General features: G+C 68.8%; 48 protein-coding genes and 2 pseudogenes (1 of these 50 cut by a window edge). 25 read left to right on the top strand and 25 right to left on the bottom strand.

Annotated features, from left to right (window positions below):
- The 4 genes from SGCZBJ_RS23580 to hslV form a co-directional block, all read right to left on the bottom strand.
- Positions 1–1,309 carry the 5' portion of an FtsK/SpoIIIE family DNA translocase gene (locus SGCZBJ_RS23580; RefSeq protein ID WP_101720359.1) on the bottom strand. The gene continues 1,208 nt to the left of window position 1, outside the view, so the window shows 1,309 of its 2,517 coding nt (coding positions 1–1,309); its start codon is at positions 1,307–1,309; the stop codon falls past the left edge of the window.
- A 366-nt stretch (positions 1,310–1,675) separates the two neighbouring features.
- Positions 1,676–2,971, bottom strand: coding sequence for an ATP-dependent protease ATPase subunit HslU (gene hslU, locus SGCZBJ_RS23575; protein WP_101720358.1), 1,296 nt, complete (start codon positions 2,969–2,971; stop codon positions 1,676–1,678).
- On the bottom strand, positions 2,968–3,807 hold the full coding sequence (locus SGCZBJ_RS23570; protein ID WP_240621623.1) for a DUF4440 domain-containing protein: 840 nt from the start codon (positions 3,805–3,807) through the stop codon (positions 2,968–2,970). Before SGCZBJ_RS23570 ends, hslU begins: the two co-directional genes overlap by 4 nt.
- Positions 3,808–3,982: 175 nt before the next feature.
- Positions 3,983–4,582, bottom strand: coding sequence for an ATP-dependent protease subunit HslV (hslV, locus tag SGCZBJ_RS23565; RefSeq protein ID WP_165799423.1), 600 nt, complete (start codon positions 4,580–4,582; stop codon positions 3,983–3,985).
- A 5-nt stretch (positions 4,583–4,587) separates the two neighbouring features.
- On the opposite strand from hslV, the gene SGCZBJ_RS23560 reads away from it, so the two are divergent.
- From SGCZBJ_RS23560 to SGCZBJ_RS23550, 3 genes are all read left to right on the top strand, one after another.
- Positions 4,588–5,325, top strand: coding sequence for a HesA/MoeB/ThiF family protein (locus SGCZBJ_RS23560; RefSeq protein WP_165799422.1), 738 nt, complete (start codon positions 4,588–4,590; stop codon positions 5,323–5,325).
- A gap of 131 nt (positions 5,326–5,456) precedes the next feature.
- Positions 5,457–6,971 (top strand): acetyl-CoA hydrolase/transferase family protein, encoded by a 1,515-nt coding sequence (locus SGCZBJ_RS23555; RefSeq protein ID WP_101720355.1) that lies wholly within the window; start codon positions 5,457–5,459, stop codon positions 6,969–6,971.
- 43 nt (positions 6,972–7,014) lie between these two features.
- Positions 7,015–7,821, top strand: a complete 807-nt coding sequence (locus SGCZBJ_RS23550) for a DUF3800 domain-containing protein (RefSeq protein WP_101720354.1) — start codon at positions 7,015–7,017, stop codon at positions 7,819–7,821.
- 183 nt (positions 7,822–8,004) lie between these two features.
- Here the strand turns inward: SGCZBJ_RS23550 and SGCZBJ_RS23545 are convergent, their stop codons facing one another.
- Both SGCZBJ_RS23545 and SGCZBJ_RS23540 read right to left on the bottom strand, forming a co-directional pair.
- Positions 8,005–10,071 carry an alpha/beta hydrolase family protein gene (locus SGCZBJ_RS23545; protein WP_133149318.1) on the bottom strand — a complete coding sequence of 689 codons (2,067 nt, stop codon included), beginning with the start codon at positions 10,069–10,071 and terminating at the stop codon, positions 8,005–8,007.
- Between the two features lie 120 nt (positions 10,072–10,191).
- Complete coding sequence (locus tag SGCZBJ_RS23540; RefSeq protein ID WP_101720352.1) at positions 10,192–11,178, bottom strand: 2-hydroxyacid dehydrogenase; 987 nt, start codon at positions 11,176–11,178, stop codon at positions 10,192–10,194.
- A gap of 73 nt (positions 11,179–11,251) precedes the next feature.
- On the opposite strand from SGCZBJ_RS23540, the gene SGCZBJ_RS23535 reads away from it, so the two are divergent.
- The 6 genes from SGCZBJ_RS23535 to SGCZBJ_RS23510 all read left to right on the top strand — a co-directional run bounded on the left by SGCZBJ_RS23535 (position 11,252) and on the right by SGCZBJ_RS23510 (position 15,244).
- Positions 11,252–11,791: an SH3 domain-containing protein gene (locus SGCZBJ_RS23535; protein ID WP_101720351.1), complete on the top strand. Its 540-nt coding sequence runs from the start codon at positions 11,252–11,254 to the stop codon at positions 11,789–11,791.
- Between the two features lie 86 nt (positions 11,792–11,877).
- Positions 11,878–12,393, top strand: a complete 516-nt coding sequence (fabA, locus tag SGCZBJ_RS23530) for a 3-hydroxyacyl-[acyl-carrier-protein] dehydratase FabA (protein ID WP_101720350.1) — start codon at positions 11,878–11,880, stop codon at positions 12,391–12,393.
- Between the two features lie 69 nt (positions 12,394–12,462).
- Entirely contained in the window at positions 12,463–13,677 is a 1,215-nt protein-coding gene (fabB, locus tag SGCZBJ_RS23525; RefSeq protein WP_101720349.1) for a beta-ketoacyl-ACP synthase I, read from the top strand.
- Positions 13,678–13,763: 86 nt separating this feature from the next.
- Positions 13,764–14,579 carry an enoyl-ACP reductase FabI gene (locus SGCZBJ_RS23520; protein WP_101720348.1) on the top strand — a complete coding sequence of 272 codons (816 nt, stop codon included), beginning with the start codon at positions 13,764–13,766 and terminating at the stop codon, positions 14,577–14,579.
- 96 nt (positions 14,580–14,675) lie between these two features.
- Positions 14,676–14,909 (top strand): ribbon-helix-helix domain-containing protein, encoded by a 234-nt coding sequence (locus tag SGCZBJ_RS23515; RefSeq protein ID WP_101720347.1) that lies wholly within the window; start codon positions 14,676–14,678, stop codon positions 14,907–14,909.
- A complete protein-coding gene (locus SGCZBJ_RS23510) occupies positions 14,906–15,244 on the top strand; it encodes a type II toxin-antitoxin system RelE/ParE family toxin (protein ID WP_101720346.1) in 339 nt (112 codons plus the stop codon). Before SGCZBJ_RS23515 ends, SGCZBJ_RS23510 begins: the two co-directional genes overlap by 4 nt.
- Here the strand turns inward: SGCZBJ_RS23510 and SGCZBJ_RS23505 are convergent.
- The 5 genes from SGCZBJ_RS23505 to ccmA all read right to left on the bottom strand — a co-directional run bounded on the left by SGCZBJ_RS23505 (position 15,241) and on the right by ccmA (position 20,006).
- Complete coding sequence (locus SGCZBJ_RS23505; protein WP_101720345.1) at positions 15,241–15,849, bottom strand: TetR/AcrR family transcriptional regulator; 609 nt, start codon at positions 15,847–15,849, stop codon at positions 15,241–15,243. The genes SGCZBJ_RS23510 and SGCZBJ_RS23505 overlap by 4 nt on opposite strands.
- The gene (locus SGCZBJ_RS23500; RefSeq protein WP_101720344.1) at positions 15,849–17,444 is read right to left on the bottom strand and encodes a DHA2 family efflux MFS transporter permease subunit; all 1,596 of its coding nucleotides are present in this window, start codon (positions 17,442–17,444) and stop codon (positions 15,849–15,851) included. The genes SGCZBJ_RS23505 and SGCZBJ_RS23500 overlap by 1 nt, the downstream gene beginning before the upstream one ends.
- Before the next feature lie 12 nt (positions 17,445–17,456).
- Complete coding sequence (locus SGCZBJ_RS23495; RefSeq protein ID WP_165799421.1) at positions 17,457–18,575, bottom strand: HlyD family secretion protein; 1,119 nt, start codon at positions 18,573–18,575, stop codon at positions 17,457–17,459.
- A 151-nt stretch (positions 18,576–18,726) separates the two neighbouring features.
- A complete protein-coding gene (gene ccmB / locus SGCZBJ_RS23490; RefSeq protein WP_101720342.1) occupies positions 18,727–19,392 on the bottom strand; it encodes a heme exporter protein CcmB in 666 nt (221 codons plus the stop codon).
- Positions 19,389–20,006: a heme ABC exporter ATP-binding protein CcmA gene (gene ccmA, locus SGCZBJ_RS23485; protein ID WP_101720341.1), complete on the bottom strand. Its 618-nt coding sequence runs from the start codon at positions 20,004–20,006 to the stop codon at positions 19,389–19,391. Before ccmA ends, ccmB begins: the two co-directional genes overlap by 4 nt.
- Positions 20,007–20,187: 181 nt before the next feature.
- On the opposite strand from ccmA, the gene acnA reads away from it, so the two are divergent.
- From acnA to SGCZBJ_RS23470, 3 genes are all read left to right on the top strand, one after another.
- Entirely contained in the window at positions 20,188–22,875 is a 2,688-nt protein-coding gene (acnA, locus tag SGCZBJ_RS23480; protein WP_101720340.1) for an aconitate hydratase AcnA, read from the top strand.
- A 183-nt stretch (positions 22,876–23,058) separates the two neighbouring features.
- Positions 23,059–23,769 carry a DUF1223 domain-containing protein gene (locus SGCZBJ_RS23475; protein ID WP_101720339.1) on the top strand — a complete coding sequence of 237 codons (711 nt, stop codon included), beginning with the start codon at positions 23,059–23,061 and terminating at the stop codon, positions 23,767–23,769.
- A gap of 612 nt (positions 23,770–24,381) precedes the next feature.
- Complete coding sequence (locus SGCZBJ_RS23470; protein WP_101720338.1) at positions 24,382–24,711, top strand: DUF2794 domain-containing protein; 330 nt, start codon at positions 24,382–24,384, stop codon at positions 24,709–24,711.
- Positions 24,712–24,801: 90 nt separating this feature from the next.
- Here the strand turns inward: SGCZBJ_RS23470 and SGCZBJ_RS23465 are convergent, their stop codons facing one another.
- Positions 24,802–25,548: a Bax inhibitor-1/YccA family protein gene (locus SGCZBJ_RS23465; RefSeq protein ID WP_101720337.1), complete on the bottom strand. Its 747-nt coding sequence runs from the start codon at positions 25,546–25,548 to the stop codon at positions 24,802–24,804.
- Between the two features lie 196 nt (positions 25,549–25,744).
- Here SGCZBJ_RS23465 and SGCZBJ_RS23460 point away from each other — a divergent pair, with 196 nt between their 5' ends.
- Entirely contained in the window at positions 25,745–26,797 is a 1,053-nt protein-coding gene (locus SGCZBJ_RS23460; protein ID WP_101720336.1) for an aldo/keto reductase, read from the top strand.
- A 141-nt stretch (positions 26,798–26,938) separates the two neighbouring features.
- On the opposite strand, the gene SGCZBJ_RS23455 is transcribed toward SGCZBJ_RS23460, so the two are convergent.
- Positions 26,939–28,135, bottom strand: coding sequence for a CaiB/BaiF CoA transferase family protein (locus tag SGCZBJ_RS23455; protein WP_101720335.1), 1,197 nt, complete (start codon positions 28,133–28,135; stop codon positions 26,939–26,941).
- A 116-nt stretch (positions 28,136–28,251) separates the two neighbouring features.
- On the opposite strand from SGCZBJ_RS23455, the gene SGCZBJ_RS23450 reads away from it, so the two are divergent.
- Positions 28,252–28,845 carry a DUF4142 domain-containing protein gene (locus tag SGCZBJ_RS23450; RefSeq protein ID WP_101720334.1) on the top strand — a complete coding sequence of 198 codons (594 nt, stop codon included), beginning with the start codon at positions 28,252–28,254 and terminating at the stop codon, positions 28,843–28,845.
- Between the two features lie 94 nt (positions 28,846–28,939).
- Here the strand turns inward: SGCZBJ_RS23450 and SGCZBJ_RS26290 are convergent.
- The 3 genes and pseudogenes from SGCZBJ_RS26290 to SGCZBJ_RS23440 all read right to left on the bottom strand — a co-directional run.
- Positions 28,940–29,059: pseudogene (locus SGCZBJ_RS26290) on the bottom strand (hypothetical protein); the annotation flags it as partial.
- A gap of 9 nt (positions 29,060–29,068) precedes the next feature.
- Positions 29,069–32,671 carry an ABC transporter permease/M1 family aminopeptidase gene (locus tag SGCZBJ_RS23445; RefSeq protein WP_101720333.1) on the bottom strand — a complete coding sequence of 1,201 codons (3,603 nt, stop codon included), beginning with the start codon at positions 32,669–32,671 and terminating at the stop codon, positions 29,069–29,071.
- A 13-nt stretch (positions 32,672–32,684) separates the two neighbouring features.
- Positions 32,685–33,563, bottom strand: coding sequence for an ABC transporter ATP-binding protein (locus SGCZBJ_RS23440; protein WP_101720332.1), 879 nt, complete (start codon positions 33,561–33,563; stop codon positions 32,685–32,687).
- Positions 33,564–33,733: 170 nt separating this feature from the next.
- On the opposite strand from SGCZBJ_RS23440, the gene SGCZBJ_RS23435 reads away from it, so the two are divergent.
- The 4 genes from SGCZBJ_RS23435 to SGCZBJ_RS23420 all read left to right on the top strand — a co-directional run bounded on the left by SGCZBJ_RS23435 (position 33,734) and on the right by SGCZBJ_RS23420 (position 36,421).
- Positions 33,734–34,414: a fumarylacetoacetate hydrolase family protein gene (locus SGCZBJ_RS23435; protein ID WP_101720331.1), complete on the top strand. Its 681-nt coding sequence runs from the start codon at positions 33,734–33,736 to the stop codon at positions 34,412–34,414.
- Positions 34,415–34,429: 15 nt separating this feature from the next.
- Entirely contained in the window at positions 34,430–35,074 is a 645-nt protein-coding gene (maiA, locus tag SGCZBJ_RS23430) for a maleylacetoacetate isomerase (RefSeq protein ID WP_101720330.1), read from the top strand.
- A complete protein-coding gene (locus SGCZBJ_RS23425; protein WP_101720329.1) occupies positions 35,067–35,708 on the top strand; it encodes a carbonic anhydrase in 642 nt (213 codons plus the stop codon). The genes maiA and SGCZBJ_RS23425 overlap by 8 nt, the downstream gene beginning before the upstream one ends.
- A gap of 95 nt (positions 35,709–35,803) precedes the next feature.
- Positions 35,804–36,421 carry a DedA family protein gene (locus SGCZBJ_RS23420; RefSeq protein WP_101720328.1) on the top strand — a complete coding sequence of 206 codons (618 nt, stop codon included), beginning with the start codon at positions 35,804–35,806 and terminating at the stop codon, positions 36,419–36,421.
- A gap of 162 nt (positions 36,422–36,583) precedes the next feature.
- Here SGCZBJ_RS23420 and pbpC read toward each other — a convergent pair whose 3' ends face one another.
- From pbpC to SGCZBJ_RS23400, 4 genes are all read right to left on the bottom strand, one after another.
- Positions 36,584–38,641, bottom strand: coding sequence for a penicillin-binding protein 1C (gene pbpC / locus SGCZBJ_RS23415; protein WP_240621637.1), 2,058 nt, complete (start codon positions 38,639–38,641; stop codon positions 36,584–36,586).
- Between the two features lie 127 nt (positions 38,642–38,768).
- Positions 38,769–43,796: an alpha-2-macroglobulin family protein gene (locus tag SGCZBJ_RS23410; RefSeq protein ID WP_101720326.1), complete on the bottom strand. Its 5,028-nt coding sequence runs from the start codon at positions 43,794–43,796 to the stop codon at positions 38,769–38,771.
- A 122-nt stretch (positions 43,797–43,918) separates the two neighbouring features.
- Positions 43,919–44,791 (bottom strand): carbonic anhydrase, encoded by an 873-nt coding sequence (locus SGCZBJ_RS23405; RefSeq protein ID WP_101720325.1) that lies wholly within the window; start codon positions 44,789–44,791, stop codon positions 43,919–43,921.
- 70 nt (positions 44,792–44,861) lie between these two features.
- A complete protein-coding gene (locus SGCZBJ_RS23400) occupies positions 44,862–45,335 on the bottom strand; it encodes an Lrp/AsnC family transcriptional regulator (protein ID WP_101720643.1) in 474 nt (157 codons plus the stop codon).
- A 120-nt stretch (positions 45,336–45,455) separates the two neighbouring features.
- Between SGCZBJ_RS23400 and ald the strand changes: the two genes are divergently transcribed.
- A complete protein-coding gene (gene ald, locus SGCZBJ_RS23395; protein WP_101720324.1) occupies positions 45,456–46,580 on the top strand; it encodes an alanine dehydrogenase in 1,125 nt (374 codons plus the stop codon).
- 107 nt (positions 46,581–46,687) lie between these two features.
- On the opposite strand, the gene pyrF is transcribed toward ald, so the two are convergent.
- Complete coding sequence (gene pyrF / locus SGCZBJ_RS23390) at positions 46,688–47,377, bottom strand: orotidine-5'-phosphate decarboxylase (protein WP_101720323.1); 690 nt, start codon at positions 47,375–47,377, stop codon at positions 46,688–46,690.
- 87 nt (positions 47,378–47,464) lie between these two features.
- On the opposite strand from pyrF, the gene SGCZBJ_RS23385 reads away from it, so the two are divergent.
- Positions 47,465–48,163: a MarC family protein gene (locus SGCZBJ_RS23385; protein ID WP_101720322.1), complete on the top strand. Its 699-nt coding sequence runs from the start codon at positions 47,465–47,467 to the stop codon at positions 48,161–48,163.
- A 12-nt stretch (positions 48,164–48,175) separates the two neighbouring features.
- Positions 48,176–48,328 (top strand): annotated as a pseudogene (locus SGCZBJ_RS26285) (TPM domain-containing protein); the annotation flags it as partial.
- A 27-nt stretch (positions 48,329–48,355) separates the two neighbouring features.
- Here the strand turns inward: SGCZBJ_RS26285 and SGCZBJ_RS23380 are convergent.
- From SGCZBJ_RS23380 to SGCZBJ_RS23370, 3 genes are all read right to left on the bottom strand, one after another.
- Positions 48,356–49,156 (bottom strand): SDR family NAD(P)-dependent oxidoreductase, encoded by an 801-nt coding sequence (locus SGCZBJ_RS23380; RefSeq protein WP_101720321.1) that lies wholly within the window; start codon positions 49,154–49,156, stop codon positions 48,356–48,358.
- A 164-nt stretch (positions 49,157–49,320) separates the two neighbouring features.
- Positions 49,321–49,929, bottom strand: a complete 609-nt coding sequence (locus SGCZBJ_RS23375; RefSeq protein ID WP_101720320.1) for a flavodoxin family protein — start codon at positions 49,927–49,929, stop codon at positions 49,321–49,323.
- A gap of 163 nt (positions 49,930–50,092) precedes the next feature.
- On the bottom strand, positions 50,093–50,542 hold the full coding sequence (locus SGCZBJ_RS23370; protein WP_101720319.1) for an Rrf2 family transcriptional regulator: 450 nt from the start codon (positions 50,540–50,542) through the stop codon (positions 50,093–50,095).
- Between the two features lie 175 nt (positions 50,543–50,717).
- On the opposite strand from SGCZBJ_RS23370, the gene SGCZBJ_RS23365 reads away from it, so the two are divergent.
- From SGCZBJ_RS23365 to SGCZBJ_RS23350, 4 genes are all read left to right on the top strand, one after another.
- The gene (locus tag SGCZBJ_RS23365; RefSeq protein ID WP_101720318.1) at positions 50,718–52,709 is read left to right on the top strand and encodes a potassium transporter Kup; all 1,992 of its coding nucleotides are present in this window, start codon (positions 50,718–50,720) and stop codon (positions 52,707–52,709) included.
- 14 nt (positions 52,710–52,723) lie between these two features.
- A complete protein-coding gene (locus tag SGCZBJ_RS23360) occupies positions 52,724–53,086 on the top strand; it encodes a hypothetical protein (protein WP_101720317.1) in 363 nt (120 codons plus the stop codon).
- 92 nt (positions 53,087–53,178) lie between these two features.
- Positions 53,179–54,405 carry an argininosuccinate synthase gene (locus SGCZBJ_RS23355; RefSeq protein ID WP_101720316.1) on the top strand — a complete coding sequence of 409 codons (1,227 nt, stop codon included), beginning with the start codon at positions 53,179–53,181 and terminating at the stop codon, positions 54,403–54,405.
- 137 nt (positions 54,406–54,542) lie between these two features.
- Complete coding sequence (locus tag SGCZBJ_RS23350) at positions 54,543–55,208, top strand: DUF6624 domain-containing protein (protein WP_133149317.1); 666 nt, start codon at positions 54,543–54,545, stop codon at positions 55,206–55,208.
- Here SGCZBJ_RS23350 and SGCZBJ_RS23345 read toward each other — a convergent pair.
- On the bottom strand, positions 55,205–55,594 hold a 390-nt coding region (locus tag SGCZBJ_RS23345; protein WP_205685469.1), incomplete at its 5' end, for an integrase core domain-containing protein. The genes SGCZBJ_RS23350 and SGCZBJ_RS23345 overlap by 4 nt on opposite strands.

Genomic DNA, 55,594 nt, shown 5'->3' with positions numbered 1-55,594 from the left:
TGCCGATGGCGTTACGGCCCTGGGCGACAGCGACGCGGCACGAGATCACGCTCATCGAGCGGGCGATGTCGTCGGCCAGGGCCACGACGCGGGCGGTCTTCACGCCCGGGGCCGGCACCAGTTCGTACATGGTCACGACCGGGCCGGGACGGATCTGGTCGATCTGGCCCTTGACCCCGAATTCGGCCAGCACGCTTTCCAGCAGGCGGGCGTTCTGGCGCAGGGCGCCCTCGTCGAACTCCGACGAGCGCGGCTTGGCCTTGGCCAGCATGGCCAGTTCCGGCAGCTGGAAGCCGTCCTCGTCTTCCTCGAAGTCGAAGGTCTTCTGCTGTTCGCGCTGTTCGCGGTTGCTGGAAGGGGCCGGGGCCTTGGGCTGGCGGATCGCCAGCGGGCGGGCCTCGAAGCTGGGCGCGAAGTCGTCCTCGTCGTCCTCGACCGGCGGCGGAGCGGGACGGGCGGCCTTGCCGGCGCGCGGCGCGGGCTGGGGCGCGACGACCATGCCGTCGCCGTCGTCCTCGACCGGGGCGGGCGCGCGGGCGGCGCGGCGGGGCGAGGGAGCCTGGGGTTCGTCGTTGTCGATGGCGTCGATGGCGTCGCGCACGGGACGGCGCGGCGCGGCCTTGGGACGCGGGGCGCGGGCGGCCTGCGGTTCAGGTTCCTGGCGGGGCGCGCGTTCGCGCGGGGCGGTCAGGCGGGCGACCAGTGAAAGGACGCTCTCGGGGTCGACGCGGCGCACGCCCAGGGCGTAGCCGACGCCGATCACGGCGCCGACCAGCAGCAGCAGGGCGGCGATGATCCGGGCGCCGGGGATGTGGGCGAAGCTGAAGATCCCGGCCAGCAGGTTTAGCAGGCCGTCGCCCCAGAAGCCGCCCAGGCCCTTGGCCAGCGGCCACACGGCGGGCTTGGCCAGAACGGTCAGGAAGCCGGCCAGGGCCAGGAGGCCGGCCACGCCGACGCCGGCGCGCACGCGCAGTTCGCGGCGGTGAGCGTCGGGATCGGGCTGGGCGGTGCGGGCCAGGCCGAACACCAGCATCATGATCGCCGCCACCCAGCCGGCCAGGCCGAGGGACTGGACGACCACGTCGGCGATTACCGCGCCGGCGCCGCCCAGGGCGTTGCTGGCCGGCGCGCCGCTGACGGCGTTGAAGCTGGGATCGGAGGCGTCATAGGTGGCCAGGGACAGCAGCAGACCCGCGCCCAGAACCGCCAGGACGCCGCCCCGGAACCGGGCCGTCCACGGCTGGTCCCAGCCGTAGCGCACCGCCTCCCAGACCAGCTCCACATTCGATCGCCGCGCAACTCGCGCCATGAACCACTCCGAAGCACTTCGAATGCTACCTTGTGGCCCCAGATGGTTAAGGGGCGTTTACCGAGATCGGGATCGAGGGGCCTCTGGAAACAAAGACTTAGTGTCGCACGTCGTCACGAGAGCTTCATGGAACCGGACGCGCGGGACGCGCATTCATCTCCCGTATCCCCCTAGTAACATCCCCTCTGACTTCACGGCCCGGACGGCGACGCCCGGGCCTTTCTTCGTGGGCGACGGGGACAAAACGCTCCCCCTGAAGGGGGAGCTGTCGCGGAGCGACTGAGGGGGAAGTGACAGCGGCGCGTCAGCAGCCGCTTCCCCCTCCGGCCCTTCGGGCCGCCTCCCCCTTCGGGGGGAGGATCTTGGTTACAGAATGTACCGGCTCAGATCCGCGTTGGCCGCCAGGGTCCCGACGCGCTTGTTGACGTAGTCGGCGTCGATGGTGACGGTTTCGCCGCCGTGGTCGGTGGCGGTGAAGCTGATCTCCTCGACGACCTTTTCCATGATCGTCTGCAGACGTCTGGCTCCAATGTTCTCGACCGAGGCGTTGACGGCCACGGCCGCGTCGGCCAGGGCGTCGATGGCCTCGTCGGTGAACACCAGGGTCAGGTTCTCGGTGGCCATCAGGGCCTGGTGCTGGCGCAGCAGGTTGGCTTCCGGCTCGGTGAGGATGCGGCGCATGTCGTCGCGCGACAGGCCCTTCAGCTCCACGCGGATCGGCAGGCGGCCTTGCAGCTCGGGCAGCAGGTCGCTGGGCTTGGCCACGTGGAAGGCGCCCGAGGCGATGAACAGGATGTGGTCGGTCTTCACCGGCCCGTACTTGGTTGATACCGTCGTGCCCTCGATCAGCGGCAGCAGGTCGCGCTGCACGCCTTCGCGGGAAACGTCGGCGCCGCCGCGCTGCGAGGAGCTGGCGACCTTGTCGATCTCGTCGAGGAAGACGATGCCGTGGTTCTCGGCCAGGGCCAGGGCTTCCTGGGTGAGGGCCTCCTGGTCGAGCAGCTTGTCGCTCTCCTCGGCGATCAGCGGGGCCCAGGCGCCCGAGACCGTGGTCTTGTGGGTCTTGGTGCGGCCACCGCCGAACGACTTCATCATCTCGCCCAGGTTCAGCACCGAGGCGCCGGGCTGGCCGGGGATCTCGAACATGCCGCCGCCGCCGTTGTCGGCCAGGGTCAGCTCGATTTCCTTGTCGTCGAGCTCGCCGGCGCGGAGCTTCTTGCGGAAGCTGTCGCGGGCGGCCGTGGCGCCGGGGCCGGTCAGGGCGTCGAGGATGCGGTCCTCGGCGGCGGCTTCGGCCTTCGCCTTCACGCCCGAACGGCGCTTGTCGCGGACCATGGCCAGGGCGCTTTCGACCAGGTCACGGACGATCTGGTCGACGTCGCGGCCGACATAGCCGACCTCGGTGAACTTGGTGGCCTCGACCTTGAGGAACGGGGCCTGGGCCAGCTTGGCCAGGCGCCGGGCGATCTCGGTCTTGCCCACGCCCGTGGGGCCGATCAGAAGGATGTTCTTGGGGGTGATCTCGTCCTGCAGGTCGGCCGGCGTGCGGCGGCGCCGCCAGCGGTTGCGCAGGGCCACGGCCACGGCGCGCTTGGCCTCGGCGTGGCCGACGATGAAGCGATCCAGTTCGGAGACGATTTCGCGGGGAGAGAACTCGGTCATGTGTCGTTGATCAGGGTCTCGAAGATCAGGCGCCAGCCTTCGGCGCGTTTCTGCCACACGTGCATATAGTGCGCGGCGACGGGTTTGTTATCGGGTCCGCTCCAAGTCGCCTCGCCATGGGTCCAGACGAGGTCGCCGGCGCCCGACGCGCCGCCGCCCTGCGGACGAAGCGCGATCGAGGCCGGACGCAGGGCCAGGCGGGCGGAAAGGTCGTTTCCGGCCAGGGTCTTGGCGCCCTTGGGCCCTAACAGCCATGCGTCGCTGGTCAGCACGGCCGTGTACGCGGCCGATGCGTCGGTGGAGGCGGCCGACGCCAGGGCGGCCTCGGCGTTACGGGCCTCCTCGAAGCCCTGGGCCTGGGACGCCGCGCCCTCGGGGGCCAGCGGGCCGACCTGGGCGGCGGCGTCGGGACCGGGGGCCTTGCCGGGATCGGCCTCGGCGCCGCCGTCATAGACCCACTTCCACACCCCGTCCGCGCCCTTGCGCCAGATGGTGGCGTAGTAGCCGCCGCGCCTGTCGTCGATGCTCCAGGGGCCGAAGGACAGGCCAAGGTCGCCGGAGCGGGCGATCACCACCTTCTGCGGCCACCAGAACAGCCTGGGCTCGTTCGTCCCGGGGCGCTTCTCGTAGAGCTCGCGGGCATTGACCGGGCCGGGGGCGAAGACGATGGCGTCGTCGGCCATGTGCTTGAGGAACGAGCCCCTGATCCCCAGCGCCAGGCCGTCGGCCGCGAAGGCGCGCTCGGCGGCCTCGATGGGGGCGGCCGAGATGTTCTGGGCGATGGCCGGCCCGGCGATGGCGGCGGCGATCAGGGCGGGGGGAAGGATCTTGAGCATGGTCAGGCCTCCTGCCAGCACCTTAGCGCGCCACGGTTGGCGAGGGACCTCCCCCTCTGGGGGAGGCGATCGCGCAGCGATCGGTGGGGGGAGGACGAACGATACCCAGGAAGCTGAGAACGGCCCCCCTCCGGCCCTTTTGGGCCACCTCCCCCAGAGGGGGAGGATCTTTGCCCTACAGCCCTTCCACCGTCAGGTTGCCGTTGGTGTAGACGCAGATCTCGGCGGCGATGGCCATGGCGCGGCGGGCGATCTCTTCGGCGGTCAGGTCCTGGTCGATCAGGGCCTTGGCGGCGGCCAGGGCATAGTTGCCGCCCGAGCCGATGGCCGCGACCGCGCCGCCGCCGGGGCTTTCGCCCGGCTCCAGCACGTCGCCGACGCCGGTGACGGTGTAGATGGCGTCCTTGTCGGCGACCAGAAGCATGGCTTCGAGGCGGCGCAGGTAGCGGTCGGTGCGCCAGTCCTTGGCTAGATCCACGCAGGCCCGGGCCAGCTGGTTGGGATATTGCTCGAGCTTGGCTTCCAGCCGCTCGATCAGGGTGAAGGCGTCGGCCGTGGCCCCGGCGAAGCCGGCGACGACGGCGCCCCCGGCCAGGCGGCGGACCTTGCGGGCGTTGCCCTTGACGACGGTTGGGCCCATGGAGACCTGTCCGTCGCCGGCGATCACGGTGTGGCCGTTCTTGCGCACCGCGAGAATGGTGGTGCCGTGCCAGTCGGGGAACGAGTTCGAGCTTTGCATGGCTTCGCATGTGGCGAGGCCGGCCTGGAGGGTCAAGCGCCATGAGCTTTTCCGAACGCGAGGTCGAGCGCTACGCCCGCCACCTGGTGCTGCGCGAGATCGGCGGGCCGGGGCAGCAGAAGCTGAAGGCGGCCAGGGTTCTGATCGTCGGCGCAGGGGGCCTGGGCGCGCCGGCCGCGCTCTATCTGGCGGCCGCGGGCGTGGGGACGATCGGTATCGCCGACGCCGATAAGGTGTCGCTGTCGAACCTGCAGCGCCAAGTGCTCTATGCCGAGGCCGACGTCGGCCAGCCCAAGGTCGAGGCGGCCGCGATACATCTGGCGGCGCTGAACCCGAACGTGGCGGTGGTCCCCCACCCCGTCTGGCTGGATGCGTCCAATGCGCGCGAGATCGTGCGCGGCTACGACCTGGTGCTGGACGGGACGGACGACTTCTCCACCCGCTTCGCCGTCAGCGACGCTTGCCTGGCCGAGGGCAAGGTGCTGGTCAGCGGGGCGCTGGGGCGGTGGACGGGCCAGGTCGGTGTGTTCCACGGCCAACCCTGCTATCGCTGCCTGGTGCCGGAGATCCCGCCGGACGCCGAGACCTGCGCCCTCGTGGGCGTGGTCGGCGCCCTGGCCGGCGTCGTCGGTTCGATGATGGCGCTGGAAGCGGTGAAGGTGATCGCCGGAGCCGGAAAGCCGCTCGCCGGACGCCTGCTGATCTACGACGCCCTGGCGGCCGAGACCCGCACGGTGCGCATCGGCGCGGACCCGGGATGCCCCGCCTGCGGAGCATAGCGCCGTTCGGCGAAAACCTTGCGCCTACGGGGCTTTACGGGGTCGAGCCAGGGGATCGTTTGGTCTAGGTTGCCGGCCGCCGGTCCCGGCGGACCTCCCCCTTGCCGCCGGTCGGCCAAGGGAGAAAACCGATGACCACCTCTCGCATCGCCCACCCCGGCCTGGCCGCCAAGGTCATGAGCGCGCAGGACGCCGCCGCCCTGATCGAGCCGGGCTCGACCGTCGGCATGAGCGGCTTCACCGGCTCGGGCTATCCCAAGGCCGTGCCGATGGCCCTGGCCGAGCGCATCGAGACGGCCCATGCCGCCGGCGACAAGTTCCGCGTCAAGGTGTGGACCGGCGCCTCGACCGGCCCGGAGCTGGACGGCGCCCTGGCCAAGACAGACGGCGTCGAGTTCCGCCTGCCCTACAATTCCGACCCCATCGCCCGCGAGAAGATCAATCGCGGCGAGATGGAGTATTTCGACATGCACCTCAGCCAAGTGGCCCCGATGGCCTGGCAGGGGTTCCTGGGTCCGCTCGACACCGCGGTGGTCGAGATCGCCGGCGTCCGCGCCGACGGCTCGCTGATCCCGTCCTCGTCGGTGGGCAACAACAAGACCTGGCTGGACCGGGCCTCGAAGATCATCCTCGAGGTCAATCGCTGGCAGAACCCGGCGCTGGAGGGGATGCATGACATCTACTACGGCACCGCCCTGCCGCCGAACCGCGTGCCGATCCCGCTGGTGAGGCCCGACGACCGCATCGGCGAGGCCTATTTCCGGGTTGATCCGAGCAAGGTCGTGGCGGTGGTCGAGACCGACGCGCCGGACCGTAACCTGCCGTTCGCCGCGCCCGACGCCTCGGCCCTGGCGATCGCCGGTCACCTGCTGGAGTTCTTCGCCCACGAGGTGAAGATGGGCCGCCTGCCCCCGTCCCTGCTGCCGTTGCAATCGGGCGTGGGCAATATCGCCAACGCCGTGCTGACGGGCCTCGTGGATGCGTCGTTCGAGAACATGACCGCCTATACCGAGGTGATCCAGGACGGCATGCTCGACCTGCTGGCCGCCGGCAAGCTGCGCATGGCCTCGGCCACCGCCTTCTCGCTGAGTCCCGAGGCCGCCGCTGGCCTCAACGCCGACATGGTCAGTTTCCGCGACAAGATGATCCTGCGTCCGCAGGAGATTTCCAACCACCCCGAGCTGATCCGGCGCCTGGGCTGCATCGCCATGAACGGCCTGATCGAGGCCGACATCTACGGCGCGGTGAACTCGACCCATGTGATGGGCTCGCGGATCCAGAACGGCATCGGCGGCTCGGGCGACTTCGCCCGCAACGCCTATGTCTCGATCTTCATGACCCCGTCGACGGCCAAGGGCGGCAAGATCTCGGCCATCGTCCCGCAGGTCAGCCACGTCGACCACATCAACCAGGACGTCCAGGTGATCGTCACCGAACAGGGCCTGGCCGACCTGCGCGGCCTGTCGCCCAAGCAGCGGGCCCGGGTGATCATCGACAACTGCGCCCACCCCGACTTCCGCCCGGCCCTGGAGGACTATTTCCAGCGCGCCCAGCTGGGCGCCTACGGCCGCCAGACCCCGACCCTGCCGGGCGAGGCGCTGTCCTGGCACCAGCGGTTTATGGAAACCGGCGACATGCGGGGCTGAGGAAGCGTTGCTATTCTGGGTTGAGGGTGATCTTCTCCCATGAATGGCGCACAGCTACATCGCGTACATCGATGAGTCAGGCGACGACGGTTTTCGCCGGTACAGAATTCCGGGGCAAACTGGCGGCGCCTCGACTTGGCTGACGCTGTCAGCGACAGTCTGCCGGATGTCGCGTGATCTTGAGATGGTCGAGTGGCGAAACGAGATCAGATCCAAACTGGGCCGGAAGGTCGAGAACAGGCCCCTTCACTTCAAGGATATGAATCACGGCCAAAGGACCATGGCGAGTCAGGTTCTGGCGGCCAAGGCCTTGCGGGGGATATGTGTTGCGGCGCATAAGCCCAGCCTGCAGGCGGAGATCTATGCTGAGAAAAATCAGCTTTATTTCTATCTTTGCCGGTATTTGATCGAACGGATATCGTGGCTTTGCCGAGATTTGCGCCGCATCGTTCCGGAGGGCGATGGGCGCGTGAAGATCATCTTCTCGCGGCGGGGCGGACTATCTTACGAAGCCTTTCGCGCATACCTGCTCAAGCTTAAGAACTTCGACGACCCCGCCGTGCAGATCAACTGGGCGGTCGTCGATATCAATGGCATCGAAGCGCAGGACCACAGCAAACGAGCAGGCTTGCAGATCGCTGATATCGTCGCTTCATCGATAACATCGGGTATCGAGCCCGACTTCTATGGCAACTGTGAGCTGAAGTATGCGGAGGCGCTGAGACCTCGCATGTATAGCCGCAAGGGAAATTATCTAAGCTACGGAGTGAAGCTTTACCCTTGGGCTGACAGGCTGGCGCTGACGCCTGAGCAACGCAAGTTCGTCGCTCTTTTCGAAGTGAGGGATTGAGAAGCATGCAGGTCGTGAAAGTGAGGCGACCCCCCGGCCCATAATTGCGAATTCTCGCCTGCACTCTTGGAGTGCTCTGGGGTGTTCCGGCGCATGGCCGCCTCACATCAAATATAGCGACTCAGAACAAAAGGTCAACGGACTCCAAAAGTGCGCCGTGTCAAGACCGGGTCGGGCAGCCCCTTACGCAAACCCCTTGCGGATGTGCTCGATCGACTTGGTCAGCACCATCTTCCAGTTGTCGTCCGACCAGTCGCGGTGACCGACGCCCTTCATCTCGATGTGCTCGCAGGGCTTGCCGGCGGCCTTGAGGGCCTTGGCCATGATCTTCGACTGCTTGGGGGTGACGATGGTGTCCTCGGTGCCGTGGATCAGCAGCACCGGGGCCTTGATCTCGGCGGCGCGCTCGGAGGGCGAGGCGGCGAGCAGCATGGCCTTGTCGGCCTTGGGATCGCCGATCGTCTTGCACCAATAGGCGTAGGCGTCGGAATCCGAGCCGTCTTCCGAGCGCGAGAAGGCCAGGCTTTCGACGAGGTCGGCGTCGCCGGCGATCGAGACCACGGCCTTGTAGAGTTCGGGGCGGCGCACCGCGCCCATCAGGGCCGCATAGCCGCCATAGCTGACGCCGCAGATGGCGATGCGGTCGGGATCGGCGGCGCCCGAGGCGACCACCTGGGCCACGGCGTCCTCGACGTCCTCCTGCATCAGGTCGCCCCAATGCTTGCGGCCGGCGTTGGCGAAGGCCTTGCCGTAGCCGCCCGAGCCGCGGAAGTTGGGTTGCAGCACCAGCCAGCCCTGGGCGGCCAGCGCCTGGGTGAACAGGTCGAAGCTCAAGGTGTCGCGCACCTCGGGACCGCCGTGCGGCAGCACCACCATCGGCCGGGGCTTGTCGGAGGCGATCACCGGCGTCGTCAGGTAGGCGGTGATGGTCTGGCCGTCGCGGGTCTTGATCGGCACGGCCTTCATCGGGGCCAGGCGCTCCTGCGTCAGCCACGGGCGCTTGTCGCCCAGCAGGCGCAGGTCCTTCCTGTCCAGGTCGTACAGCCAGAAGGCACCCGGATGGCGCGGGCCGCTGACGAAGAAGATGAACCGCTTGTGGTCACCGCTGACGTCGAAAGGGCTGACGTTGCACTCGTCGCCGAAGAAGGCGTTGATCCCCTTGTAGTGGGCCGCCAGCTTCGGATCGACGAAGCGGTGGTTGCTGCGGTCGTCGCTGACCGAGATGCTGAGCGTCTTGTAGCTTTCGTCGACGAACACGCCCTGGATCGGGCGCTTGTCGTCGTGCGAGACGACGTCGCCGATGCTCATCGACTTGGTGTCGAAGCGCCGGATGGTGGGCATGTCGGCCCCCTCGTCGGTCGACAGCATCAGCAGCACGCCCGGCTCGGGCGTCGGCGCCACGAACTCCAGGTCCGACAGCTTCTTCAGCTCGTTGCGGCGGACCTTCTTGTAGAGCTTCCACTCCTTTTCGCCCGGCGCGCGGGCCAGGACGCTGACCACGGTGCCGCGGGCGTTGGAGTCGTAGCGGATCACCGGCACGCCGTTCTGGGTGTACCAGCCGTCGGTCGACGGGGACCCGCGCTCGAGATGGACCGCCTCGCCGGTATAGACGTCGACCACGTAGAGGGTCTCGCACTCGGTGACGGTGTCCCAGATCTGCATCAGGATCCGCTTGGGGTCGGTGTTCATCCGGTCGACCACGTTGGCCAGATTGAACTGCCGCTTCATCACCCCTTTCTGGTTGTTGAACAGCACCACGGGGTCGCGGCCGTCGGCGCCGATCGCCAGGATGCGGCGCACCGGAATGGGGATGAACTCGCCGTAGAAATAGAGGCCCATGGGATGGCCCTTGGCGTCCTTGGTCATCCGCACCCAGATGAGCAGGCGCTCCTCGTTGGCCCATTCCACCTGGTCGACGACCGTCTCGCCCAACTGCACCGGCTTGATCGACTCGTCGCTGCCGGTCGTCTCGTAGAAGATGATCAGGGCGGTGGTCTTGTCGCCCTTCTTGCGCTCCACGAGGATGGCCACGCGCGAGCCGTCCGGCGACAGGGCGGTGTCGAGCACCTCGGCGCCCTGCAGCAGTTCGTCGACGCTGGGTGGGACGATGACGGCCTTGTCGGTCTTGGCCTCGGTCTTCTTGGCGTCGGCTTTCTTCGCATCGCCCGACGTGTCGTCCGCGGCGAAGGCATGGTCGATGGCCAGCGGCGCCGACGAGGCGGCCGCAATCATGAAACGGCGTGTAAGCAAGGCGGCGGCCCCCCGGTCGCACTGAAGACTACAGACGCGGGGCCTCAATTTCCCCGCGACCTCACAGTCGCGAGTTTCCGCAAGCTTTGCAATTGCAAGATGCGATCGTCCGGACGGCGATCACAGCATGGCGGGGATCACGCGATCGGGCGGCCGGTGGCCGTCCATGAAGGTCTTCACGTTGACGATGACCTTCTCGCCCATGTCGATGCGGCCCTCGACCGTGGCCGAGCCCATGTGCGGCAGCAGCACCACGTTGGGCAGTTTCAAGAGCTTGGGATTGATGGCCGGCTCGTGCTCGTAGACGTCGAGGCCCGCGCCCGCCAGCTCGCCCCGGGCCAGCATGTTGGCCAGGGCGCCTTCGTCGATCACCTCGCCGCGGGCGGTGTTGACGACGATGGCGTGCGGTCGCAGCAGTTTGAGCCTGCGGGCGGACAGCAGGTGGTAGGTGGCCGGGGTGTGCGGGCAGTTGATCGAGATGATGTCCATCCGGGCCAGCATCTGGTCGAGGCTTTCCCAGTAGGTGCAGCCCAGCTCCTCGGCGATGCGCGGGCTGACGGGCTTGCGGTTGTGATAGTGCACCTGCATGCCGAAGGCCTTGGCGCGGCGAGCCACCGCCTGGCCGATGCGGCCCATGCCCACGATGCCCAGGCGCTTGCCCCACAGGCGGCGGCCCAGCATCCAGGTCGGCGACCAGCCCTGGAACTCGCCGGCCTTGACCACCTCGGCGCCTTCGACGACGCGGCGGGCGGCGGCCATGATCAGGGTCATGGTCAGGTCGGCGGTGTCCTCGGTCAGGACGCCGGGGGTGTTGGTGACGATGATCCCCCGCGCATTGGCGGTGGCGACGTCGATATTGTCGACCCCGGCCCCGAAGTTGGCGATCAGCTTGAGCCGCTCGCCGGATCGCGACAGAAGGCGACTGTCGATGCGATCGGTGATGGTGGGCACAAGAACATCCGCCCGTCCCATGGCCTCGACCAGCTCATCGGCGGTCATCGGCTTGTCGGACAGGTTCAGTTCGGTGTCGAACAGTTCGCACATGCGCGTCTCGACCGGATCGGGCAGCTTGCGCGTGACGACGACTTTGAGCTTGCGGGCAGGCATGGGCGGTCCGAAAAGCCTTTCCCTGACGGGCGTTCGAAATCTGTAGCAAAGGGGCCGGAAGCGGCCAAGCAACATGCCGGTGAAATGCAAACATCGTTCGCTGGGCGGATTGGCGCTGGGCGGTCTCGCGGCCGCGATCCTGCTGCCGGCGGGGCCGGCCCTGGCCCAGGCGCCGGCCACCACGCCGTCCGGCCTGCCGGTGCCGCGCTACGTCGTGCTGAAGTACGGCGAGGTCAATGCGCGCCAGGGCCCGGACGAGCAGCACCGCCTGTTGTGGATCTACAAAGCCAAGGGCCTGCCGGTGCAGGTGGTGGCCGAAACCCGTGAATGGCGGCGGATCTGCGACCCCGAAGGGGGCCTTGCCTGGGTGCACAAGCGCACCACCGACGGCCGGCGCACGGCCATGCGGGTGCAGGACAGCCCCCTGCCCCTGCGAGCCTCGCCCAAGCCGGAGTCGCGGATCAGCGCCTATCTGGCCGGCCGCTCGATCGCCAATCTCGACAAATGCGAGAAGGGCTGGTGCCGGCTGAAGGCCGACGGCGCGTCGGGCTGGGCCCCGGAAGGCGAGATCTGGGGGGCGAAAGAGGCACTGCAGTGTCCGGAGGGACGCTGATTTCGACCCGTTTCGGCGGGTCTCTCACCAATTGTCGCCGAATGTAACATTGAGGCCCGCCCCGGCGCCGTGCTAGGGGCGTTCGCATGCAAAAGAGCGCCTACACCTTCGAAGAGCTCCTGGCCTGCGGCCGGGGCGAAATGTTCGGCCCCGGCAACGCCCAGCTGCCCGTGCCGCCGATGCTGATGTTCGATCGCATCGTCCGGATCGAATCCGAGGGCGGCAAGTACGGCAAGGGCTATGTCGAAGCCGAATTCGACATCAACCCGGACCTCTGGTTCTTCGGCTGCCACTTCATCGGCGACCCTGTCATGCCCGGCTGCCTGGGCCTGGACGCCATGTGGCAGCTGGTCGGCTTCTTCCTGGGCTGGTCGGGCGCGCCGGGTCGCGGCCGCGCCCTGGGCGTGGGCGAAGTGAAATTCACCGGCCAGGTGACCCCCGAGGTCAAGAAGGTCGTCTACAAGATCGACCTCAAGCGCGTGATCATGCGCAAGCTGGTCATGGGCATCGGCGACGGCGTCATGGAAGCCGACGGCAAGGTGATCTACGAAACCAAGGACCTCAAGGTCGGCCTGTTCACGGCCGAACAGATGGCGGGTTGATCCAACCGACAGGCCGGCCGTTCTGTTCAAGGAGCCGGCTCCGGCGATCGGGGAGAAAGAGGTACTGATATGCGTCGCGTCGTCGTCACGGGACTGGGCGTCGTCTCGTCCATCGGCAACAACGCCAACGAGGTGCTGGCTTCGCTTCGCGAGGCCAAGTCGGGCGTGGTCGCCGCGCCGGAGTACGCGGAACTCGGCTTCCGCTGCCAGGTGCACGCCGCGCCCCAGATCGAGTGGGAAGGCCTGGTCGATCGCCGCGCCGCCCGCTTCCTGGCGCCCGGCACGGCCTACGCCCACATCGCCATGGAACAGGCGATCGCGGATTCCGGCCTCGAGGAGAGCGACATCTCCAACGAGCGCACGGGCCTGATCGTCGGTTCGGGCGGTCCGTCCACCCGCGTCATCGTCGAGGCCGCGGCCACGACGAAGGAAAAGGGCCCCAAGCGGATCGGTCCGTTCGCGGTGCCCAAGGCCATGAGCTCGGGTCCGTCGGCGGTGCTGTCGACCTGGTTCAAGATCCGCGGGATCAACTATTCGATCAGCTCGGCCTGCGCGACCAGCGCCCACTGCATCGGCGCGGGCGCCGAGCAGATCCAGCTGGGCAAGCAGGACATCGTCTTCGCCGGCGGCTGCGAGGAGCTGGACTGGACCCTGTCGAACCTGTTCGACGCCATGGGCGCCATGAGCACCAACTTCAACGACCGCCCGGCCGTGGCCAGCCGCGCCTACGACAAGGACCGTGACGGGTTCGTGATCGCCGGCGGCGCCGGCGTCGTCGTGCTCGAGGAGTACGAGCACGCCAAGGCGCGCGGGGCCAAGATCTATGGCGAGCTGATCGGCTACGCCGCCAATTCCGACGGCTACGACATGGTCGCCCCGTCGGGCGAGGGTGCGGCCCGCTGCATGAAGCTGGCCATGGCCCAGGCCGGCGGCCGCGCCATCGACTACCTGAACCCGCACGGCACCTCGACGCCGGTCGGCGACAGCAAGGAGATGGGCGCTGTGCGCGAGGTGTTCGGCGACAAGGCGCCGCTGATCTCGTCGACCAAGTCGCTGACGGGCCACAGCCTGGGCGCGGCCGGCGCGCAGGAGGCGATCTACTCGATCCTGATGCTCAAGAACGGCTTCGCCGCCGAGAGCGCCAACATCGAGAACCTCGATCCCGAGTTCTCCGACCTGCCGATCCTGCGCGAGCGCGCCGACAAGCCGCTCGACACGGTGATGTCCAACAGCTTCGGCTTCGGCGGCACCAACGGCACGCTGATCTTCGGCCAGGCCGACTGAGCCTTTTCCAGACACGCCGGGGCGGGCGGGTTCCGAAGCGGAACCCCGCCTGCTAACCAGCGATCCAAGATCCAAGGAGCCGACCGATGGCCGACGACTACGCATTCCCCAAGGGCGAGCTGATGGCGGGCAAGAAGGGCCTGGTCATGGGCGTGGCCAACCACAACTCGATCGCCTGGGGCATCGCCAGCCAGCTGGCCGCCCAGGGCGCCGAGATGGCCTTCACCTACCAGGGCGAGGCGCTGGAGCGCCGCGTGCGCCCGCTGGCCGAGAGCATCGGCGTCAACACCCTGATCCCGGCCGACGTCACCGATGACGCCTCGATGGACGCGGCCTTCGCCGCCGTCGAGGAGAAGTTCGGCACGCTCGACTTCGTGGTCCACTCGGTGGCCTTCGCCAACAAGGACGAGCTGAAGGGCTCGTTCGTCGACAACACCACCCGTGAGGGCTTCCTCACGGCCATGAACATCTCGGCCTTCAGCTTCGTCGACGTCGCCAAGCGCGCGGCCAAGATCATGCCGAACGGCGGCTCGCTGATCACCATGACCTATCTGGGGTCGGAGCGGACCATCCCGAACTACAACACCATGGGCGTGGCCAAGGCCGCCCTGGAAGCGGCGACCCGCTACATCGCCCGGGACCTCGGCCCCAAGGGCATCCGCTGCAACGCCATCTCGGCCGGCGCCATGCGCACCCTGGCCCTGGCCGGCATCGCCGGCGGCCGCGGCATGATCGCCCAGGGCCGCGCCTTCAGCGCCATGAAGGAAGACACCTCGATGGAAGGCGTCGCCGGCGCCGCCCTGTGGCTGGTCTCGGACCTGGGCCGCTCGACCACGGGCGAAGTCGTCCACGTCGACGCCGGCTTCCACATGATGGGCATGCCCGACGAAGCCGAAGGCTGATCGCTTTCGTCCTCGATGGAACGAACCGAGCCCGGCGGAGCGATCCGCCGGGCTTTTTCGTGGGCGCTTTCCGGGCGTCGTGTTAGCGTTTCACCCATGAGCACGCTCAACATCGCTCTGCCCGAGACGCTTCAGGCCTTTGTCGAGGAGCAGGCCGCCGCGCATGGCTATGACGGCGAGGCCGATTACGTGCGCGACCTGATCCGCCAGGAGCAAGATCGCGAGGCGCTCAATGCACTGCTGCGCAAAGGCGAGATGTCGCCTCCGGGTCGTGTGGCCGACGGCGCCTATTTCGACGATCTCCGCGCTCGGATCCTGAAGCAAGGGTGAGCTTCAAGCCGGTCATCCCGCGAACTGAGGCCGAGGCCGATGTCGAAGCGGCGGTGAGTTGGTATTTATCTCAAGCGGGTGTGACGGCGGCTCTCGGCTTCGCCGAGGCATTGTATTTCGCCGAGGCATTGTATGAAGCCTATCGGATCATAGGCGAGCGTTCAGCCGCGGGGTCGCCGCGTTACGCCTACATTCTGAAACGCCCAGGCCTTCGGACCTGGCAGTTGAAGCGCTACCCCTATCTGATCTTCTACTTCGAACGGAACGACCACGTGGATGTCTGGCGCGTGCTCCATGGCCAGCGAGACATCCACGGAGGGATGCAGGACGTCTAAGGCGCGTAGGCCCGCATGAACCGCGCCGCCGCGGCCGTGGCCAAAGCGTTGAACTGCTCGGGGGTGCGGTCGGACGGCAGGCGCAGCAAGGCACGCAGCTGGCTGTGGCCCAGCACCATGCCGGCGAAGAACTCGGCGGCCTGCTCGGGTTCGTCGACGGCCAGGCGGCCAAGCTTCGTTTCTGTCTCAAGGAAGGCGGCCAGCTGGCGGCGGGTCTGGCGGGGACCGGCCTCGAACACCTCGTTGGCGACGTCGGGCATCTCGCCCGCGCCCTGGATGATCACCCGCAGCACCGAATAGCCGTTGGTGGTGATCACCGTCTCCAGCATCGAGCGGGCGAAGGCCTCGAGCGCCTCGCGTGGATTGTCGATGGCGCCCGGCTCGCGCAGCGGAGCTGTGATGCGGGCCACGCGGCGGGCCATCAGCGCCTTCACCAGCTCGGCCTTGGAGCCGTAGTGGTTGTAGACCGTCTGCTTGGAGACCCCGGCCCGGCGGGCGATCTCCTCCATCGGGGCCGAGAGGCCGCGCTGGCCGATCACCTCGACGGCGGCGTCGAGGATGGCCTCGGTCTTGGCGACGTCGATCTGTCCGGCGATCCTGGGCATCAGTGGGCGTCCGAGGGGGGCGGGGGAATGACCTTGGGCGGGGCGGCCAGCAGGCTGACTGCGGCGGCGACGAAGCAGCCGTAGGCCAGCAGGGTGAAGCTGTCGCCGAAGGCCAGCACCGTGGCCTGCTGGTTCATCATGTTGCCGATCGCCTTGCGCGCCGCGCCGTCGGGGTCGCTGACCCCCAGTTGCTGCATGCGCGCGGCCAGGCCCGCCATCATCGTCGCCGCCTCGCCGCCGTTCGCCACCTTCGACGACATGTCGCCGAAATAGAGGGCGGTCTGCTGGGTGATGCTGGTGGCCAGCAACGCCAGGCCGATGGCGCCGCCGGTGTTGCGCGACAGGTTCACGAGGCCGGAGGCGTTCTTGACCATGTGCTGGGGCAGGGTGCTCATCGTGATCTGCTGGGTCGCGATCATGGCGATCATGACCCCGACGCCGCGACAAGCCTGGACCCCCGCGAATTCCCAGAAACCCCAGTTTTTGGTCACGCCGTGGGCCATGTACATGCCCCAGCCCGCCAGCAGGAAGCCGATGCACATCGGAATGCGCGGATCGACCTTGCGCACGATGCGGCCGGCGATCGGTCCGGTGGCGAACATCGACAGGCCCGAGACCACCATGGTGGTGCCCACTTCCGAGGCCGAATAGCCCCGCACGCGGCTGAGGAACTGCGGCAGCAGGAAGGTGCCGCCGAACAGGCTGGCGCCCGAGATCGCCGTCATCATCACGCCGATGCTGAAGTTGCGGTTGGCGAAGGCCTTCAGCTCGACGATCGGGTTCCTGTAGGTCAGCTGGCGCCAGATGAAGACGACGCCGGTTACCACGGTCACGACGGTCAGGCCCAGGATCAGGTCGTCCTCGAACCAGTTCTCCTTGGCGCCTTCTTCCAGAACGTACTGCATGCTCATCAGGAAGACGGCCATGAAGGCCAGGCCCGACCAGTCGAAGCCCTTGGCGAGGCTAGGGTCGCCCTTGTCGAAGTCGCCCCACTTGGCGACCGCGAACAGCACCAGGATCCCGGGCGGGACGTTGATGAAGAACAGCCAGCGCCAGGAGAGCCACTCGGTCAGGTGGCCGCCGAGGGTCGGGCCGACGGTGGGGGCCAGGGTGACGATCAGGCCCATGATGACGCTGGCGGTGATCCGGCGCTCGGGCGGGAAGGCGGTGAAGGCCACGGCGAACACCGTCGGGATCATCGCCCCGCCGATGAAGCCCTGCAGCGCCCGCGTCAGGATCATCATGTCGATCGACGAGGACAGGCCCGTCGCGACGCTCATCAGGATGAAGCCCAGGCACGAGGCCATGTAGAGCCGCTGGGTGCCCCACAGGCGCGACAGATATCCCGACAGGGGGATCATCACGACCTCTGGGATCAGGTAGGCGGTCTGGATCCAGCTGACCTGGTCGGCGCTGGCCCCGACGCCGGCCTGGATCTGCGGCAGCGAGGCCGCGACGATCTGGATGTCGAGGATGGCCATGAACTGGCCGATGACCATGGCCCCGAAGCCGAGGAACAGCTTGGTCCAGTCGACCTCGCCCGCGGTCTTGGCCGGGGCGGGCTTGGCGGAAGCGGGCAGGGCGGCGTCGGTCACGACGGCGCGGCCTTAGCGGGCCTGGGTCGCGGTCGGCGCGCGGGCGACCTGCTCGGTTCCCTGGCCGGCTTCGGCAAAGGATGGGCCCGAGCGGTCGCGGACGTCGACCTTGACCTCGACCGACAGGCCAGGGCGCAGGGCCGCGCCGGCCCCGGCGCGGTCGACGGCGATCTTGACCGGCAGGCGCTGGGTGATCTTGGTGAAATTGCCGACGGCGTTCTCGACCGGGATCAGGGCGAACTCCTGGCCGGTGGCCGGGGCGAAGCTGTCGACCTTGCCGACGATCTTCTGCTTGCCGAAGGCGTCGGCCTTGATCTCGACCGGCTGGCCGACGCGCAGGCGGGCGACCTGGGTTTCCTTGAAGTTGGCGACCACGAAGCTCTGGCCCAGCGGCACCACCGACATCAGGACCACGCCCGGCTGCACCAGCTGGCCGGGGCGCACGGTGCGGGCGCCGACCACGCCGGCGGCGGGGGCGCGGATCACGGTGCGTTCCAGGTCGATGCGGGCCTGGTCGACGGCGGCGTGGGCGGCGGCGGCCTGGGCCACGGTCTGGGCGCGGGCCGAGCCCAGGGCCGAGGCGGTGCGGCGCTCGGCCTCGAGGGCGGCCTGGGCGCTGGCGACGGTGGCGTCGGACTGCTTGGCGCCGGCGGCCTCGGTCTGGACCTTCTGCTGCGAGACCCAGCCCTGCCTGGCCAGGGAGTCGTAGCGGGCGAGGTCGGCGCGGGCCCGGCCGGCGTCGGCCTGGGCGCTGGCGACGCCGGCTTGGCGCTGCTGGATAAGGGCCTGTTCGAGGATGGCCTTGTCGTCGACGCCCTTGATGGCGGCGTCGAGGGCGGCGGCGTTGGCGATCGCCTGGTCCAGCTTGGCCTGGAAGGTCGAAGGGTCGATCTTGGCCAGCACCTGGCCGGCCTCGACGCGCTGGTTGTCGGCGACCAGGACCTGCGCCACATAGCCGGTGACCTGCGGGCTGACCGAGACGGTGTCGGCCTGCACGAAGGCGTTGTCGGTGCTCTCGAAGCGCTGCTTGTCGATGTACCAGAGCACGCCGCCGGCCAGGATGGCCACGCCGGCGACGCCGGCCACCAGCAGCGGAACCAGCTTCTTCTTCTTCGTCTCGGCCATGGCCAAATCCTGAAAGGAGGTAGGCGTCCGACGGATCAATGTTCGCCTGTCGGACGCGACGGGGGATAAATGGACGATTTCGTCCAAAAATCAATCCGCCGTCGCCGCGTCATTGTGCGGCGCCGCAAAATCCCCATGGCGGGGTGGCTTTCCAGCCTCAGTCGAGAGCGTTGCGGCAGGCTGCGGCCATGGCCAGGGGGCTGAGCGCGACGGCGGCGGCGCTGTAGGCCAGCAGGAACAGCAGGCCGCCGGTCCACGGCAGGCCGCCAGTCAGGGCGTCCAGCGCGCCGGCCCCGAAGATCACCGGCGGGGCGTAGAGCGGCAGGACGATGACCGCCACCAGCAGGCCGCCGCGCTTGCTGCCCAGCGACAGGGCCGCGCCCAGTCCGCCCAGGAACGAGAAGGCCAGGCCCCCTGCCAGGGCGCAGACGAACAGCAGGGGCATGATCGTGGGCGAGGCGCCGAGCGCCACCGCCGCCACCGGCGCGGCCAAGGCTAGCGGCGCGCCGGCCGCCAGCCAGTGGGCCAGGCATTTCGCGGCGGCGACCGCCTCCAGGGGAGCGGGGCCCAGGGCCAGCAGGTCGAGCGCGCCGTCCTCGAAGTCGCGCTCGAACAGGCGCTCCAGCGACAGCAGGGCGGCCAGCGCCAGGGCCAGCCAGGCGATGCCGGGGGCCAGGCCCGCCAGGCGCTCGGGCGCGCGGCCGGCGGCCAGCGGCAGCAGGGTGACGACGCAGGCGTAGAAGGCCAGGGCCAGCAGCGGTCCGCCGCCCCGGCCCCAGGCCAGGGCGAATTCGCGCCGGAAGAGGACGCCGAACCCCCTCATGCGCCGACCTCCACCAGGCGGGCGGGGACGGGCAGGGGGTCGTGCACGGCGGCCAGCACCATGCCGCCGCCCGCCAGGTGCTGCGCCATGATCGCGCCGAAGGCGGCGCGGTGGGCGGCGTCCAGCGGGGCCATCGGCTCGTCCAGCAGCCACAGGCGGCGGGGGCTGGCCAGCAGCCGGGCCAGGGAGACGCGGCGGCGCTGGCCGGCCGACAGGCGGCGGACTTCCAGGTCGAGCAGGCGGCCAAGCTCCAGCCGCTCGACGGCGGCGCGGGCCGAAGCCTCGGTCCCACCGGTCCAGCGGGCCTGGAACAAGAGCTCCTCCCAGGCGGTGCGGGCCGACTTCAGGCCGTCGTGATGGCCGGCCAGGTGCAGGTGGTCGGCGCGGGCGGCTTCGGCCTCCAGTATCCGCCCTGCGGAGCCTTCGAAACCGATGGTTCCGGCCTGGGGGCGCAGCAGGCCGGCGACGGCCCGCAGCAGGCTGGTCTTGCCGGCCCCGTTGCGGCCGGTGAGGGCCACGGCGTCACCGTTTTCGAGGTCCAGATCGAGCCCCGAAAACAGGGTCCGCTCGCCCCGCGAGAGGCTCAAACCCTTTATGCGAACGGCTCTCATCATTGGAAGTCCATGCCGCGCGCATGGACGTTGTGGGTAACCGGCGCTAAGAAGCGCTCGGCCGTCACCCTCCGCATTGGATGGGGCGTACGCGGCGCGAGGATGGACGCTGTGGGTCCGCCTCGATCGCGCGATCCCGGGAGTGGTTTTCCGGCGGCCGTGAACAGAGAAGGGATCCTTCCAAATGGCGTCTGTAGACAGCCTCAAAACCCGCCGCGAACTCGTCGTCGGCGGTAAGACCTACGTCTATTACAGCCTTCGCGCCGCCGAGGAAGCCGGTCTGGCCGGCACGGGCTCGCTGCCCGTCTCGATGAAGGTGCTGCTGGAAAACCTGCTGCGTTACGAAGACGGCGTCTCGGTCAACGAAGCCGACCTGAAGGCCGTCGCCAACTGGCTGGAAAACAAGGGCTCGGTCGAGCACGAGATCAGCTTCCGCCCGGCCCGCGTGCTGATGCAGGACTTCACCGGCGTTCCGGCCGTCGTCGACCTGGCCGCGATGCGCGACGCCATGGTCGCCCTGGGCGCCGACCCGGCCAAGATCAACCCGCTGAACCCCGTCGACCTGGTCATCGACCACTCGGTGATGGTCGACAACTTCGGTGACAGCAAGGCCTACGACGCCAACGTGAAGCGCGAATACGAGCGCAACATCGAGCGCTACCGCTTCCTGCGCTGGGGCTCGTCGGCCTTCAACAACTTCCGCGTCGTGCCCCCCGGCACCGGCATCTGCCACCAGGTGAACCTGGAATACCTGGCCCAGACCGTCTGGACCGCCCAGGTCGACGGTTCGGAAGTCGCCTATCCCGACACCGTCGTCGGCACCGACAGCCACACCACCATGGTCAACGGCCTGTCGGTCCTGGGCTGGGGCGTCGGCGGCATCGAAGCTGAAGCCGCCATGCTCGGCCAGCCGATCCCGATGCTGATCCCGGAAGTCATCGGCTTCAAGCTGACCGGCGCCATGCCGGAAGGCGCGACGGCCACCGACCTGGTGCTCACCGTCACCCAGATGCTGCGCAAGAAGGGCGTGGTCGGCAAGTTCGTCGAATTCTACGGCGACGCCCTGGCCAACCTGACCCTGGAAGACCAGGCGACGATCGCCAACATGGCTCCGGAATACGGCGCCACCTGCGGCTTCTTCCCGATCTCGGCCGCCACGGTCGCCTTCCTGAAGGGCACCGGCCGCGACGCCGAGCGCGTCGCCCTGGTGGAAGCCTACGCCAAGGAACAGGGCCTGTGGTGGGAGCCCGGCGTCGCCGAGCCGACCTTCACCGACGCCCTGGAACTGGACCTGGGCACCGTCCTGCCGTCGCTGGCCGGCCCGAAGCGCCCGCAGGACCGCGTCCTGCTGTCGGACGCCTCGAGCAAGTTCGCCGAGTCGCTGATCGGTGAGTTCGGCAAGGCCGAAAGCCCCGAGTTCCGCGCCCCGGTGGAAGGCGAGGACTTCGACGTCGGCCACGGCGACGTGGTGATCGCCGCCATCACCTCGTGCACCAACACCTCCAACCCCTCGGTCCTGATCGCCGCCGGCCTGCTGGCCAAGAACGCGGTCGCCAAGGGCCTGAAGGCCAAGCCGTGGGTGAAGACCTCGCTGGCCCCCGGCTCGCAGGTCGTCACCGACTACCTGGCCAAGGCCGGCCTGACCAAGCACCTCGACGCCCTGGGCTTCAACCTGGTTGGCTACGGCTGCACCACCTGCATCGGCAACTCGGGCCCGCTGCCGGAAAACATCAGCAAGACGATCAACGAGAACGACCTGGTCGCCTGCTCGGTGCTCTCGGGCAACCGTAACTTTGAAGGCCGCGTGAACCCGGACGTCCGCGCCAACTACCTGGCCTCGCCGCCGCTGGTGGTGGCCTACGCCCTGGCCGGCTCGCTGAAGATCGACCTGAACACCCAGCCGATCGGCAAGGACAAGAAGGGCAACGACGTCTTCCTGCGCGACATCTGGCCGTCGAACGAGGACATCGCCGCCCTGCAGCGCAAGTCGATCAACGAGAAGATGTTCGCCAGCCGCTACGGCGACGTCTTCAAGGGCGACAAGAACTGGCAGGGCATCAAGGTGACCGGCGGCCAGACCTACGCCTGGGAAGGCGAGTCGACCTACGTCCAGAACCCGCCGTACTTCCCGAACATGTCGATGACCCCGGCTCCGGTCACCGACATCGTGGAAGCCCGCGTCCTGGCCGTGTTCGGCGACTCGATCACCACCGACCACATCAGCCCGGCCGGTTCGATCAAGACCTCGAGCCCGGCTGGCCAGTACCTGGTCAACCACGGCGTCGAGCCGATCGACTTCAACGGCTACGGCGCGCGCCGCGGCAACCACGAAGTCATGATGCGCGGCACCTTCGCCAACATCCGCATCCGCAACAAGATCACCCCGGAGATCGAAGGCGGCGTGACCAAGCACTTCCCCTCGGGCGAAGTGATGCCGATCTACGACGCGGCCATGAAGTACCAGGCCGAAGGCCGTCCGGCCGTCGTGTTCGCCGGCAAGGAATACGGCACCGGCTCGTCGCGTGACTGGGCCGCCAAGGGCACCAAGCTGCTGGGCGTCCGCGCGGTGATCACCGAGAGCTTCGAGCGCATCCACCGCTCGAACCTGGTCGGCATGGGCGTGCTGCCGCTGCAGTTCATCCAGGACGGCTGGCAGAAGCTGGAGCTGACCGGCGAAGAGCTGGTCTCGATCCGCGGCCTGACGGATCTGGCCCCGCGCAAGCAGCTGATCGTCGAGCTCTACCGCCCGACCGACGGCCGCATCGCCCGCTTCCCGGTGCGCTGCCGCATCGATACGCCGACCGAACTCGAATACTTCAAGAACGGCGGCGTCCTGAACTACGTGCTGCGTAACCTGGCCAAGGCCGACTAAGCAGCGACGTCTTCAGACGTTGAATACGAGACGGCCGGTCCCCTTGGGGCCGGCCGTTTTCGTTCGTCCGAGGGTCCGTCGGGGTCCCGACATCGTTGTCGTGTGGATTCCCGGCCTTGAAGCGGCCTTTTCACGGCCTCGTGAGGGGCGACGCAGTGGTTTCTTGGCTTAAGTGCGCCGCACATGCGTACGGCCTTTATCTCTCTTCTTTCCCTCGCCCTGACGAGCCTCGTCGCCGCCCCGGCCGCGGCCAAGTCGCCCGTGCTGGTCGAGCTGTTCACCGCGCAGGGCTGTTCGTCCTGCGGCAAGGCCAACCAGGCGGCCGCCGAGCTGGCCGAGCGCGACGACGTGCTGGCCCTGACCTACTCGGTCGACTACTGGGACTATCTCGGCTGGAAGGACACCTTCGCAAAGCCGGCCTTCGTCGAGCGCCAGCGCGCCTACGCCAAGGCTTTCGCGCTGCGCGACGTGCCCACGCCCCAGGTGGTGGTGGCCGGCAAGGTGCAGGCCTCGGGCGCCAAGGCCGAGACCGTCGAGAAGCTGATCGAGACCGCCCACCTGCCGCCGGCCCCGGACATGGAGTTCGTCGGGGTGGCTCGCGTGGCCATCGGCTCGGGCGCCGCGCCGCGCGGCGGGGCCGAGGTGTGGCTGGTGCGCTTTGATCCGCGCAAGCAGGAGATCGCCGTCAAGCGCGGCGACAACCGCGGCCAGACCATCGTCCACCGCAACGTGGTGCGTGAGATCGTCAAGATCGGCGCCTGGACCGGCCGTCCGAAGATGTACCGCCTGCCGGCCCTGGCCAAGGACGACGACCTGGCCACCGCCATCATCGTCCAGGGCGCCAAGGGCGGCCGGGTGCTGGGCGTTCTGCCCCCCGGCGGCAAGAGCCGCTAGGCCTTCCCAACCCGCCTTCCACGCAAAAGAAACCCCGCCTCGCCTTAGGGGATGATCGGCGAAGCGGGGTCTTTAGGGGAGGGGATAGAAGATACGCGCCGGTCGAACGGGCCGCCCGCGAGCCGGTGGGCTGGAGGGGCTGTTCAGGATCCCGGACCGCGAGGCGTTCCGATCGACCGACCATGAGACTATCGAGCCCCCAAGCGGCCGGCGAAGGGCGCGATCAGGGTCGTTTCGCGACCGGGTGGGGCGCCTCTGTGGCGATCTTTGCAGTTCCGCAAGCCGCGCTGAGAGGGGTGGGGCCCAGATGCGAAAAGCCCGCGTGGGAGGGGGCTCCACGCGGGCTCTGCAGTTTAAGAGAGGGGTTCTCTTGATTTGGTCTGTCGGCCGACCGGCCCGCGATCAAGGGGGGCTGGGGGGGCTGTTCAGGATCCTGGACCGTGGGGTCTCCGATCAGCCGACACTGACTTTTTCGCTGGGGAAGCGGGCGGGCGAACGACCGAAACAAGGTCATTTCGTGGCCTGGTCCAGCTTGGCTTTTCGCTTCGTCGAATGATGTTGCGGATTTGCGACGCTCGCTTAAAGGCCTGATTTGGGGTTAGGATTCGTCCGATGGCCCTGGATGTCTCCCCTCCCGTCGGCGGCGTCGTGTTCTTCGAGCGGCGCGAGATCGACCAGCTGCTGCGCCTCTACGGCCGAATGGTCGCGGCCGGCGAGTGGCGCGACTACGGCATGGGCGGCGCGAGCGACCATGCGGCCTTCTCGATCTTCCGCCACGCCGCCGAGGCCCCGCTTTATCGCGTCGAGAAGTGGCCCGAGCTGGCCCGCAAGCAGGGCCAGTGGCTGGTGCGCGGCCAGGCCGGCATGGTGCTCAAGCGCGGCCACGACCTGGCCCAGGTGCTGCGGCTGTTCGACAAGGGCAAGTTCAAGGTGGTGGACTAGCGGGCCGGCCGGCGCCCAGGAACATGCGCCCACGAAAAAGCCCCGGCGGAGCGATCCGCCGGGGCTTCGTCGTTGTGCCTGGAAGGCGCCTTAGCGGCGGTCGCCCAGGAAGAACAGCAGGAAGCGGAACAGGTTGATGAAGTCCAGGTACAGGTTCAGCGCGCCGTAGTTGGTGGCCACCGACTTGGCGGCCGCGTCGCCGCCGACCTGGTAGTAGGTCATCTTGAGGTTCTGCGTGTCGTAGGCGATCAGGCCGGCGAAGATCAGCACGCCGATGGCGTTGATCGCGAAGACCAGCGGGCCCGACGGGAAGAAGATCGACACGATCGAGGCCAGGATCAGGCCCACCAGACCGATGATCAGGAAGCTGCCGAAGCCGGTCAGGTCCTTCTTGGTGGTGTAGCCGAACAGGCTGAGCGCACCGAAGGCGGTCGCCGTGATCAGGAAGGTCGAGGCCACGCTGCCGCCGGTGTACATCAGCACCACGGTGCCGAGCGACGCGCCGATCAGCGACACGATCGACCAGTAGATCACGCCCGCGGTGCGCGGGTTGATCGACTTCATGACGAAGCTCGAGAACAGCAGGATGCCCAGCGGGGCGAAGGCGATGACCATGCCCAGCAGCGTGTAGCCCACGCGGTTGCCGTTCACCTGGAACAGCAGATCGCGCACGGGCGGGAACGAGCTGGTCGTCCAGGCGAGGGCGGCCGACAGCAGCAGGCCCAGCGCCACCTTGTTGTAGACGCCGAGCATGAAAGTGCGCAGCCCGGCGTCAACCGACATGTCGACGCGATCCGCTGGGATCGTGCGCGCATAGTCGCGGTTGAAGTCGTTCATCGAAGGAAACCCTTATTTCAACGTCCCCGAGGGGACACGTGTGAAATATCGGATCGAATGGCCTTCTACGCAAGGCTTCAAGCGGGAAGACGAGGCCGGCGCGAATGTATCAAAGTGTGTCTGGTCGCCCGAGGTTTGGGTTCGCCTTGTGCGCGCGACGTCCTAAATAGGCGGGCAAAGCCAAGCAGGGGACTTCATGGACTACGTCGAACTCGGCCGCACCGGCATCCAGGTCTCGCGCTGCTGCCTGGGTACCATGACCTGGGGCTCGCAGAACAGCGAGGAAGAGGCCCACGCCCAGATGGACTACGCCCTGGGCCGGGGGGTCACCTTCTGGGACACGGCCGAGATGTACGCCAGCCCGCCCACGGCCGAGACCCAAGGCAGCACCGAGCGCTACATCGGCAGCTGGCTGGCCAAGACGGGGCGTCGCAAGGACATCGTGCTGGCCTCGAAGGTCGCCGGCCGGGGCTCGGCCTTCGGCGGCCTGCCGTGGATGCGCGCCGACGGCGCCAGCACCCGCCAGACCAAGGCCCAGATCGACGAGGCCGTGGAAGGCTCGCTCAAGCGCCTGCGGACCGACTATCTCGACCTCTACCAACTGCACTGGCCCGACCGCGCCGTGCGGGTGTTCGGCGGCCAGACCTACAAGGACTATGACGACGACTACGAGCGTTTCGGCGACATCCTCGAGGCGCTGGACAAGCATGTGAAGAAGGGCTCGATCCGGGCCCTGGGCGTCTCCAACGAGTTTCCGTGGGGCGTGATGAAGTTCCTGGCCGAGAGCGAAAAGCGGGGCCTGCCGCGCATCGCCTCGATCCAGAACGCCTATCACCTGGCCAACCGGGTGTTCGAATACGGCCTGGCCGAGATCGCCATGCGTGAGCAGGTGGGCCTGCTGGCCTATTCGCCGCTGGCCCAGGGCCAGCTGACCGGCAAGTACCTGGGCGGAAACCTGCCCGAGGGCTCGCGCAAGGCGCTCTACAACCGCATGCAGCGCTACGAGGGCCCCGGCGCGATCGAGGCGTTCACGGCCTATGTGGATCTGGCCCGCCAGAACGGCCTGGATCCGGCCCAGCTGGCCCTGAAGTTCGTCGACGCCCGCCCGTTCGTCACGGCCACGATCATCGGCGCGACGAGCATGGAGCAGCTGAAGACCGACATCGACGCGTTTGATGTGGAATGGACGGAAGAGCTGGAAAAGGCGGTCAACGCCATCCACGCGGCGCGGCCGAATCCTTGTCCGTGATCTAAGCCAGGGACCTCCCCCTGTGGGGGAGGCGATCGCGTAGCGATCGGTGGGGGGAGATCGGCCGGCGTTTCGAAAGCTGAAAGCGACCCCCCTCCGGCCCTTCAGGCCACCTCCCCCAGAGGGGGAGGATCTCTGGCGCTAAACCACCCCTCGCGCCTTCAGCTCGGCCACTTTCTCCGCCGACATCCCCGCCAATTGCGTCAGCACCTCTTGCGTGTGCTCGCCCAGCGTCGGGCCGGTCCAGCGGACGCCGCCGGGGGTGTCGGTTAGGCGGGGGAAGGCGTTCTGCATCTTCACCTGGCCAAACACCGGGTGGGGCACGGAGACGATCGACTCGCGAGCCTGGAACTGCGGGTCGGCCAGCATTTCGGGCGCGCGGTAGATGCGCCCCGTCGCGAGGCCGGCGGCTTCCAGCTTCGGCAGCAGGTCGTCGATGTCCTGGTCCAGGGTCCAGGCGGCGATGCGGGCGTCGAGTTCGCCCTGGTTGACGCCTCGGGCGGCGTGGTCGCGATAGCGCGGATCGTCGGCCAGGTCCGGCCGGCCCATCAGGTCGCAGAGGCGCTTGAACAGGGTGTCCTGGTTGGCGCCGATCAGCACGAGCTCTCCGCTCTTGGTCGGATAGACGTTGGACGGGGCGATGCCGGGCAGCACCGCGCCCGAGCGCTCGCGGATGTAGCCGGTCAGGTCGTACTCGGTGATCAGGTTCTCCATCACCGTCAGCACGCTCTCATAGATCGCCGCGTCGACCACCTGGCCCTTGCCGGTAGCGTGGCGGGCGTGCAGGGCCATCATCACGCCGAGCGCGGCGTTCAGACCCGACAGGCTGTCGCCGATCGATATGCCGGCCCGGGCCGGGTTGCGGTCGGGCTCGCCGGTGATGTGGCGCAGGCCGCCCATGGCCTCGCCGACCAGGGCGTAGCCGGCCCGCTTGGCGTAGGGGCCGGTCTGGCCGAAGCCCGAGACGCGGGCCATGACCAGGCCGGGATTGGTCCTGGCCAGGTCGTCGTAGCCCAGGCCCCACTTCTCCAGCGTGCCGGGACGGAAGTTCTCGACCACCACGTCGGCCGTGGCGATCAGGTCGCGGGCGATGGCGCGGCCCTCGTCGGTGCGCAGGTCGACGGTGACCGACTTCTTGTTGCGGCCGATCACCGGCCACCAGGGCGACAGGCCCTTGGGCTTGGAGCGCCCCCACTGGCGCATCGGATCGCCGGTCGCGGGGTCTTCCAGCTTGATGACCTCGGCGCCGAAGTCGCCCAGCACCTGGCCGCAGAACGGACCGGCGATCAGCTGCCCCATCTCGATGACGCGGACGCCCGCCAACGGTCCTTGGGTCATTTTGTTCCTCTCCCCGATCACGGAACCATCACGCGGCCGTGAACCTTCTTCCTGCCACACGGCGACGCGCGACGCCGACCTTCTTCCACCAGAACAACGCGCAGGGAAAGACAGCCATGACCCGCAAGATTCTCATCGTCGGCGCCGCCTTCGCCGCTCTCAGCCTCGCCGCCTGCGGCCAGAAGGACGAGACCAAGGGCGCGGCCACCCCGGCCGAGCAGGCCGCGACCCCGGACGCCAACCCGGCCGCCACCGTTCCGACCCCGGCCGACGAGGCCAAGGCGCCTGACTTCTCGGCCAAGGCCGCGGCCGGCGACACGTTCGAGATCGAGTCGGCCAAGATCGCGCTGAAGCGCTCGACCAACGCCGACGTGAAGAAGTTCGCCCAGGCGATGATCGACGCCCACACCGCCACCAGCCAGGGCCTGAAGGCCGCCATCGCCGCCTCGGGCGCGACCTTCACCCTGCCGGCCGCCCTGCCCGACGACCTGCAAGGCAAGCTGGACGACCTGAACAAGGCCGACGCCAAGGACTTCGACAAGGAGTACGCCGACGACCAGGTCGACGCCCATCAGGCCGCGCTGAACCTGTTCCAGCGCTACGCCCAGGACGGCGACAACGCCGCCATCAAGACCTTCGCCGCCGAGACCGCGCCGAAGATCCAGGAGCACCTGAACATGGCCGAGGGCCTGAAGAACGGCATGAAGTAGAACGGCATGAAGGGCTTTCTGAAGCCCTGACGTGGAAAACCCCCGGTCGAAAGGCCGGGGGTTTTTCTTTGTGGCTGCTAACTCCTCCCTCGCTTTAGCGGGGGAGGTGGCGCGCTGCGGATACGCAGCGTGACGGAGGGGGCGAGGGGCGGAGCGCCGTGTCCAGTCTCGCCCCCTCCACCGCTTCGCGGTCCCCCTCCCCCGCAAGCGGGGGAGGAGCAGGTCAATCCGCCGCTTTCACGACGTTGTCGTCGCCGTTGCGGTCGATGACGAAGTTGTACGGGTCGACGCCGGCGAAGCGCGGGGCGACCTTGGTGACGAAGGTCAGGGTCTGGGTCCCGCTGCGGATCGGGCGGCGCTCCATGGCCACGACGTCCTTCTGCTCGAAGCCCTTCTTGCCGGGCTCGGCGGTGAACAGGCCCACGTCCAGCACTTCGTTGAGGGCCGCGTCCGTCTCCTTGCCGCGGCCGTCGGCGTACATCTTCTTGGCCTCGATCACGAGCTTGACGTCGTACCGGCCGTCGGCCCGTTTCTTGACGGCCGCGCTCTTGGTCTTGAGGTCATAGAGCGTGATCTTCTCGAACAGGTCGGCGACCAGGGGCTGCTTGTCGGCCGGGACTTCGGCGCGGAGGATCCGCAGGAAGTCGAGCGTGGTCGGGTAGGGCGCGCCCTTGAAACCGTGGTCGGCGATCAGCTTGCGCAGCACCCGGTTGACCGTCTCCTCACCCACCTCGTGCTGCAACCGGTACATGACCAGCGAGCCCTTGCGGTAGTGGATGTAGCCCTGGTTCTCGACCCGGGCCAGCGGCTGCTCCTCGAGCACGTCGCCGCCGCGCGCGCGCAGGTAGCTGTTGAGCTCGAACTTCAGGAACTTGCGGATCTGGGCCTCGCCGTACATCCGCTTCATGACCATCAGGGCCGAGTACTGGGCGAAGGTCTCCGACAGCATGGTCGAGCCCTGCTGGTCGGCGCCCAGCACCTGATGGGCCCACCACTGGTGGCCGATCTCGTGCGCGCCGACATAGGTGACCATGTCGATCTTCTCGGGATCGCGGTAGTCGGCGATGAAGAACATGCTCTCCGACCACGGGATGGTGCCGGCGAAGGCCTGGGCGAAGTCGGCGTAGGCGGGGAACTCCTGGAAGCGCAGCTGCTTGAACTGATAGGGGCTGAACTCTTCCTGGTAATAATCGAGCGAGGCCTTCATCGACCCCCGCATACGGTCGATGTTCCAGGCGTGCTGCGGGTCGTAATAGACCGCCAGGTCGATGCCCTTGTACGTCTCGCGCGAGACCGCGTAGCGGGCCGACTGGATCGACAGGAACGGCAGGATCGGCGCGTCGGCCACGAAGCGCACAGTGCGGCGCTCCAGGTTCCCCGACTTCCACACCCGCTCCGAAGCTTTGCTGCCCGGCGCGATCGGCGTCTGGTCGGCGTCGGTGGTGACGGTGATGTCGGAGGTGACGAAGTCGGCGTCCTTGCGCAGGCCGTTGAACTGGCGGCTGGCCACGTCGCCCAGCTTGGCCATCCGCAGTTCGGGCGGCAGGCCGTACTTGCGGCGCTTGGCGCGGTCCTGCAGCAGGCCGTCGCGACCCATGCCCAGGATCGGCGCGATCTCCATGTTGTTGAGGAACGTGCCGTTGACGACCACGCGACGCTCGTTGTCGCCGTTCTTGAAGCCCTTCTGGCTGCGCTCGGTGATGAAGCTCATCCGGCGTGTCTCGCCCGGCGCCAGCGGGGTGTCGAAGGCGAAGATCCGGTAGTTGAAGCGCTCGAAGGTCTGCTTGGGACGCGCGCCCTCGATCGACAGGGCGCGCACGGCCAGATCGCGGTCGAAGCGGACGTGGATTTCCTTCAGCGGCGCGCCGGTCTTGTTCTGGATGACATAGGCGCCGCGGGTCACCGCCCGGGGCTCGCCCGGATAGAGATCGACGTCCAGCTTCATGCCGGTGATCTTGGGCTGGGGCGTGTTCTCGTAACGCAGCAGCGCCTTTTCCATGTCCGCCGTCCAGCGCTCGTCGTCGAGGTTGGTGCGGTATTCGTTCCAGACGTTGGTGTTGACGAAGATGAAGCCGCCCAGGCCCGCGAAGGCCAGGAAGACGACGCCGAACACCGCGCCGTTGGCGCCGCGCAGGCGACGGGGCAGGCGCTTGAGGCGCGGCAGCAGCCGGGTCTCGGTCCCGCGACGCCACAGGGCGTAGGACAGCACCGCCAGCAGCACGGCGAAGGCGCTCCAGTAGGCGCGGAACCACCAGGCCCCGATCCAGAAGGCGCCCAGGCGGTTCATGTCCGAGAACGGCATGCCCGGCGAGCCGCCGTAGTTGTAGAGATTGTGCTGGAAGCCGAGGTTCTGGAACGTCACCTGGGTGACGACATAGACCACCATCAGGCCCCAGCCGATGAACTTGTGCGGGCTCAGCACCTGCAGGAACACGGCCAGCACGGCCAGCAGGACCCAATCGACGGCCTGGGGCAGCACATACCACAGGAGGTACTTGTCGAGTTCCAGCCGGAAGTAGCCGTGGCCGATCTGGCTGACGACGCCGGCGACCACGCTGACCAGCAGGGTCGACAGCAGCACCAGGGCGATGGCGGCGATCTTGGGGGCTGTGAAGGCCCAGTCGCCGACCGGGGTGGAGTCTATGATCTCGTGGGTGCGGCGCTCGCGTTCGCGCCAGACCAGCTCGCCTGCGTAGTAGATGGCGATGATCATCGGGATCAGGCTGAACGAGCCCAGCAGCGGCGCCAGCAGGGCCCGGGTCACCGGATAGATCTGGCCGCCATAGCCGTCCGCGTCGGTGGCGACCCACAGCGAGCCGGCGGCGTTGAACAGGCCCAGCGCCAGCAGCACGAAGAAGGCCGGGCTCTTGAACACCTGGCCCATGTCCAGGCGGGTGCGGGCGACGAACTGGATCCAGGCCGTGGCGCGGTCGTGGCGCGGCTGGGCCAGGGGCTTGGGCGCCGGCGGCAGGATCTCGACCGGCGGCGGCAGGGCGGCCTTGGACTTCTCGCCCTTGCGGCCGGCCAGTTCGGCGGCCTGGAAGCGGAAGAGGCCGTAGGCGGCCGCCAGCAGCCCGCCGGCCAGCGCGATCACGAACACCCGGTTGAACAGCAGGGCTCCGGTCAGGGCGGGGGTGACGGTGTTGCGCTCGTTGGCGGTCCAGTACTTGGTCGCCAGGCTGAACGCGCCGGTGCCCATGGGCTCCCACATGGCCGCGGCCTGCTCGAACTCGGGCTTGTCCAGCGCGATGCCGGCCACCACCCACAGCACCAGGAAGCCGATGACGCCGACATAGGTCCACATCATCGAGCGGGTGACGGTGGCCAGGGCGAAGAACAGCGCCGAGGTCAGCAGCAGCGTCGGCAGGGCCAGCACGAAGTAGGCGTAGACATAGGCGTTCAGCAGGTTCGGACCCAGCTTCTCCGGGTCGATCCACGGCATGAACGAGCCGATCAGCATGGCGATCGGCACGGCCAGGAACGAGATCGCGGCGGCCAGGAAGGCGCCGGCGAAGCGGCCGTACAGATAGTCGAACTTGCGGATGCGGGTGGTGCGCAGGATCGGGCCGTAGCCCGTCTCGTCGTCGCGCACGATGACGTTGGCCACGAAGGCCGTCGTCACGAACATGTAGAAGATCGACAGGATCAGGTGGGTCTGGGCGATGGCGAACGGGGCGTTCTTGTGGATCGTACCGCCGCCGCCGATCGAGATCTGCTCGATGGTCACCGACCCGAAGGTCAGCAGGAAGAACAGGACGGCGACCACCCAGAACACCGGGGAACGCAGCTGGTAGCGGAGCTCGAAGCTCGCGATCTTGCCGAACATGGCGCCTGCCCCCTTACGCCGCGCAGCGGGTAGTGGCGAGGGTCGAGAAATAGACGTCCTCGAGACCGCCGGTGACGGGCGCGAAGCCCGCGCCGGGATCGGTGTCGGCCAGGACGTGGATGATGGTGCGGCCGCCGAGCAGTCGGGTCGAGATCACCTGGTGGGCCGCCTTGGCGTCGTCCAGTTCGGCCTTGTCGATGGTCTTCTTCCAGATGCGGCCTTCGAGCTGGGCGATCAGGTCGGCCGGGGCGCCTTCACGCACGATGCGGCCGTCGCAGATGATGGCCATGGCTGGGCAGAGGTCGGAGACGTCTTCGACGATGTGGGTCGACAGGATCACCACCACGTTCTCGCCGATCTCGGCCAGGAGGTTGAGGAAGCGGTTGCGTTCCTCTGGGTCGAGGCCGGCGGTGGGCTCGTCGACGATGATCAGGCGCGGATCGCCGATCAGGGCCTGGGCGATGCCGAAGCGCTGGCGCATGCCGCCCGAGAAGCCGGCGATGGCCTTGCCCCGAACGTTCCAGAGGTTGACCTGGGCCAGCAGGCTTTCGACGGTGTCCTTGCGCTCCTTGCGGCCGGAAATGCCCTTCAGCACGGCCATGTGGTCGAGCATGTCGTAGGCGCTGACCCGCGGATAGACGCCGAAGTCCTGCGGCAGGTAGCCCAGCACGCGGCGCAGGGCCTCCGGATCCTTCAGGACGTCGATGTCGCCGAAGCGGATGTGGCCCGAGGTGGGGGCCTGGAGGGTGGCGATGGTCCGCATCAGGGTGGACTTGCCGGCGCCGTTGGGGCCGAGCAGGCCGTACATCCCCCGCGGTATGGTCAGGCTGACCTCGTCCAGGGCGCGCACGCCGTTGCCATAAACGTGCGTCAGGTTTTCGATGATCAGCATCGGTACTCGCGGCCCCCGGTCTTGTTAACGCCAACAGTCCCCAATCCGACATGACAAGACGGCGAGAGGCTGGGCAAGTGAAAGAACGTTTAGGCGACCCGGTTCCCGACCAATGACGCGCTTTTCCAGCGGGGTTCCGGTCGCGCGGTTTTGGGTCTAAGCAGGCGGCCATGACGACCTACGCCTTTCCCCCGCCCGTCCAGCCTTCGGTTCCGGTGGAAGGATCCGAGGCGGTCTTTCCGGTTCGCCGCATCCTGTGCGTAGGCCGCAACTACGCCGCCCACCGCGCCGAGATGGGCGGCGACGAGCGCGACCCGCCGTTCTTCTTCGCCAAGCCGGCCGACGCGATCGCGCCGCTGATGAACGACGTGCCCTATCCGCCGCGCACGGCCGACCTGCACCACGAGATCGAGCTGGTCGTGGCGCTGAAGTCGGGCGGGGCGAACATCGCCGTCGACGACGCCCTGGACCACGTTTTCGGCTACGCCGTGGGCGTTGATCTGACCCGCCGCGACCTGCAAGGCGCGGCCAAGGCCAAGGGCCACCCCTGGGAAGCGGGCAAGGCCTTCGACTTCTCTGCTCCCATCTCGGCCATCCGTCCGGCGGCCGACGCGACGTTCGACGGCGCCATCTGGCTGACCGTCAACGGCGTGCAGCGCCAGACGGGCCTCGTCTCCGACATGATCTGGAACATCCCCGAGATCATCGCCGAGGCCAGCAAGCTGTGGACCCTGGCGGCCGGCGACCTGATCTTCACCGGCACGCCCGAAGGCGTCGCCGCGGTGGTCAAGGGCGACGAGATCGCCGGCGAGGTCGACGGCGTCGGCGCCCTGGCCTTCACCCTGGTCTAGAGGGAGCGCGCCGCCGTGACCCTGACGCTGTTCGGCTACTGGCGGGCGGCCGCGCCCTATCGCGTCCGCATAGGCCTCGCCCTCAAGGGCCTGGCCTATGACCAGGCGCCGGTGAACCTGCTCAAGGGCGAGCAGCGCCAGGCGGCGTATCGCGACCTGAACCCGCAGGGCCTCACGCCGGCGCTCGCCATCGGCGACGGCGTGGTCCTGACCCAGAGCCTGGCCATCCTGGAATGGCTGGACGAGACCCATCCCGAACCGGCCCTGCTGCCGGCCGACCCGCTGGGCCGCGCCCGGGTGCGGGCCATGGCCCAGGTCGTCGCCTGCGACATCCATCCGCTGAACAATGTACGGGTCACCGGCGAGCTGGCCGCTCGAGGCCAGGACGAGGCCGCCCGAAAGGCCTGGATGGCCCGCTGGCTGGCCGAGGGCTTCACCGCCCTGGAAGCCGCCGTCGTCGCCCACGGCGGGACCTATGCCTATGGCGACGCGCCGACCCTGGCCGATGTCTGCATCGTGCCGCAGGTCTATGGCGCGCGCCGGTTCGACATCGACCTTTCACCCTATCCGACCCTGGTGGCGGCCGCCGACCGCGCCGCCGACCATCCCGCCTTCGCCGCTGCTCACCCCAGCCTCCAGCCGGACGCCGCCGATGCTTGAAGATCTGAAAACCAACAACGCCAACTGGTCCAAGCGCAAGACCGAGGTCGACGCCGAGTTCTTCAAGCGCCTCGAGAACCAGCAGAGCCCCGAGTACCTGTGGATCGGTTGCAGCGACAGCCGCGTGCCCGCCAACGAGATTGTCGGCCTGGATCCGGGCGAGCTGTTCGTGCACCGCAATGTCGCCAACCTGGCTCCGCCGCAGGACGCCAACTACCTGTCCGTGCTGCAGTTCGCGGTCGACGTGCTGAAGGTCAAGCACGTCATGGTCGTGGGCCATTACGGCTGCGGCGGCGTGGCGGCGGCCATCGACGGCAAGCGCCGGGGCCTGGTCGATCACTGGCTGCACCCGATCCGCGAGGTCCACGCCGAGCACCGCTGCGAGCTGGACGCCATCCCGGAAGAGCGCGACCGCCTTAACCGCCTGTGTGAGCTGAACGTCATCCGCCAGGTGCGCAACGTCGCCTCCGACGTCTTCGTCCAGGACGCCTGGGCCCGCGGCCAGAGCCTGGCCGTGCACGGTTGGGTCTATTCGCTGGCCAACGGCCTGGTCACCGACCTCAATGTCGGCATCGAGAGCATCGAGGATTATCACCGCGTGCTGGCCGGCCCGACGGCAGGCGACGGCATCTAGGAGGCAGGAAAAGAGGGCCGCGCCGGATCGTCGCAGTTGGCGGATCGGCGTTCGGTGCTTACTTGTTCGTCACCATCCCCTGCCACGGTGGTTGCATGGACGCCTTTCTCCAGAGCCTGCACAGCCTCGTCGTCGAGCACCGTCTGCTGGTGTGCGCGATCCTGGCGGTCGTCACCCTGCTCGAAGCCTTGATGCTGGTCGGGGTGCTGATCCCGATCATGGCGGTGATGCTGACGGCCGGCGCGCTGATCGCCACCGGCTCGCTGCATCCGGTCGAGGTGATCGTCTGGTGCAGCGTCGGGGCGGCCCTGGGCGATGCGATCTCCTACCTGATGGGCCGCCACATGGGCGCCTGGGCCGTGCGCCATCCGGTGCTGGCCAAGCACCGCCGCACCGTTGCCCGCGCCCGCCTCTACACCCGCCGCTACGGCGTGCTGGCCCTGGCCGTGGCCCGGTATCTCGGCCCGCTGCGGCCGTTCGTGCCGATGGCCGCGGGCATGACCCGCATGCGCGACTGGACCTTCCACGCCGCCAACACCGTCACCGCGCCGGTGTGGGTGATCACCGTCCTGGCCCCCGGCTATCTGGCCGCGCGCCACCTGGGCTACTGGAAGCCCGATCCGGTGTGGCTGACCGCCGTGGTCGTCGGCGGCCTGCTGCTGGTCGCCACGGTGATGATTCTGCGCCGCAAGCCGGCCGCGTCGAAGGTTTGAGGCTGGAGGCGTTCGGAGGCCACGCGTGGCCCTCGCCCTTCGACAGGCTCAGGGTGAGGACCATTTACAGGCCTGAGTTTACGGGCCCGAGCGCTGGAAAACCTCATCCTGAGCTTGTCGAAGGACGAGGTTTTCGTCCCAAACGCCAGATATCGATCCGCCCTAGCCCGGCGCCCTGATGCGCACCCGGGCGCTGGCCGCCCGGCCTTGGTCGTCGACCACGCGCAGCCGATAGAAGCCCGCCGCCGCCGGCCGCCAGACCGGCTTGCCGCCCACCGGATCGTCGGCCAGGGGCTTGCCGTCCACGTACCACGACAGGTTCTCGCCGCCGGCCGCCAGGACCAGGCCGCGCGAGTTCCTGCCCAGTCCCTCGACCTGCACCGTCGCGCCGTCGGGCGGGAAGATCAGGCGCGGACCCTCGTCGGCGACGGTCCGCAGTTGCTGCAAGGCGCCGGGGGCAGACTTCGGCGCGATCGGGCGCGGAGCCGTGGGCGGCGCGCCCACGAGATCGGCGACGTCGAACAGGGTGGGCAGGGCCGCGTCGCGCCCCGTCAGCCCGCCGCGCGCGCCGCCGTCGGCCCGGCCGGTCCAGACGACGATGGCGTGGCCGCCGACGATCCCGGCCGCCACCGCGTCGCGAAAGCCGTAGGAGGTGCCGGTCTTGAAGGCCATGGCCGGTCCGCCCCGGGTCAGGGCCGAAGGGGCGCGGCCGCGCGGGCCCGGCGCCTCGCGCAGGATGTCGAGCACCTGGTTGACCGCTTCGGGCCGGGCGATACGGGTTCCAGCCTGGTGTTCGCGGGTCTTGGCCTCGTCGACCGTATAGGCCAGCGGCTTGACCACCCCGCCGTCGCCCAGTCCGGCATAGAGGGTGACGAGATCGCGCAGCGTGATCCCCGCGCCGCCCAGAGCCAGGGCCAGGCCGGCGGCCTTCACCTCGGCCTTGGGACGCAGCAGCTTGACGCCGCCGGCTTCGAGTCGGGCGGCGAAGGCCTCGGGACCGATCTTCTCCAGGGTGGCGACGGCCGGCACGTTCAGCGAATAGGCCAGGGCCTCGCGGGCGGTGACCTTGCCGTGGAACACGCGGTCGAAGTTTTCCGGCTGATAGTCGGCGAAGCGGGTCTGCGCGTCGTCGATCTGGGTGTCGGGCGCCAGCATGCCGTCGTCGAAGGCGAAGGCGTAGACGAAGGGCTTCAGGGCCGAGCCGGGCGATCGCACGGCGCTGGTCATGTCGACCCAGCCGCCGGGACGGTCGCGGCCGGCCGAGCCGACCAGGGCCCGCACGGCCCGGTCCTTGATGCGGACGACGATGATGGCGGCGGTGGCTTCGGGGCCCTGGCTGGCGGCGACGCTCGCGGCCAGGGGCTCCAGCCGCGCCTGCAGGTCGGGGTCGATGGTGGTCAGCACGCTGGGCTGGCTGGCGGGCGCGGCGGCGGCCTGCTGGCCGGCCAGGTGCCAGGCCATGGCCGGGAAGGCGCTGCGGCGCGGGATCGGTTCGCCCTCGGCCTCGACGGCGGCCACGGTGGTCAGCACGCCGGCGCGGACCATCTTGTCCAGCACCGCGCGGCGGGCCTCGCGGGCGGCTTCGGGCCGGCGGTCGGGCCGGCGGGCCTCGGGCGCCTGGGGCAGGGCGATCAGCAGGGCCTGTTCGCCGTCGGTCAGGCTGGACGGCTCGTGGCCGAAGTAGGAGAGGCTGGCGCCGCGCACCCCTTCCAGATTGCCGCCGTAGGGGGCCAGGGTCAGGTAGAGGGCGAGGATCTCGTCCTTGCTCAGCCGGCTTTCCAGCTGGGCGGCGCGGACCATCTCGATCAGCTTGCTGCCCAGGTTGCGTGGCCTAGGCTCCAGCAGGCGGGCTGTCTGCATCGACAGGGTCGAGGCGCCGCTGCTGACCCGGCCATGCACGATCGCCGAGCCGGCGGCGCGGACCACGGCGATGGGGTCGACCCCCAGGTGCCAGCGGAAGCGGGCGTCCTCCACCGCCACCAGACGCTTGAGGAAGGTCGGGTCGGTGCGTTGCAGGTCGGCCCGCACCCGCCAGCGACCGTTCTCGACGGGCAGGGCGCGCAGCCACGCCCCGCGCTCGCCCAGCACCACCGGCGAGGAGCGCTTCGCGCGGCTCATGTCCGGCGGGAAGGCGGCGCTTAGGGCGAACACCCCGACCTGGGCGGCGAGGAAGCCTGCGAGCAGGCGGGTGAGGAGCGGGATTTTCCCCTCCCCCTGGATGGGGGAGGGGTCAGGGGTGGGGGTGGTTTCGGCGTTGGCGGTGGTCACGGCGCTTCACCTTCAAGCGCCGTGGTCACCCCCATCCCCGACCCTTCCCCCATCAAGGGGGAAGGGAGCAGTTCCAACATCATTGGCCGGTGATCGTCGTGCGGCCGGCGTCGGACCGGGCGGCGATGCTCGGGCGGTACATGTCCTTGGCCACCGCGCCGGGCAGGAAGAACTCGCCCGGCGTCACGGCCCGCGCGATGTAGGCCATGGCGAAGGGCTTGTTGCCCTCCAGGTCGAGCGCGGCGATGTAGCGGTCGTCGCGGCTTTCCTGGGCGTCAGGCGTCGACAGCTCCCCTAAGAACCGGAACGGTCCGTTCTGGGCGTCGTCGGCGCCAAGCGGGGCCTCGATCTCGAAGCCGGCCGGCAGGGCGTCGTCGACCACCAGGGCGGTCGAGCGGGCCTGCATCGACCGGCCCTGGATCAGCACGATCACCCGTTCACCCTGGCGGATGGCCGAGGGATCGACCGCCCCGCCGCTCATCGTGAACAGGCGCTTGCTCACCGACAGGCCGTTGCTCTCGGCGACAGGGGCGACGATCGGCGTGCCGCGCACGCTGACCGTCCGCCACAGGGCGCCCTTGCCCTTGTTGGTGAAGCGGGCGTCGGCCAGCTTGCCCACGGCCCAGCGCGGCGCGCCGCCGGCGGCCGGCAGGGCGACGACGTTCTGGGCCTCGATGTTGATGGGGCCGGCGGCCTTCATCAGCTGGTGGGCGGCGTAGAGCAGCTGGGCCTGTTCCTGGGTGTTCAGGGCGTCGGGATCCTTGACCACGTTCTCCAGGCGGCCTTGCAGCCTGGCGGCGACGTCGGTCTGGCCGGCCTGCACCGCCAGGGCCGTGACGGCGGCCACGTCGCGCAGCGGGCTCTGGTACCAGTCGTACTCGTCGCGCCAGTTCAGCGAGTTCACCGCCTGGCGCATGGCCGAGCGGGCCCGGGCGTGGTCGCCCATCAGCGCCAGGCCGGCGGCCACCTGGGCCTTGGCGATCGGCTGGTCCTCGTCCTTCATCTGCACGTCGTGCCACCAGCGCAGGCGGGCCAGATCCCCGCGCCCGGCCTTGGCCAGGACGTAGAGGGCGTAGGCGCTGGCCCGGCGACGCATGCGCTGGGTGGCCTTGCGGCTTTCGTCCTCGTTGCGGCCCCACCAGGACGGATACTCCATCCGGTAGGCGACCGAGGCCCAGCCGTCGGGACGGCTGACCTGGCGCATGGCGTTCAGCGCCTTGTCCAGCGCCTCGTCGGGCACGGCCACGCCTTGCGCCTTGGCTTCCAGCAGGAAGTCGGTGGCGTAGGCGCCCAGCCACGGGTCGGCCTCGCCGTCGCCCACCCGCCACAGGCCGAAGGCGCCGTCGAGGGTCTGGCGATCGAGCAGGCGGCCCACCGCCCCGGCCAGGGCGGCAGGGGTGCGCTTGAGCTTGGGATCGGTCGAGACGTTCTGGGCGTAGAGCAGCGGATAGGCCGCCGACACCACCTGCTCGGTGCAGCCGTACGGATAGCGCTGCAAGGCCACCGCGATCGCCGACGGGTCGAAGCCCTTGAACGGCGAGTAGCTGACCTGCAGCGTCACGTCGCCGGCCGCCAGGCCCGACAGCAGCTGGTAGTTGGGGGTGTAGGTCGCGCCGGGCGCCTGAAGTTCGGTGGTGGTGCGCACCACGTCGCCCCAGCCCAGGCGGGTCTGGATCGGATAGTCCTTGGTCGTCGAGAAGTCGGGACCGGTGACCTTGAAGCCGATCTTGCCAACGCCGGTGACGTCGGGCGCCAGGAAGGGGATCTTCTCGGCGACGCGCTGGCCCAGGATCAGGGTGATCACCTTCCTGAAGGCGACCTTCAATCCGCCGGAGGCGTTGGCCTCGGCGGTGTAGGCGCCGGGCTTGCCCTCGACATTGTGCAGTTCCAGCGTCGCGGTCGGCTTGTCGCCGGGCGACAGGAAGCGCGGCAGGTTCAGGTCGGCCACCACCGGCTGGCGCACGGTCATGGCCTTGGAGCCGGAGCCCACGGCGTTGTCGGTCCAGGCCACGGCCATGATCCGCAGCTCGCCGTTGAAGTCGGCGGGCGGCAGCTTGATCGTCGCCTTGCCGTCCAGGCCGGTCTCGACCACGCCCGACCACAGCGCCACGGTCTTGATCGGCGTGACCGTCAGGCCCTCGCCGCCCAGCTCGTCGCCGCCGAAGTTGACGTTGGCCGGCGCGCCCATGTTCGGGTCGAGCAGGCGGCCGTAGTCGTCGCGGTAGTCGAGCGTCAGGGCGCGCTTGCCGAAGTACCACTTCACCGGATCGGGGCTTTCCTGGCGGGTCAGGCGCAGCACGCCCTCGTCCACCGCCGCCACCGTGACGCGGGCCTTCTGGCCGAACGACAGGCCCTGCACCTTCAGCGGAATCTCGACCGGCGCCTTGGAGTCGAGCTTCGGCGGCGTGCCGATGTCGACCGTCAGCTTGCGGCCTTTGGGCTCCAGAGGCACGTAGACTAGGCCCAGGGCCCGCTTGGGCTTGGGCGAGGCCACCGGGTCGCGCGGCTGGATGACGGTGACCATCACATAGGCCCCGCCGCCCCAGGCGGCGCTGGTCTTCAGCTTCACGGTGGCGCCGTTCTCGCCGACCGACAGGGTCTTGAAGTCGATCAGGCGGTCGGTGGCCACGGCCACCTGGGCCTGGCCGGCATAGGGGGCCTTCAGCGTGATCTCGACGGTGTCGCCCTGGGCGTAGGCGCGGGTTCCGGCCGAGACGCGGACGAAGTCGGGGGCCTCGGCGTCCTTGGCCGGGGAACCCCAGCCCGACGAGAACCGCGCGACGGTCTTGGTTCCTTCCGGTCCCTCGATCACCAGGCGGTAGTCGCCCCAGCCCAGGCGGCGGTTGATCCGCGCGCTGGCCCCGGCCGACATGTTCAGCGCGCCCTTGGCCACGACGGCGTCGCGGCTGGTGCGCCGCCATTGCCAGCGGCCGTCCTGCTGGAACCAGTCGTAGTTCCAGTTCTCGCTGATCAGGGTGTAGCTGGCGGTGGTCGAGATCTTCTTGCCGGCGGCGTCGACGGCGATGACCTCCAGGCTCACCGGCGGGTCGTCGCGGCCCGAGCCGTCGCCCTGCTCGACCTTGACGCCGTAATAGATCGGCTTGCCGCGAACCTTGAGCTCCAGGCCCTCGCGCACGGGGCGGCCGCCGGGCTCGAACACCGAGGCGGTGACCGCCGCCACCAGGGGCTGGCCGGTGTCGCCGACGTCGCTGGTGCCCAGATTGAGGACCGCGCGGCCCTCGCCGTCGGTGACGGTCGTGCCCAGCTCGATCAGCTTCTCGTCGAAGGGCTCCTTGGCGTCGCCCCACTCGAAGCCCTTGTATTGCGGGAAGGGGTCGGTGTCGCGGCGCAGGCGGGCCTCGCCCTGCGTCTGCAGGCCCGAGCCCGGCGCGCCGTAGAGGAAGCGGGCGTTGACCGCGATCTGGCGGGTCTCGCCGATGCGGATCGGCGTGCTCTCCTGGCCGGTGGCGGTGACCGCCAGGCGCTGGGGCGCGAAGTCCTCGACGCTGAAGCTCAGCGAACCGGATGAGGCTTCGATGCCCTCGATGTGCAGTTCGGCGGTCCAGCGGCCGCGCGGGGCGCTGCGGGGCAGGGCGATGTCGATCGGCACGGCGCCGGCGTTGGCCTGGCCGAACCACCAGCGCTTGAACTCCACGCCCGAGGGGCGCTTGACCAGAATGTAGCCCTTGCGGTCGTTGACCGCCTTGGCCATGCGGTCGCGGATCATCGCCGTCAGGTGCACGATCTCGCCGGGGCGATAGATGCCGCGGTCGGCATAGAGCCAGCCGTCGATGTCGCTGCCGACGGCGCGGCCGCCCTCGCTTTCGGTGCGGCCGCCGACGCCCTGCTTGGACAGGTCCACCGGCGAGCGGTCGAGGTCGAGCACCGAGAGGTCGCCTTCGGGGCCATAGGCCATGACCATCTTGGCGCGCTCGCCGCCCTCGCCCTTCAGCAGCGGGCGGGGGAAGCGCACGCGGCCGTCGGCGTCGCTCTTGACCTCGGCCAGGGGCTCGCCGTCGCGGGCGACCAGGGCCACGCGCACGCCGGCGACGGTCTTGGCGGTCTTCAGCGAGCGGACCACGACGTCCAGCGCTTCGGAACCGTCATAGGCGATCAGCGCCATGTCGGTGAACACGATCCAGCGGCGGGCCTGGGCCGGCGGGGTGTCGCCCTCGCCGTCGGGATCGCGGCCGCCCGAGGCGTCGCGCGCCTTGATCAGATAGGCGCCGGGCTTCATCTCCTTGAGCACCGCGCCCAGCGGGAAGACCGTGGTGGCCTTGGCGCCGGCCGCGCCGTCGACGGAAACCTCGCCCTTCCAGATGCGGCGGCCTTCGTCGCCGGCGCTGTCTTCGCCATAGTCGCCGGCCCAGTCGCCCTCGCCGGTGGGATCAGGCGCGCTGATCGACTTGCGCACCAGGTTGCGGTCGGACACCCGCCAGACTTCGACGGCCAGCTTCTGGACGTTCATGGTCTCGATGGCGACGCCGTCGGATTCCTCGCGCGGCAGGATCACACCGTCGCCGGCGAAGCCGACGTAGGGGGGCTTCTCGCCGAAGGTGAAGTCGACGTCGGCATTGGCGCCGAGGGTCTCGCCGCCCTTGGCGGGCAGCCCCTTCAGCAGGGTGATGCGGCGGTCGGTGAAGCCGACGCCGCCGATGCACAGCTCGTCGCCCTTGACCCGCACGGCCGGGGTGCGGCCGAGGTCGGGCGAGACCATGACGAAGTCGGCATAGGCCTTGGACGGGTCCAGGTCGCGGCTCATCTGGATGCAGGCCATGGCCTCGCCGCCGGAGCTGTCGATGCGGGTGCGCCAGACGGCGAAACCTTCAGGCTTGGGAACGCCGCGTCGGCGGGCATTGGCGTCGCGAGGCTTGCCGAACAGCGACCAGGCCTCGCCCTTGACGGCGGCGGTTCCGGAGGCGGCCTTGCCCCCGCCGCCGAACCAGCCGAGGTCGGCGGTCTTGGCGGCCACGAAGCCGCCGCCGAAGCCGACGACCAGCGCGCCCGCCGCGATGGCGACGGCGGGGGTCTTCAGCTGCGACTTGATCCGGGTCCAGACGGAGGTTTTGGCCGCGCCGTCGCCTTGCGGCGTCTCGTCCGTCGACATCCGTCGTCTCTCCCAAACCCGAAGTGATTTGGGGGACTTGAACCTAAGCGCGAGCGGGGGTCAACGGCGTCGCGATAATGGTTGCCAGGGTTTCGCGCCAAGCAACCGGTTACCGCTTCCGGTCAAGCTTCGAAGGCGACCTGAGCGGTGGTCAGGTCGTAGGTCGCCGGCACGATCTTCAGGCGGCCCTGGGCGATGCGCTCGGCCAGGACGCCGTCGGCGACCTTGAGGCGGGCTGCGATGTTGCGGGCGTTGCGGCGGGCGGCCGCGTCGTGCAGGTCGGCGGGCTTTTCGCCCTGGGCGTCGAACACCGCCGGCAGGATCGGCGCCAGCACGGCCTCGAACACGCCGGTGGGGCGGCTCTTGCGGGTGGCCGCGTCGACGGCGGCCCCGACCACGCCGCACTTGGTGTGGCCCAGCACCACGACCAGCGAGGCGCCCAGCGTATCGACGGCGTAGACGATGGCGCCCAGCGCCTCGGGGCCGACGGTCGGGCCGGCCGCGCGCAGCACGAAGAGGTCGCCCAGATTGCAGTTGAACAGCAGTTCCGGGGCCACGCGGCTGTCGCTGCAGGCGACGACCACGGCGAACGGCCGCTCGGCCGCGGCCATCTCGCCGATGCGGGCCGCGGCCGGCAGGACGAGGCTGGCGCCGCCGCGGGCGAAGATGGCGTTGCCCTGCTTGAGCCGGCCCAGCGCCTCGTCGGGGCTGATGCTGGGGACGGGCTTGGCGGGTTGCACCTGCACGCCCGAGACGGCGGTCGGGTCCTCGGGCTCCGCGCCGTCCAGCGGCTTGACCGTCTTCAGCGCCTTGTCGAGGGCGGCCTTGTCAGTGGGCTGGGTCGCCAGGGCCTTGGCGGTGCGGCGGGCCTTGGGCTTCCAGACCGGCGGGGTCCGGGTCTCCTGGTAGCCTTCGGCATGGGCCAGGACTGGGGCCAGGACGGGGGCTGCGAGGCCGGCGGCCAGGCCGCCCAGCAGGATGCGTCGAGAAACCATGGTCGCCCCCGGAAACGATAAGAACGGCGCGACCCTAGGGGCTGGGGGTTAACCGGAGGCCAAGCCGGGTTCAGAGCGGCAATTCGACGCGCTTGACCACGGTGCGCATGGCGATCGACGAACTGACCCGCACCACGCCGGGGATCCGAGTCAGTTCCTGGCTGTGGACGCGCTCCAGGTCGTCGACATCGGCCACGACCAGCCGCAGCAGGTAGTCCGAGCCGCCGGTCATCAGGTAGCACTCGGCCACCTCGCGCACATTGGCCACGGCCTTCTCGAAGGCGGTCAGGGCGCCTTCGGCCTGGGACGACAGGGTGACGGTGACGAAGACGCTGAGCGGCAGGCCCACGGCCCGCTCGTCGATCACTGCGGCGTAGCGGCCGATGACCCCGGCGTCCTCCAGCGCCCGCACCCGGCGCAGGCAGGCCGACTCCGACAGGTTGGCCGCCTTGGCCATGTCCACGTAGCTGGCTCGGCCCTCGCGCTGGAGCAGGCGGAGGATCTTTCGGTCGAACACATCAAGCGTGACCGGGGATTTCTTCACCAAATGGCTCCGTTTACGCAGGATTCCTGCATACCACGTTCTCTGAAGGACGAAAGAACCAAGAAACATGCGAACGTAGAGGCGTACACCAGCGTTAAAGCTAAAAAGCGAGGAAACATCATGCGCGTTGGCGTCCCCTCCGAGATCAAACCGGGCGAACACCGGGTCGGTCTGACCCCCACCGCCGTCCGCGAATATGTCGCCCACGGCCACCAGGTGCTGGTGCAGCAGGGCGCAGGGCTAGGCGCCGGCTATGCCGACGAGGCCTACGTCAAGGCCGGCGCGAGCATCGCCCCCGACGCCGACGCGGTGTTCTCGGGCGCCGAGATGATCGTCAAGGTCAAGGAACCGCAGAAGGTCGAGTGGGAACGCCTGACGCAGCGCCACATCCTCTTCACCTACCTGCACCTGGCGCCCGATCCGGCCCAGACCGAGGGTCTGCTGAAGAGCGGCTGCGCGGCCATCGCCTACGAGACCGTCACGGACGCCAAGGGCGGCCTGCCGCTGCTGGCCCCGATGTCGGAAGTGGCCGGCCGGATCGCCGTGTTCTCGGCGGCCGAGACCCTGCTCAAGCACAACGGCGGCATGGGCCTCCTGCTCTGCGGCGTGCCCGGCGTGCCGCCGGCCCGCGTGGCGGTGCTGGGCGGCGGCGTGGTCGGCTCCAACGCCGCCCGCATGGCCGCCGGCCTGGGCGCCGAGGTCGTGGTGCTGGAACGCTCGATCCCGCGCATGCGCGAACTGGACGACCTTTATCAAGGCCGCATCCTCACCCGCTACTCGACCCTGGACGCGGTGGAAGAAGAGATCCTCAAGGCCGACGTCGTCATCGGCGCGGTGCTGACGGCCGGCGCCGCTGCGCCGAAACTGGTGCGCCGCGAGCACCTGTCGCGCATGAAGCCGGGCTCGGTGCTGGTCGACGTGTCGATCGACCAGGGCGGCTGTTTCGAGACCAGCCACCCGACTACCCATGCCGAGCCGACTTATACGGTCGACGGCGTCGTCCACTACTGCGTGGCCAACATGCCCGGCGCCGCGCCGCGCACCTCGTCGGACGCCCTGGGCAACGCCACCCTGCCGTTCGGCCTGGCCCTGGCCGACAAGGGTCTCGACGCCCTGGAGGACAACGTCCACCTGGCGCGCGGCCTCAACGTGCTGGGCGGCAAGCTGACCCACCCGGCCGTGGCCCAGGCTCTGGTCAAGGACTTCGTCGACCCGTTCGGCGTCTGGGGCGGCTCGAAGCTTTAAGTGAGTGATCCTCGCCCTTCGACAGGCTCAGGGTGAGGATCAATTCAAAGGCCGTTGAGTGGAAACCTCACCCTGAGCTCGTCGAAGGGCGAGGTTTCCCCGGGCCCTTACAGCCCCGCCATTTCCTCGATCACCTTCAACGCCGCTTCGCGCGGGTCGTTGGCGGCGGTGATCGGGCGGCCGCAGACGAGGTGGCTGGCGCCGGCCTTCAGGGCGTCGGCCGGGGTCGCGGCGCGGGCCTGATCGTTCTTGGCGGCCCAGAACGGGCGCACGCCCGGCGTCACCACCAGGAAGTCCGGACCGCCGATCTCGCGGGCCAGGGCGGCTTCGTGCGGCGAGGAGACGATGCCGTCGACCCCGCACTCGATGGCCTGGCGGATGCGGCGCTCGACCAGGGCGCGGGCGCTGAAGGCGTAGCCCATCTCGATCAGGTCGGCGTCGGTCAGGCTGGTCAGCACGGTGACGGCCAGGATCTTCAGGTCCGAGCCCGCCTTGGCCTTCACCGCCGCCTGCATCACCTGCGGCTCGGCGTGGACGGTCAGCAGGTCGCAGCCGGCCCCGGCCAGCACCCGGGCCGAGCGCTCCACCGTCGCGCCGATGTCGTGCAGCTTCCAATCGAGGAACACCTGCTTGCCGGCCTTCTTGAGGTCGCCGGCGAAGGCCATGCCATCGGTGGCCAGCAGTTCCAGGCCGATCTTGTAGAACGAGGCGGCGTCGTCGATGCGCTCGACCATTTTCCGGGCGTCGGCGACCGTGGGCAGGTCCAGCGGGATGATCAGGCGCGGATCGGCGGACATGGGCAAGCTCCGGTGTTGGCGCGCGAGGCCGCATCGCTCTAGAGAGAGCGACGTTTCCCGCACAGTCATGAAGGTTGAGGACGTCGAATGAGCCAGGCCGAACTCGCCGTCAACTTCTTCGTCGCGCTGTTCGCCCTGATCGACCCGATCGGCAACGTGCCGCTGTTCGCCGCCGCCACCATCGGCGCGGCCTCGGCCGGCCGGCGGATGGTGGCCGTCTATATCGGCCTCTTCGTGCTGGCCTTCCTGGTGTTCTTCTACTTCACCGGGGTTTCCCTGCTGGAGTTCTTCGGCATCTCGATGCCGGCCTTCCGCATCGCCGGCGGCATCATCCTGTTCATCCTGGGCCTGGACATGGTGCGCGACGACTTCACCACCATGTTCGCCGACGCCGCCGAGGGCGAGACCGAGCCGCTGTCGGCGCGGGTCTACGCCAAGAAGCGCTTCGAGCGGCTGATCGTGCCGTTCGCCATGCCGCTGCTGATCGGTCCGGGCGCGATCTCTACCGTGATCATCTACGCCAGCGAGGCCAAGCACCTGGGCCTGGCCGGCATGGCCCTGGGCGTGGGCGTCATCGCGGCGGTTTCGGTGGTGCTGGTCGCCACCTTCTGGGCCGCGCCGGTGATCAGCAAGGTGCTGGGCCGCATCGGCATGAGCATCGTCGTGCGGGTGCTGGGCCTAATCCTCTGCGCCCTGGCCGTGCAGTTCGTGCTGATCGGGGTGGGCGATGCGACGCGCGGCCTGATCCGGGCGGACGCGAAGGCGCCGTACGCGGCGGAGAAGTAGGAATGATAGTTCCTCCCCCGTGAAACGGGGGAGGGGGACCGCCCCCCGAGTCGCGCGAAGCGCGCGCCCGAGGACAGGCTCCGCGGTGGAGGGGGCGAGGCTGGGCTCTGTGCCGGCCGTCGCCCCCTCCGTCACGCTGCGTATCCGCAGCGCGCCACCTCCCCCGCTAAAGCGAGGGAGGAGCTTAAGAGCTCAGACCTTCCGGAATTTCCCGCCCTGGCTGGCGATCAGGGCCAGGGCCCATTCGTCGGGGATGAGCTTGGCCAGCACGGCGATGGCCTTGTTGGGCGCGCCGGTGACGCAGACCGGGCGGTTGGCCTCGGCCGCCTCGTAGCCGGCGGCGGCGACCTCGTCGGCGCCCATCCACATCCAGGCCGGCAGGCTCTGGCTGACCTGGGCCCGGGTGCCGTTGACGTCGTGGAATTCCGACAGGGTGAAGCCCGGGCACAGGGCGCTGGCGTGCACGCCGTTGGAAAGGTTCTCCAGGTGCAGGCTCTGGGAGAACTTCACCAGGAAGCTCTTGGTCGCCGCATAGAGGGTGTGGCCGGCCGAACCGGGCGCCAGGCCGGCCAGCGAGGCGACGTTGACGATGCGCCCGAAGCGGCGCTCGACCATGCCCGGCAGCACCTTGTGGGTCATCTCGCAGACCGAGGTCAGCATGACCTGCAGGAAGGCCGACTGGTCGGCCCAGCTGGTCTTGTCGAAGGTCCCGGGCAGGCCGTAGCCGGCGTTGTTGACCAGGGCGTCGATCTCGCGGCCCTCGGCGGCGACCGCCGCCAGCACCGCGTCGACGCCGCCGGGATCGGCCAGGTCGGCGGAAATCGCATAGGCCTCGACCCCGAAGCGCATCCGGATCTCGGCGGCCAGCGACTCCAGCCGGTCGAGCCGGCGGGCGGTCAGGGCCACGTCATAGCCGTGGCTGGCGTAGATGCGGGCGAAGGCGGCCCCGATGCCGGCGGAGGCGCCGGTGATCAGGGCGAGGCGGCGGGCCATGGAGTCGAAGGTCCTGCAAGCAAAGCGTCACAGGAGTCGAGCACGCCCGCCGATCCGGTTCAAGCGGGGGCGGAGGAACGACCTGGGGGAGGGCGGGGGCGGTCGTTCCTCCGCGAAGGCGCGCCCCCCGGGGGAGGGGTAGGGCGCGCCCGATGCCTGAAGCCTTAGGCCGCGTCGCTCAGCGCCGGTTGGGCGCCGCGGGTCCAGCGGACGGCGGCCTCGGCCACGCGCACGCCCAGCAGGCGGGCGGTCTCGCGGTCGCCGGCCGGCGGGGTGATCTCCGGCGAGGCGTTGTCCGACTGGGCGGCGACGCCGACGAACGAACCCACGCGGTTGATCGTCTCGGGACCGCGCTCGGCGGCGGTGACGGCCGGCGGGGCGATGCCGAGGTTGATCCAGTTCATGCCGTGCTGGGCGGCCAGGATCGTCAGGCTGGCGAGGGCGTGGCCCTTGTCGCCGGCGAAGCTGTGCGAGTTGGTGAAGCCCGCGGCCAGCTTGTCTTTCCAGCCGCCGGTGAAGAACACGGCCGAGCTGGCGTCGGCGAAGACTTTGAACACGCCCGAGACGTCGCCCATGTAGGTCGGCGCGCCGAACACGACGGCGTCGGCCTCGGTGATGGCGTCGAGGATGGGCTTGAAGTCCTGGGCGGCGCTTTCGATCTGCAGCAGGACCGGGGTCTGGCCGGCGTCGCGGACGCCTTCAGCAACCTTGTCGGCGAGCACGGCGGTGTGGCCGTAGCCCGAGTGATAGACGATGGCGACCTTGGTGGTCATGGCGGTGGTCCCCTCAAGGAGAATGATGTTGTCCGAACAGGAACTGTATCGGTAGCGATTACGTAATAGCGCCCGCCATCGGCGCCAGGGGATCAGCAACAATTTCGGGTGCAGTTTTTCTGCGAGGGCCTTTAAGGCGCTCTCGGGCCGTCCGCCCGAGGGGTCAGGCGCTCTTCAGGACGGCCTCGCGCTCGGCCGGGTCGGCCAGCAGGTCGGCCACCGAGATGCGCGACAGGCGCTCGGCGGCGGCGGCGTCGGCGGCGATCAGGGCCGCGCGGACGGCGTCGGGGATACGGGCCCCGACCGGGCAGCCCTTCACCCCGGGCGGGGCGGTGCCGAGGTTGGCGCAGCCGTGGACGGCCCGCAGCACGGTGTCGAGGGTGATGTCCTGGGCCGGCTTCAGCAGCCAGGCGCCGCCGTTGGCGCCGGCGCGCGCGCCGATCAGTCCCGCCTTGCCGAGCATGGCGGTGACGCGCCGCACCACCACCGGATTGGTGGGGACGGAGGCCGCAAGTTCGGCGCTGGCGACGGCGCGGTCGGGGCTGAAAGCCTCCTTGTGCGCCAGATAAGCCAGGGCGTGAGCGGCGACGGGGAACTTCTGACTGTCGGACATGATCTTCTGTAAGTCCGGAACGTAAGGGGGGAACGCACGCGTTGAAACAAAAACCGTCACCGGTCCGCGGCCAAGGTGGCGATTGAACCCGGATCGGATTGGGTGTATCGCGCGCCGCTTGATCGATATGGGGCTTCGCGCGAGATTTTCGAGGGCGCGGTCCCGGAGGGATTGAATGGCTTCCGAAGCCTCCGGCGTTTCGAACACTGAGAACGCCTCTGTCGCGGCGTGCGACATTCCCCAGCAAGCGGGTTCGAATGGTCACGGTCCCAAGGGCCATGGCACGTTCGCGCTTGCGCTGGGCTCCGTCGGCGTCGTGTTCGGCGACATCGGCACCAGCCCGCTCTACGCCTTCAAGGAGGCGCTGCACGCATCGGCCGCCGACGGCGTGACCCGGGCCGAGATTCTCGGCGTGGTGTCGCTGGCCCTGTGGGCGCTGATCCTGGTCGTGACGATCAAGTATGTGCTGTTCATCATGCGCGCCGACAACAAGGGCGAGGGCGGCGTTCTGTCGCTGATGGCCCTGGCCCAGCGCGCCATGGGGCGACGCACCGCGCTGGTCTTCGGCCTGGGCGTGATCGGGGCGGCGCTGTTCTACGGCGACGCGGTGATCACCCCGGCCATGTCGGTGCTGTCGGCCGTCGAAGGCCTGCGGACCATTCCGGCGCTCGAGCATTCGATCAGCACCGAGGCGGTGCTGCTGATCGCCACGGTTATGCTGCTGGGCCTGTTCTTCATCCAGAGCCGCGGCACGGCCAAGGTCGGCCAGCTGTTCGGTCCGGTCTGCGCCGTGTGGTTCACGGTCATGGCGGTGCTGGGCGTCTACAACCTCCTGGCCCACCCGGGCGTGTTCCGCTCGATCAACCCCTACTACGCCGTCCACTTCCTGCAGCACCACGGCATGGCCGGCTTCATCGTGCTGGGCGCGGTGTTCCTGACCGTGACCGGCGCCGAGGCCCTGACCGCCGACATGGGCCACTTCGGCCGCTGGCCGATCCAGGCCGCCTGGCTGTTCTTCGTGCTGCCGTGCCTGGCCCTGAACTATCTGGGCCAGGGGGCGCTGGCCCTGAACACCCTGATCGAGGCCGAGCGGGCCGGCGTGCCGTTCCCGGAACTGAACTGGTTCTTCGAGATGGCGCCCGACGTGCTGCGCCTGCCTCTGGTGATCCTGGCCGGCGCGGCCACGGTCATCGCCAGCCAGGCGGTGATCACCGGCGCCTTCTCGCTGACCCAGCAGGCGATCCAGCTGGGGCTTCTGCCCCGTATGGACGTGCGTCGCACATCGGAGACCCAGTCGGGCCAGATCTTCGTGCCGCAGCTCAACACCATGCTGCTGCTGGGCGTGCTGGCGGTGATGTTCACCTTCAAGACCTCGTCGGCCATGGCCCACGCCTACGGCCTGGCGGTGACCGGCACGATGGTCGTCACGACCGCCATGGCCTTCATCGTCATGCGCCAGTTGTGGAAGTGGCAGTGGACGGCGGCCCTGGCCTTCCTGATCCCGTTCATGACGCTGGACCTCGTTTTCCTCAGCGCCAACGCCCTGCGTTTCTTCACCGGCGGCTGGCTGCCGGTGCTGATCGGGGCTGCGCTGTTCACGATCATGGCCACCTGGGTGCGCGGCAGCCAGATCCTCAGCGAAAAGACCCGCCGCGACAGCGTGCCCCTGGCCGACCTGATGGAGATCCTGCGGGCCCGCGCGCCCCACCGCGCGCCCGGCACGGCGATCTTCCTGACCTCCGACCCGGACATGACCCCGGTCGCCCTGATGCACAATCTCAAGCACAACAAGGTGCTGCACGAGCGCAACGTGGTGCTGACCGTGCGCACGGCCGAGACGCCGCGCGTGCCCGAGGAGGACCGGATCAAGACCTTCAAGGTCAACGACGACTTCAAGAAGGTCGAGATCTACTACGGGTTCATGGAAAGCCCGAACGTGCCCAAGGCGCTGGCGCTGCTGCGCAAGCAGCAGGGGCTGAAGTTCGACATCATGGCCACCAGCTTCTTCCTCGGCCGCCGCTCGATCGTGCCGTCGGCCAATTCGGGCATGCCGTTGTGGCAGGACCGGCTGTACATCTTCCTGATGAAGAACGCGGCCAACCCGACCGACTTCTTCAAGATCCCGCCCGGCCGCGTCGTCGAGCTCGGCGCCCAAGTAACCGTGTAAGGCTGACTGCGTAGATGGATATTCTCGGCGTCATCGGCGACGTGCTCTGGATCCTGGCCCTGTCGATCATGGCCGGGGCCTCGCGCATGGCCTGGGGCAAGATCCCCAAGGGCGAGGCGACCCCGGTGGCGTGGTCGCCCAAGGGCGACACCCTGCTGCGCCTGCCGCGGGGACCGGCCCTGGTGCTGCTGCCGACCGGCGCCTTCGCCATCAGCCTCTACCTGCTGGTCGAGAGCCGCCAGGCCGACGACCTGACTCTGTCGATCATCATGCTGGGCCTGCGCGCCACTCTGGCGGCGATCTTCGCGGTCATCCACCTGACCCAGGTGCGGCGGGCGCTGAACCAGCTGGCCGAAGAGGGCAAGATCCGGCTCTAGGGCCGCTCGCCGACCCTGTTGTTTCCCTCGTCGCAAAAGCGCGCTAAACGCCCCGCGACTTTGTGTTTTCGCCTTCGACAAGGACCCCCGACATGGCCCAGAAGCCCGTCAAGAAGGTCGTGCTCGCCTATTCGGGCGGTCTCGACACCTCGATCATCCTCAAGTGGCTGCAGACCGAGTACGGCGCCGAGGTGGTGACCTTCACCGCCGACCTCGGCCAGGGTGAAGAGATCGAGCCCGCGCGCGCCAAGGCCCTGGCCGCCGGCGTGAAGCCCGAGAACATCTTCATCGAGGACGTGCGCGAGGAGTTCGTGCGCGATTTCGTGTTCCCGATGTTCCGCGCCAACACGGTCTACGAAGGCCAGTATCTGCTCGGCACCTCGATCGCCCGCCCGCTGATCGCCAAGCGCCAGATCGAGATCGCCCGCCAGGTCGGCGCCGACGCCGTCAGCCACGGCGCCACCGGCAAGGGCAACGACCAGGTCCGCTTCGAGCTCGGCTACTACGGCCTCGAGCCCGACATCACCGTGATCGCCCCCTGGCGCGAGTGGGACTTCAAGTCCCGCGAGGCCCTGCTGGAATTCGCCGAGAAGCACCAGATCCAGATCACCAAGGACAAGCGCGGGGAAGCCCCGTTCAGCGTCGACGCCAACCTGCTGCATTCCTCGTCGGAAGGTAAGGTCCTGGAAGACCCGGCGGTCGAAGCCCCCGAGTTCGTCCACATGCGCACGATTGCGCCGGAAGACGCGCCGGACCAGCCGACCATCATCACCATCGACTTCGAGAAGGGCGACCCCGTCGCCATCGACGGCGTGGCGATGAGCCCGGCGACCCTGCTGACCAAGCTGAACGAACTGGGCCGCGACAACGGCATCGGCCGCCTCGACCTGGTCGAGAACCGCTTCGTCGGCATGAAGTCGCGCGGCGTCTACGAGACCCCGGGCGGCACCATCCTTCTGGCCGCCCACCGCGGCATCGAGAGCATCACCCTCGACCGCGGGGCCATGCACCTGAAGGACGAGCTGATGCCGAAGTACGCTTCGCTCGTCTACAACGGCTTCTGGTTCTCGCCCGAGCGCGAGATGCTTCAGGCCGCCATCGACTACAGCCAGACCAAGGTGTCGGGCCAGGTCCGCGTGAAGCTTTACAAGGGCAATGTCACGGTCATCGGCCGCACCAGCCCCTACTCGCTGTATGACCAGGACCTGGTCACCTTCGAAGAGGGCAAGGTCGCCTACGATCACCGCGACGCCGGCGGCTTCATCAAGCTCAACGCCCTGCGCCTGCGCGTGCTGGCCAAGCGCGACCAGCGCGGCTGAGGCCTTCCGAAGCGTCGATCAGGAACGAGCCCCGCCGGAAACGGCGGGGCTTTTTTCTTTGCGGGCCAGGTCGTGATCGCCGCCATGATTGCGCCGCGAGGCGTCGCCACCTTTGCGGTATGGGCGGAGGGGCGGCGATGATCCGGGCAGGTCTGGTGGCGGTGGTAATGCTGGCGGCGGCGCCGGCGCTTGCGCAGGAGACGCCGGCCGTGGCCCAGGCGCGGGCCGACGCCGAGGCCCTGGTCGCCAGGCAAGCGCTGATCGAGGACCTGGGCGGCATGGGCGCAGTCGACCAGGCCACGCGGGTGACCTTCCTGAAGGTGCGCAAGACCGCCTCGCCGGAGGATCGCCAGGCGCTCGACGCGATCTGGAAGCAGCACTACGAGCCGATAGACATCAAGCACACCGAGCGCCTGAAGGGGCTGCTGGCCGGACGGGGCTGGTTCACGCCGGAAGAGGTCGGCCAGCGCGCCGCCGACGGGGCCTTCCACATCGTCAATCACTCGCCGGACCTGGCCTTCCAGAAGGAGGCCCTGGCCAAGATGGAGCCGCTGGTCGCCCAGGGACGTGCGCCGAGCGGCTATCCCAACCTCTATGACCGCGTCGCCGAACAGGAAGGCCGGCCCCAGCGCTACGCCACCCAGCGGGCGCGCTGCGTCGACGGCCGTCATGCCATGCCCGAGAATGTCGAGGACCCCGCCGGCCTGGAGAAGCGCCGCGCGGGGCTGGGGCTTCAGACCATGCCCGACTACCTGAAGGGCCTCGACGCCATGTACGGCCGCTGCGACCCGCCGAAGGGCTAGGAGGCTGAGCGTCCGTCCCGGCGGCGCCCAAGTTCACCCGACAGCCGCCTCAAAACCCGAGCTTCCCCGCGAAGGCGGGGACCCAAGCAGAGTCTGCGGGTCGTCCACGGCCGCGCCTCGTCCTGAAACGCGGCTTGGATCCCCGCCTTGGTGTTGTGTCCCGAGAGCTTGGCGAGGAGTTCGGCGGGAGCCTTGTGATCGAGGCATAGCAATCGGGTCTGATTGTAGAGCTCGACGAAGTTGAAGAGGAAGGCGTCGCGCTGGGCGTGATCAGCGAAGCGGTTTCGGCCGGCGTTCTTGCCCGACGCGGGATGGCCTCGCAGAGCCTCGGCCAGGCGTCGATTGAAGCGTTCGGCCATGCCGTTGGTCTGAGGGCGGTAGGGCCT

It is taken from the genome of Caulobacter zeae, assembly GCF_002858925.1.
In the GTDB taxonomy this organism is placed as follows: domain Bacteria; phylum Pseudomonadota; class Alphaproteobacteria; order Caulobacterales; family Caulobacteraceae; genus Caulobacter; species Caulobacter zeae.
This window is presented reverse-complemented; position numbering and strand designations above follow the sequence as displayed.

What these genes read in the sequence shown, in the direction of transcription:
- hslU (WP_101720358.1), bottom strand. Translation starts at nt 2,971, where the DNA reads ATGACCGAGTTCTCTCCCCGCGAAATCGTCTCCGAACTGGATCGCTTC.
- SGCZBJ_RS23570 (WP_240621623.1), bottom strand. Translation starts at nt 3,807, where the DNA reads ATGCTCAAGATCCTTCCCCCCGCCCTGATCGCCGCCGCCATCGCCGGG.
- SGCZBJ_RS23560 (WP_165799422.1), top strand. Translation starts at nt 4,588, where the DNA reads ATGAGCTTTTCCGAACGCGAGGTCGAGCGCTACGCCCGCCACCTGGTG.
- SGCZBJ_RS23555 (WP_101720355.1), top strand. Translation starts at nt 5,457, where the DNA reads ATGACCACCTCTCGCATCGCCCACCCCGGCCTGGCCGCCAAGGTCATG.
- SGCZBJ_RS23550 (WP_101720354.1), top strand. Translation starts at nt 7,015, where the DNA reads ATGGCGCACAGCTACATCGCGTACATCGATGAGTCAGGCGACGACGGT.
- SGCZBJ_RS23540 (WP_101720352.1), bottom strand. Translation starts at nt 11,178, where the DNA reads ATGCCTGCCCGCAAGCTCAAAGTCGTCGTCACGCGCAAGCTGCCCGAT.
- SGCZBJ_RS23535 (WP_101720351.1), top strand. Translation starts at nt 11,252, where the DNA reads ATGCCGGTGAAATGCAAACATCGTTCGCTGGGCGGATTGGCGCTGGGC.
- fabA (WP_101720350.1), top strand. Translation starts at nt 11,878, where the DNA reads ATGCAAAAGAGCGCCTACACCTTCGAAGAGCTCCTGGCCTGCGGCCGG.
- fabB (WP_101720349.1), top strand. Translation starts at nt 12,463, where the DNA reads ATGCGTCGCGTCGTCGTCACGGGACTGGGCGTCGTCTCGTCCATCGGC.
- SGCZBJ_RS23520 (WP_101720348.1), top strand. Translation starts at nt 13,764, where the DNA reads ATGGCCGACGACTACGCATTCCCCAAGGGCGAGCTGATGGCGGGCAAG.
- SGCZBJ_RS23515 (WP_101720347.1), top strand. Translation starts at nt 14,676, where the DNA reads ATGAGCACGCTCAACATCGCTCTGCCCGAGACGCTTCAGGCCTTTGTC.
- SGCZBJ_RS23505 (WP_101720345.1), bottom strand. Translation starts at nt 15,849, where the DNA reads ATGCCCAGGATCGCCGGACAGATCGACGTCGCCAAGACCGAGGCCATC.
- ccmB (WP_101720342.1), bottom strand. Translation starts at nt 19,392, where the DNA reads ATGAGGGGGTTCGGCGTCCTCTTCCGGCGCGAATTCGCCCTGGCCTGG.
- ccmA (WP_101720341.1), bottom strand. Translation starts at nt 20,006, where the DNA reads ATGATGAGAGCCGTTCGCATAAAGGGTTTGAGCCTCTCGCGGGGCGAG.
- acnA (WP_101720340.1), top strand. Translation starts at nt 20,188, where the DNA reads ATGGCGTCTGTAGACAGCCTCAAAACCCGCCGCGAACTCGTCGTCGGC.
- SGCZBJ_RS23475 (WP_101720339.1), top strand. Translation starts at nt 23,059, where the DNA reads ATGCGTACGGCCTTTATCTCTCTTCTTTCCCTCGCCCTGACGAGCCTC.
- SGCZBJ_RS23470 (WP_101720338.1), top strand. Translation starts at nt 24,382, where the DNA reads ATGGCCCTGGATGTCTCCCCTCCCGTCGGCGGCGTCGTGTTCTTCGAG.
- SGCZBJ_RS23465 (WP_101720337.1), bottom strand. Translation starts at nt 25,548, where the DNA reads ATGAACGACTTCAACCGCGACTATGCGCGCACGATCCCAGCGGATCGC.
- SGCZBJ_RS23460 (WP_101720336.1), top strand. Translation starts at nt 25,745, where the DNA reads ATGGACTACGTCGAACTCGGCCGCACCGGCATCCAGGTCTCGCGCTGC.
- SGCZBJ_RS23455 (WP_101720335.1), bottom strand. Translation starts at nt 28,135, where the DNA reads ATGACCCAAGGACCGTTGGCGGGCGTCCGCGTCATCGAGATGGGGCAG.
- SGCZBJ_RS23450 (WP_101720334.1), top strand. Translation starts at nt 28,252, where the DNA reads ATGACCCGCAAGATTCTCATCGTCGGCGCCGCCTTCGCCGCTCTCAGC.
- SGCZBJ_RS23445 (WP_101720333.1), bottom strand. Translation starts at nt 32,671, where the DNA reads ATGTTCGGCAAGATCGCGAGCTTCGAGCTCCGCTACCAGCTGCGTTCC.
- SGCZBJ_RS23440 (WP_101720332.1), bottom strand. Translation starts at nt 33,563, where the DNA reads ATGCTGATCATCGAAAACCTGACGCACGTTTATGGCAACGGCGTGCGC.
- SGCZBJ_RS23435 (WP_101720331.1), top strand. Translation starts at nt 33,734, where the DNA reads ATGACGACCTACGCCTTTCCCCCGCCCGTCCAGCCTTCGGTTCCGGTG.
- SGCZBJ_RS23425 (WP_101720329.1), top strand. Translation starts at nt 35,067, where the DNA reads ATGCTTGAAGATCTGAAAACCAACAACGCCAACTGGTCCAAGCGCAAG.
- SGCZBJ_RS23420 (WP_101720328.1), top strand. Translation starts at nt 35,804, where the DNA reads ATGGACGCCTTTCTCCAGAGCCTGCACAGCCTCGTCGTCGAGCACCGT.
- SGCZBJ_RS23410 (WP_101720326.1), bottom strand. Translation starts at nt 43,796, where the DNA reads ATGTCGACGGACGAGACGCCGCAAGGCGACGGCGCGGCCAAAACCTCC.
- SGCZBJ_RS23405 (WP_101720325.1), bottom strand. Translation starts at nt 44,791, where the DNA reads ATGGTTTCTCGACGCATCCTGCTGGGCGGCCTGGCCGCCGGCCTCGCA.
- ald (WP_101720324.1), top strand. Translation starts at nt 45,456, where the DNA reads ATGCGCGTTGGCGTCCCCTCCGAGATCAAACCGGGCGAACACCGGGTC.
- pyrF (WP_101720323.1), bottom strand. Translation starts at nt 47,377, where the DNA reads ATGTCCGCCGATCCGCGCCTGATCATCCCGCTGGACCTGCCCACGGTC.
- SGCZBJ_RS23385 (WP_101720322.1), top strand. Translation starts at nt 47,465, where the DNA reads ATGAGCCAGGCCGAACTCGCCGTCAACTTCTTCGTCGCGCTGTTCGCC.
- SGCZBJ_RS23380 (WP_101720321.1), bottom strand. Translation starts at nt 49,156, where the DNA reads ATGGCCCGCCGCCTCGCCCTGATCACCGGCGCCTCCGCCGGCATCGGG.
- SGCZBJ_RS23375 (WP_101720320.1), bottom strand. Translation starts at nt 49,929, where the DNA reads ATGACCACCAAGGTCGCCATCGTCTATCACTCGGGCTACGGCCACACC.
- SGCZBJ_RS23370 (WP_101720319.1), bottom strand. Translation starts at nt 50,542, where the DNA reads ATGTCCGACAGTCAGAAGTTCCCCGTCGCCGCTCACGCCCTGGCTTAT.
- SGCZBJ_RS23365 (WP_101720318.1), top strand. Translation starts at nt 50,718, where the DNA reads ATGGCTTCCGAAGCCTCCGGCGTTTCGAACACTGAGAACGCCTCTGTC.
- SGCZBJ_RS23360 (WP_101720317.1), top strand. Translation starts at nt 52,724, where the DNA reads ATGGATATTCTCGGCGTCATCGGCGACGTGCTCTGGATCCTGGCCCTG.
- SGCZBJ_RS23355 (WP_101720316.1), top strand. Translation starts at nt 53,179, where the DNA reads ATGGCCCAGAAGCCCGTCAAGAAGGTCGTGCTCGCCTATTCGGGCGGT.
- SGCZBJ_RS23350 (WP_133149317.1), top strand. Translation starts at nt 54,543, where the DNA reads ATGATCCGGGCAGGTCTGGTGGCGGTGGTAATGCTGGCGGCGGCGCCG.